This window comes from Variovorax multivorans (genome assembly GCF_051216835.1).
Classification (GTDB): Bacteria; Pseudomonadota; Gammaproteobacteria; order Burkholderiales; family Burkholderiaceae_C; genus Variovorax.
In genome coordinates this window covers 276,285-332,741 of record NZ_JBPJZL010000006.1, presented here as the reverse complement: position 1 = coordinate 332,741, position 56,457 = coordinate 276,285, and the positions used below count along the sequence as shown (strand labels likewise).

Sequence of the window (56,457 nt, the reverse complement as noted above, 5' to 3'; positions counted from 1 at the left end):
GATCGACCCCTGGGGCACGGTGGTGGCGCAGCAGGCCAGCGAAGAGGGCGTGGTGCTGTTCGACATCGATGCCACACAGGTCGAGCGCACGCGAACCCAACTGCCCGTGCTCTCGCACTGCGTTCTCTAGCAATGTCCGATGCGCTGCTGACCGTCGCACCGCAGCGGTGGGCGCTGCTGGCGTACGCGCGGCTGCGCTCGCTGTGGCAGCGCTGGTTCTTGTGGCTGCTGCTCGCGGTGCTGGTGTCGGTGCTGCTGGTCACGGTGGTGTGGCTCGCGGGGCGGCATGAGGTCGAGCAGGTGCAGGCGGCGCTCGACCGCGACACCGCCGATGCGGTCTCCGACCTGCGCAGCGGCTTCCAGCGCAATGCGCAGAGCCTGCGCGCCACGCAGGCACCGGGTGTCGACCGCGCGCAATGGTCCGATGTGGCGGCCGCGCTGCTGCGCGAGCACCGCGAATGGCTGCGGCTCGAATGGCGCGACGCCGCGCTGCGCCCGCAGCAGGCCGTCAACACGCCCTATCGCATGCGCATCCTCGACGAGGAAAGCCGCGGGGCCGAGCAGTCCGACGTGACGCTGGCCTGCGCCGCCGCGCGCAAGCTCGGCGCGCCGGCGTACTCGCCGAGCCACTACGTGCCGATTGCCGGTGGTGGCGGCATCGAGGTGATGGAGCTGTGCGTGCCCATCGATGCCGGGGGCTATCTCGTGGCCAGCTACTCGCTGCGCGACGCACTGATCGAACTGGTCGGCCCCACGCTCACGCGCGGCCAGGAAGTGGCCTTCACCGAGGCCGACGGTACGCGGCTGGTGGCGCTCGGCACCTCGCGGCGCACCGGCACGCGCGTGTTCACCTCGCAGCAGCTCATCGACCTGCCGGGCACCGCGCTGATGCTGCGCGTCGACGGCTGGCGCGCCGCGCCCGACCTGTTTCCGAACATGCTCACGGCGCTGGTCACGGCGATCTCCATCGCACTGGTGTCGGTGCTGGTGCTGCTCGCGCGCGACACGCGCCGCCGCCTGCGCGCCGAGCGCGACCTGGCCGACGCGCTCGCCTTTCGCAAGGCGATGGAAGACTCGGTCATCACAGGCCTGCGTGCGCGCGACCTGCAGGGCCGCATCACCTATGTGAACCCAGCCTTCTGCGAGATGGTCGGCTTCAGCCCCGAAGAGCTCATGGCGGACAACGCCGATGCCCCCTATTGGCCCACCGAACTGGCCCACGAATACCAGCAGCGGCAGGCGCGACGCCTTGCGGGCGGCATGCCGCCGCGCGAAGGCTTCGAGTCGGTCTTCATGCGCAAGGACGGCACGCGCTTTCCGGTGCTGATCTTCGAGGCGCCGCTGATCAACGCACACAAGGTGCAGACCGGCTGGATGAGCGCGTTCATCGACGTGAGCGAGCAGCGCCGCATCGAAGAGCTTTCGCGCGCCAGCCAGGAGCGCCTGCAGGCCAGCGCGCGGCTTGCCACGGTGGGCGAGATGGCCTCGCTGCTGAGCCACGAGCTCACACAGCCGCTGGCCGCCATAGCCAGCTATGCGAGCGGTTCGCTCAACCTGCTCGGGCCGCACGCCAAGGGCGATCAGGGCGAGGTGGCGATGGCGGTGAGGCGCATCGCCGAGCAGGCCGACCGCGCGGGCCAGGTCATCCGTAGCGTGCACGACTTCGTGCGCCGACGTGACCGCACGCGCGAGGCCGTGGCGCCGCAGGCGCTGATCGACGCGGTGCTGCCGCTGGTGCGGCTGCAGGCACGCAAGCTCGGCGTGATCATCGAGGTGGTGCTGGAAGACCGCCTGCCTGCGGCCATGTGCGACCGCACGCTGGTCGAGCAGGTGCTGCTGAACCTTGCGCGCAATGCGATGCAGGCCATGGACGGCCCCGACAATGTCGGCAGCCGCGTGCTGCGGCTGCGCGTGGCGCGCGCCAACGCGATGGGCGCCGCGGTGCAGGAAGACGGCCGGCGCTGGCTCGAGTTCTCGGTGGCAGACCTGGGCAGCGGCATCAGCGAGGAAGTTGCCGAACGGCTCTTTACGCCCTTCTTCACCACACGCGCCGATGGCATGGGGCTCGGCCTCAGCCTGTGCCGCACGGTGGTGGAGCAACATGGCGGGGCGCTGGTGTTCGAGCCGAACAAGCCGCGCGGCACCGTGTTCAGATTCACGCTGCCGGCCGCGGGCTGACGGCGCTTTCAACAATCAAACAATCTTCTGCTGGATCTCACCGCATGCAACCGCTGATCGATGGCTTGATCTTTATCGTGGACGACGACGCCAGCGTGCGCGAGGCACTGGCCTGGCTGCTGCGTTCGCGGCGCCTGGCCAGCGAGCACTTCGCAAGTGCCGAGGCCTTCGAGCAGTTTCTCGACCAGGGCCCGCTGCCCGAGCAACCGCTGTGTCTGCTGCTCGACGTGCGCATGCCCGGCACCAGCGGACTGGTGCTGTTCGACCGGCTGGCCGAGCGCGGCCTGCTGCCTGCGATGCCGGTGATCTTTCTCACGGGCCATGCCGACGTGCCGACGGCCGTCGATGCGGTCAAGCGCGGTGCCTTCGATTTCTGCGAGAAGCCGTTCTCGGACAACGCGCTGGTCGACCGCATCGAGCATGCGTTGAATGCGTCGCTGCAGGCGCTGGAAGTGCAGCGCGTGCGGCGCGGGCTGGCTGAGCGCATCGGCGAGCTGACCGACCGCGAGCGCGACGTGATGCGGCTGGTGATCGAGGGCCTGCCCAACAAGCTCATCGCCGACCAGCTAGCGATCAGCGTGCGCACGGTGGAAGTCCACCGCGCGCGCGTGTTCGACAAGATGGAAGTGAAGTCGGCGGTGGAGCTGGCCAACCGACTTCGGGATCTCTAGAAGATCAGGCCTTTTCCGCGACGAAGATTTCGACGCGGCGGTTCTGGGCACGGCCTGCTGCCGTGCCGTTGTCGGCCAGAGGCTCGCGCGAGCCGCGGCCGTCGGTGGTGATGACCGTGGTCGACACGCCGCGGCCCACCAGGTGGTTGCGCACGCTGTCAGCGCGGCTCACCGAGAGGCGTTCGTTGCCTTCTTCGCTGCCCGTGTTGTCGGTATGGCCGACCACGCGCACGCTGGCGGCGGTGGCGTTCTTCAGGCCTTCGGCGACCTTGTCGAGCACCTGTGCCAGGTTGCGCTTGACGTTGGCGCGGCCGGTGTCGAACGACAGCTCGTTCGGGATCACCACGTGCAGCTGGTTGTCGGCGGTCTGCTCGATCACCACGCCCGTGCCCTTGGTCGAGGCTTCGAGGTCGGTCTTCAGTGCGGCCAAGCGAGCCGTCCAGCTGTTGGCTGGCGCAGCCGGGGCAGCAGCCGGAGCGGCGGCTGCCGGCGGCGGCGACTGCGAAGCGCAGCCCGCAATAAAAAGCAAAGCGGCCGCAGCCGCACTAGCAACAACAAACTTCCTCATGAATTTCCCTCTCTATGGACCAATGGAACGGTAGTGGTGGGAACCGGCCTTTCAGCGCGGCCGGTTTCCCGGGGTGGTGAACGCTCAGCCCTGCGGCGCGCGCTCGCCCACGTAGATTTCGACGCGGCGGTTCTGTGCCCGGCCCCCATCGCTGTTGTTGTCGGCAATCGGTTCGCGCGAGCCGCGGCCCTCGATGCGGAAGGCTGCTGCGTTCACGCCGCGCGCCACCAGGTAGTCGCGCGTGCTGGTGGCACGCTCGACCGACAGCGGGTTGTTGATGGCGTCGGAGCCGGTGCTGTCGGTGTGGCCGATGATGCGCACCTCGGCGTTCGGGTTGTTGCGCAGGCCGTTCGCGAACTGGTCGAGCACCGGCGCGAAATTCGACTTGATGTTGGCGCGGCCCACGTCGAAGGACACGTCGCTCGGGATCTGCAGCTTCAGCTCGTTGTTCGGCGTCTGCGTCACGGCGATGCCGGTGCCCTGCGTGGCGGCTTCCATCTGGCGCTTCTGGTTTTCCATGCGCTGCGACCACAGGTAGCCGCCGAGCGCGCCGGCTGCCGCGCCGAGCACCGCACCCGTACCGATGGCACCGCGGTTGCCGCCCGTGGCCGAGCCGATGGCGGCGCCGCCGAGTGCGCCGATGCCGGCGCCGATGCCGGTGTTGCGCTGCGTGTCGGTCATGCCGCCGGCGCAGCCGGACAGGATGAGCGCTGTGGCAGTGGTGGCGAGTACAAACTTTTTCATGGCGATCCCTTTCTAGGTTGAATCAGGCGGGCCACAGCTTAGCTTCCGGGCGTACGCGATGGTACGGGTTCAAAGCCCCACGGAAAATAAGAAAAGTTTCGCCATAGCGCATGAATGCTACGATGATTGCTACTAAAGTAATAGCGATGGGGTAGTTGTCCGACACGGCGGCGCGGCGCGGGACTGCACAAGCAATTCACGTTTCCGGCGGCGGCTTCCGATCGGTGGCGTCGCGGCCGGCTTCGGGCTCGTCGTCGTCATGCAATTCACCCTTGTTGCGGCCGGAAAACATGGTCCACCAGATGATCAAGATGAACACGAGTCCCGCGGCGAGGGCTTCAAGCAGAATCAAACCCATGAGAAATGGACTCCAGTGGCTGGTCGGGCTTGTGATCGTAGCAACGCTCGCCGCCTGTTCCACCGGCCCGCGCGCGCCCGAGGCCCCCACCCGCCCCCCCGCCACCCAGCCGCGCGACCTCGGTCCGCTCACCGGCTCGCTCGCGCACCCCAAGAGCCGCTGGGTGCCGGTCGGGTGGGGCGAACTGCCCGGCTTCGGCGAAGACCCGCTGCACGAAGCGTGGATTGCGCTGCTGGCGAATTGCTCGCGTCCCAACGCCGCCTTCGCGCCGCTGTGCCGCGACGTGCGCCAGCTGACCATTGCCACCCCCGAAGAGCAGCGCCAGTGGATGACCGACCGGCTGCAGCCCTACCGCATCGAGGCGCTCAATGGCCAGACCGAAGGCAAGCTCACCAGCTACTACGAGCCGGTGTACGAGGCCTCGCGCGTGCCCAGCGCCACCTTCAACGTGCCGATCTACCAGGCCCCCGACGGCCTGGTGCCGCGCCGCCCCTGGTACACGCGCCAGGAGATCGAGACCCTGCCCGAAGCCCAGGCCGCGCTGCGTGGCCGTGAGATCGCATGGATGGCCGACCCCATCGACGCGCTGATGCTGCACATCCAGGGCTCCGGGCGCTTGCGCATCACCGAGGCCAACGGCTACCAGCACACCGTGCGCGTGGCCTTTTCTGCCACCAACGAGCAGCCCTACCGCAGCGTGCAGCAATGGCTGATGAGCCAGGGCGTGAGCAAAATCGGCAAGTGGCCCGACGACACAAAAGCCTGGGCCGCGCAGAACCCGCAGCGCGTGACGCAGCTGATGTGGAGCAACCCGCGCTACGTGTTCTTCCGCGAAGAGACGATGAGCGAGGTCGACGCCGCCTTCGGCCCGCGCGGCGCCCAGGGCGTGCCGCTCACGGCTGGCCGCTCCATCGCGGTCGACCGCGAGAGCATCCCGTACGGCACCCCGGTGTGGCTGGCGTCCAACGGACCGGCGGCGCAACTGCAGAAACTGGTGGTGGCGCAGGACACCGGCAGCGCCATCCTCGGCGCCGTGCGCGCCGACTACTTCGCGGGCACCGGCGCCGATGCGGGCAGGCTTGCGGCGAGCATGAACCAGCCGCTGCGCCTGTGGGCACTGTGGCCACGGCAACTGCCTGCGCCGTAATGTGGGAGGCCGTCAGGTGGATCAAATCAACCTGACGGGAAGCTGAGCGTTTCATCGGGTCGTCATACGAAGTGCCTAACTTCGCGGGCTGGTTTCTCCCCCAACCCACGAAGAAAGACATTGCGCATGACCGCAAATACCCGCACCGACGATCTCTCGGTGGACCTCGACGACATCGGCACGAACCCCACGTCGAACCCCTCGTTCACCGACCTGATCGCCTCGCGCCTGAGCCGCCGCCATCTGTTCGGCCTGGGCGTTGGCACTGCCGGTACCGCGCTGCTCCAGGCATGCGGCGGTGGTGGTGGCGGTGGCACCAGCTTCCCGGTCCTGCCCCCGGCTCCGGCCCCCGCGCCTCCCGCGCCGTCGCCCGCTCCTTCCCCCGCTCCGATGAAGCTCGGCTTCAATGCCGTCGCAAAGAGCCTCGCCGACGTCGTGACCGTGCCCGCCGGCTACACCGCCAGCGTGCTGTACCGCCTGGGCGACCCGATCGCCTCGGGTGTCGCTGACTACAAGAACGACGGCACCGACGACGCCACCACCTACGACCGCCGCGCCGGCGACCACCACGACGGCATGACCTTCTTCGGCATGAACGCGTCGAACAAGTGGGACGCCGTCAACGCCTCGCGCGGCATGCTCGTGATGAACCACGAGGCCATCACGCCGCTGTTCCTGCACCCCACCGGCCAGACCATCACCGGCACCGGCAATGCAGCCGTGCGTACCGTCGCCGACGAAGTGCTGCGCGAGTTCTACCTGCACGGCGTGAGCGCGATCGAGGTCAACAAGAGCGGCAGCACCTGGAGCTACAAGAAGGATTCGAGCCTCAACCGCCGTGTCCACACGCTGACCGAGATGGCCTTCTCGGGCCCGGCCGCCAAGACTGACTACCTGAAGACCAAGTACTCAACCGACGGCAGCAAGACCCGCGGCACGCTCAACAACTGCGCCAACGGCACCACGCCGTGGGGCACGTACCTGACCTGCGAAGAGAACTGGGCCGGCTACTTCCGCCGCATCACTGCCAACGACAACGTCAACCGCAGCGACAAGGAAAAGGCTTCCTTCAGCCGCTACGGCGTCGCAGGCACCGGCCGCGAGCTCTGGGCCACCGTCACGCCCGACACCACCGACAACCTGTATGGCCGCTGGAACACCGAAGTCGTCGTCGTTGGCGGCACCGCGACCGACGACTTCCGCAACGGCTCCAACACCTACGGCTGGGTGGTCGAGATCGATCCGTTCGCTCCCACGAGCACGCCTAAGAAGCGCACCGCGCTCGGCCGCTTCGGCCATGAAGGCGCCTGCCTCGGCCCGGTCGTGGTCGGCAAGCCCCTCGTCTGGTACATGGGTGACGACTCGCAGAACGAGTACCTCTACAAGTTCGTGTCCACCAAGAAATGGGACGCGGCCGACATCGGCGGCGGCATTGCTGCCGGTGACAAGTACATGGACGACGGCAAGCTCTACGTCGCCAAATTCAAGGCCGACGGCGCGGGCGACTGGCTCGAACTGAAGCTCGGTGTCAACAACATCACCTCGGGCTACGCCGGCTATGCATTCGCCGATGCGGCTGATGTCGTGATCAACGTGCGCCACGCAGCCGATGCGGCCGGCGCCACGAAGATGGACCGCCCGGAATGGACGGCCGTCAACCCGAAGAACGGCGAGGTGTACCTCACCCTCACCAACAACTCGGCACGTCCGGTCACTGGCACCGACGCGGCCAACCCGCGTTCGTACAACGACCCGAAGAACGGCGTCGATCAGAAGGGCAACCCGAACGGCCACATCATCCGTTTCGCGGATGCCGGTGGCGACCCCGCTGCAGTCACCTTCAAGTGGGACGTGTACCTGTTCGGCGCGCGCTCGACCGCGTCGGCCGACGTGAACCTGTCCGCCCTTGGCGCCGACAACGACTTCTCCAGCCCTGACGGCATGTGGTTCAGCCAAGCCGCGCCCGGCCTGCTGTGGATCGAGACCGACGACGGCAAGTACACCGACGTGACCAACTGCATGCTGCTCGGCGCCCTGCCGGGCAAGGTCGGCGACGGCGCTGCGAAGACCATCACCAACGTCGATGGCAGCACCACCGCCACGCAGGCCACCTTCGTCGGCAAGGCTCCGGGCACCGACGGCCTGCGCCGCTTCCTCGTTGGCCCGGTGGATTGCGAAATCACCGGCATTGCCGAATCGGGCGACGGCCGTGCGCTGTTCGTGAACATCCAGCACCCGGGTGAGAACACGGCCAAGGCCAACATCAGCGATCCGACGAAGTTCCTCAGCCACTGGCCGCAGGGCGGCACCGCCCGCCCGCGCTCGGCGACCGTGGTCATCACGAAGGACGACGGCGGCCTGATCGGTCTCTGATCGATCTTTTCGAGCGTTCCTACAACGGCGCTGCTGGCAACGGCAGCGCCGTTTTGTATCTGACCTGCTTGAGCGCAAAGCTCGAGCGGATCTTCTCGATCCCCGGAATCGGCGTGAGCTGTTCCAGGATGAACTTCTCCAGCGCCGCCATGTCGGCCACCGCGATGCGGATCAGGTAGTCGCTGTCGCCCGTCATCAGGTAGCACTCCATCACCTCGTCGTGCTCGGCGATGCGTTGCTCGAAGTCGGCGAGCGACTGCTTGCTCTGCGTCGTGAGGCTGATCGAGATGAACACGTTGAGCCCCAGGCCCAAGGCCTTCGCGCTGACGAGCGCCACGTAGCGGTCGATTACGCCATTCGCTTCGAGCACCTTCACGCGCGCCAGACACGGCGACGGCGACAGGTGCACGCGCCGCGCCAGTTCCACGTTCGACAGCGCGCCGTCACGCTGCAGCTCGTCCAGAATGCGCAGGTCGATGGCGTCGAGTTGCATGAAATGCTTTGAAATCAAGAAGTGGCGGAATTTTATGCTGCGAGGCTGGCGTGGGATTGCCCGCGCCAGTAGCTAATTTTCCGCAAGGCGGCCTAAAGTGCCGGTATGAACGCCCCGATTTCCGCCGACCAGATGCGCGCCTTGCTGCTCGACCCGCAGCTTTCGCACGACCCCGATCCCGCCGAGACCGCCGAATGGCGCGACGCCTTCGTGGCGCTGGCGCAAACGCAGGGGCCGCAGCGCGCCAGGCAGATGCTGGTCGAGCTGGCCCGTCTCGCGCGGCAGCAGCGCATCGGCTGGCAGCCCGAACTCGCGACGCCGTACGTCAACACCATCGCCGCGGAAGACCAGCCGCCGTTCCCGGGCGACCTTGCCATCGAGGAAAAGCTCGCCTCGCTCATGCGCTGGAACGCGCTCGCAATGGTGGCCAAGGCCAACCAGGCGTATGGCGAACTCGGCGGCCACATCGCCAGCTATGCGAGCGCGGCCGACCTGTTCGAAACCGGCTTCAATCACTTCTTCCATGCGCGCAGCGAGCAGCATCGCGGCGACCTCGTGTTCTTCCAGCCGCACAGCGCCCCGGGCGTCTATGCGCGGGCTTACCTCGAAGGCCGCCTCAGCGAAGAAGACCTGAAGCACTACCGCCAGGAGCTCACCGCTCCCGCCTTCGTCGACGGCAGCGGCGCGCGCGGCCTGTGCAGCTATCCGCACCCGTATCTGATGCCGGACTTCTGGCAGTTCCCCACCGGCTCGATGGGCATCGGCCCCATCAGCTCGATCTATCACGCGCGCTTCATGCGCTACCTCACGCACCGCAACCTGCTGAACTGCGAAGGCCGCAAGGTGTGGGGCGTGTTCGGCGACGGCGAGATGGACGAGCCCGAATCGATGAGCGCGCTGACGCTCGCCGCGCGCGAGAAGCTCGACAACCTCGTGTGGGTCGTCAACTGCAACCTGCAGCGCCTCGATGGCCCGGTGCGCGGCAACGGCCGCATCATCGACGAGCTCGAAAAGCTCTTCGCGGGCGCCGGCTGGAACGTCATCAAGCTCGTGTGGGGCAGCGACTGGGACGGCCTCTTCGCGCAGGACACGAGCGGCGCGCTGGCCCGCGTGTTCGCCAACACCGTCGACGGCCAGATGCAGACCTTCGCCGCGAAAGACGGCCGCTTCAACCGCGACAACTTCTTCGGCCAGAACCCCGAACTCGCGCGCCTGGCCGAAGGCATGACCGACGAGCAGATTGACCGCCTCAAGCGCGGCGGCCACGACCTCGTGAAGATCCATGCCGCTTATGCGGCGGCGACCAAGCACAAGGGCCAGCCCACCGTGATCCTCGCCCACACCAAGAAGGGCTACGGCATGGGCAGCGCCGCGCAGGGCAAGATGACCACGCACTCGCACAAGAAGATGGGCGACGTGGACCTCATCGAATTCCGCGACCGCTTCAACCTGCCGCTGACCGATGCGCAGGCCACCGCGATGGACTTCTACCGCCCGGCCGAAGACAGCGCCGAGATGCGCTACCTGCGCCAGCACCGCGAATCGCTCGGCGGCGCCATGCCGCGCCGCGAGACCGCCTGCGCCGTGGTGGCCAAGCCCGACATCGCGAGCTACGCGCAGTTCGCCACCGCCGCCGCCGGCAAGGAAATGAGCACCACCATGGCCTTCGTGCGCATGCTGGGCAACCTCATGAAGGATCAGGCCCTGGGCCCGCGCATCGTGCCCATCGTGGCTGACGAGGCGCGCACCTTCGGTATGGCCAACCTGTTCAAGCAGGTCGGCATCTACTCGAGCGTGGGCCAGCGCTATGCGCCGGAAGACATTGGCTCGGTGTTGAGCTACCGCGAAGCCACCGACGGGCAGATCCTCGAAGAAGGCATCAGCGAAGCCGGCGCCATCGCGAGCTGGACGGCGGCGGCCACCAGCTACAGCGTGCATGGCCTGGCGATGCTGCCCTTCTACATCTACTACTCGATGTTCGGCTTCCAGCGCGTGGGCGACGCCATCTGGGCCGCGGCGGACCAGCGCGCGCGGGGCTTCTTGCTGGGCGCCACCTCGGGCCGCACCACGCTCGGCGGCGAAGGCCTGCAGCACCAGGACGGCAGCAGCCACCTCGTGGCCGCGACCATTCCCAACTGCAAGGCCTACGACCCGGCCTATGCGGGCGAAATGGCGGTGATCGTCGACGCGGGCATCCGCGAGATGATGGTCGAGCAGAAGGACGTTTTCTATTACGTCACGCTCATGAACGAGAACTACGCGCAGCCCGATGTGCCCGAGGGCGCGGAAGGCGACATCCTGCGCGGGTGCTATCGCTTCGGCACGTATGCGCCGGCCGCATCCGGTTCTGGCAAGGCGAAGAAGAAGGTCACGCTGATGGGCTCCGGCGCCATCCTCACCGAAGTCGTCAAGGCCGCGCAGCTGCTGGCCGACGAAGGCATCGAGGCCGAGGTGTTCAGCGTCACGAGCTGGAGCGAACTTGCGCGCGACGGGCTGGCCCATGAGCAGCGCGCGTTGTCGGGTGAAGAAGCCGGCACCGCGTTCGTCGCGCAGCAGCTCGGCAAGGGCAGCAAGGCACCGATCATTGCCGCCACCGACTACGTGCGCGCCGTGCCCGAGAGCGTGCGCGCCTTCCTCCCCGAAGGCCGCCGCTACATCACGTTGGGCACCGACGGCTTCGGCCGCAGCGACACGCGTGCGGCGCTGCGCGGGTTCTTCGGCGTCGATGCGGCCAGCATCGCGCGGGCTGCCCGCCACGCGCTGAACTGAGGCTGCGGCGGTCGCGCAGGGCCTGCGTTAGAGTCGCAGGCCCCACCCCATTCGCGCCCATGACCGCCCGCTTTCAATCCCTCGCCCCCAGCGTTCGCCTGGCCGACCAGGTCGCCGATGCATTGGCCGCCGAGGTGCGCAGCGGGCGCCTGTCCGAAGGCGACCGCCTGCCGACCGAGACCGCGCTGGCCGAGCAGTTCGGCGTGAGCCGCACGGTGGTGCGCGAGGCGGTGTCGCGGCTCAAGTCGCTGGGCCTGCTTGATTCGCGCCAGGGCAGTGGCGTGTATGTGCGCGCTGCCGGCGTCGAGCCGCTGCGCTTCGAGATGCCGCACGTGGCCTCGCGCGAAGCCGTCATCCAGATGGTCGAGCTGCGCCGCGCGCTCGAAGCCGAAGTGGCCGCGCTGGCTGCCGAGCGCCGCACGCCCGAAGACGTGCAGCGCATCCGCGACGCCATCGACGCGCTGCATGCCGCCGTGGAGGCGGGCGGCAACGGCGCCGACGAAGACGTGCGCTTTCACCGCGCCATCGCCGAGGCTGCGCGCAACCCCTTCCTCATCGGCACGCTGCAGTACCTGCGGCAGTTTTTGCACGGCGCCACCCGCGTCACGCGCGCCAACGAGGCGCGCCGCGCCGACTTCGCGCGCGAGGTGGCGCAGGAGCACGCGCGCATCGTCGAGGCCATCGAGGCTGGCGATCCGCTGCGCGCGCGGGAGGCCGCCAAGAACCACATGGACAACGCGATCCGCCGCATCGAGCAGGCCGATCCCGCGTTCTGGCAGCAGGAAGGCGCGCAACTCGCGCGGCCACTGGTCGAAGGCTGGCCGATTGGCAGCTGAGGGCAGTTGAGGCAGTTGAAGGCGGCTGAGCCGACACAGAAAGACACCAGAAAGTAGCCGCGAACGGCGCGATCTCCGGGTTTACCCGGGTCAATTCACAAATCTCAAATTTGTATGATGACCTGACAAATCAACCGAGACAAAGCTTTCTCATGACTTCCTCGACCCTCCAGGCCGGCGCCATGCCGTCGTCCGCCGCAGCCGATGCCGCGCTCGAAAAGCGCACATACGCCAAGGTGTTCTGGCGCCTCGTGCCCTTTCTCATGCTCTGCTACGTGGTCGCGTACCTCGACCGCGTCAACGTGGGCTTCGCCAAGCTGCAGATGGGGCAAGACCTGGGCTTCAGCGAAACCGTGTTCGGCCTGGGCGCGGGCATCTTCTTTCTCGGCTACTTCCTGTTCGAGGTGCCGAGCAACCTGCTGCTCAACCGCGTGGGCGCGCGCATCTGGATCGCGCGAATCATGATCACCTGGGGCCTGCTCTCGGCCTGCTTCATGTTCGTGAAGACGCCAACCAGCTTCTACATCCTGCGCTTCCTGCTCGGCGTGGCCGAGGCGGGCTTCTACCCGGGCGTGATCCTGTACCTCACGCACTGGTATCCGGCGCATCGGCGCGCGCGGATCATCGCGGTGTTCATGTCGGCCATTCCGGTGGCGGGTATCTTCGGCAACCCGCTGTCGGGCTGGATCATGGACAGCTTCCACGGCGTCTCGTCGATGAGCGGCTGGCAGTGGATGTTCCTGATCGAGGCGGTTCCCGCCGTGCTCGTGGGCGTGATGGTGCTGGTCTACCTCGACAACGGCATCGCCCAGGCGCGCTGGCTCAGCGCCGAAGAAAAGGCGCTGCTGCAGCGCGAGGTGGCGCGCGACGCCGCCCACGGCGCCAAGGGCCCGCACTCGGTGGCTGGCGTGTTTCGCGATGCGCGCATATGGTGGATGGCGTTCATCTACTTCGCCTTCGTCATGGGCCAATACGCACTCACCTTCTGGCTGCCCACGCTGGTCAAGGCCACGGGCGTGCAGGGCAACCTGAACATCGGGCTGCTCAGCGCGATCCCGTTCGTCTGCGCCATCGTCGCGATGAACCTCTTCGGCCGCAGCGCCGACCGCCGCCAGGAGCGCCGCTGGCACCTGATCGTTCCCGCGCTGATGGGTGCGATCGGCTTCACCGTCGCGGCTTCGTACACGCAGAACACGGTCGTGTCGCTGGCGTTTCTCTCGCTCGCCGCAGCCGGCGTGCTGACCTGCGCGCCGCTTTTCTGGTCGCTGCCCACAGCCTTTCTCACGGGCACGGCGGCGGCGGCCGGCATCGCGGCCATCAACTCGGTGGGCAACCTCGCGGGCTTCGTGAGCCCGTACCTCATCGGCTACCTGAAAGACCTGACGGGCAGCACGCAGATCGGCATGTACGTGCTGGCCGGTGCGCTGGTGCTCGGCGCCATCGGCGTGTGGCTCACGCCCAAGCAACTCGTCAATCGCTGACCTCGAAAGAAAGAATCCCTGCATGACTTCCATCACCAACTCCTCCGTCGTCGGACTCGTGGGCCTCGGCGCCATGGGCGCCGGCATGGCGCAATCGCTGCGCCGCGCGGGCCATGCGCCGCATGTGTTCGACGTGCGCCGCGAGGTCGCCGAAGCCTTCGCGCGCGACGGTGGCACGGCCTGCGACACGCTGGCCGCGCTCGGCGCGCAGTGCGACATCGTGGTCAGCGTCGTCGTGAATGCGGCGCAGACAGAGTCTGTGCTGTTCGGCGACGGCACCACGCCCGGCTGCGCCGCGTCGATGAAGCCCGGCAGCCTGTTCGTGATGTGCTCCACCGTCGATCCGAACTGGTCGGTGGCGCTCGAAGCGCGCCTTGCCGCGCAGGGCATCCTGTACCTCGACGCGCCCATCTCCGGCGGCGCCGCCAAAGCCGCGAGCGGCCAGATGACGATGATGACCGCCGGCACGCCCGCCGCCTACGAGAAGGCCGGCGCGGTGCTCGACGCGATGGCCGCCAAGGTCTACCGCCTGGGCGACAGCGCGGGCGCGGGCAGCAAGGTGAAAGTCATCAACCAGCTGCTGGCCGGCGTGCACATCGCAGCGGCGGCCGAGGCCATGGCGCTGGGCCTGCGCGAAGGCGTGGACCCTGCGGCGCTGTACGAAGTCATCACGCACAGCGCCGGCAACAGCTGGATGTTCGAGAACCGCATGGCGCACGTGCTCGCCGGCGACTACACGCCGCTGTCTGCCGTCGACATCTTCGTGAAGGACCTGGGCCTGGTGCTCGACGTGGCCCGCGCGACCAAGTTTCCGCTGCCGCTGTCGTCCACCGCGCACCAGATGTTCATGCAGGCCTCGACCGCGGGCTATGCGCGCGAAGACGACAGCGCGGTGATCAAGATCTTCCCGGGCATCGAAGTGCCGGCGCCGAAAAAACAGGCCTGAACAAGACAAGAAGGACACACTCGCTCATGAACATCCTCATCACCGGCGGCTGCGGCTTCCTTGGCGCCCGCCTCGCCCGCACGCTGCTCGCGGGCGGCAACCTCGCACTGGCCGGCGGCGCCGCGCAGCCCGTGTCGCGCATCACCCTGGCCGACCGCGTGCCGCCACCCGCCGACCTGGCCGGCGACGCGCGCGTGCAGTTCGTGCAGGGCGACCTGTACGAGCAGGCCGGCAACGGAGCGCTGCCGCTGGCCGACACCGACGCGGTGTTCCACCTCGCCGCCGCAGTGAGCGGCGAATGCGAGGCGGATTTCGACCTCGGCATGCGCAGCAATCTAGACACCACGCGCGCCCTGCTCGAAGCCTGCCGCCGCGCAGGCCACTCGCCGGTATTCGTGTTCTCCAGCTCGGTCGCCGTGTTCGGCGATTCGCCCGAGCAGCGCCTGCCCGCCGTGATCGAAGACACCACGCTGCCGACACCGCAGAACAGCTACGGCATCCAGAAATTCATCGGCGAGCAGCTGGTGGCCGACTTCACGCGAAAGGGTTTCGTACAGGGCCGCAACGTGCGGCTCATGACGGTGTCGGTGCGCCCGGGCAAGCCCAACGGCGCGGCCTCCAGCTTCCTGAGCGGCATGCTGCGCGAGCCGCTGGCGGGCGTTCGTGCGCGCTGCCCCGTGTCCCCCGACACGCCCGTCGCGCTGGCCTCGCCCGGCAACACCGTCGCGGGCATCGTGCGCGCGGCCACCGCCAGCGCCACCGAATGGGGTGCGCGCACAGCCATCAACCTGCCGGCCTTGACGACCACCGTGCGCGAGATGGCACAGGCGCTCGAACGCATCGCCGGCAAGGACGCCACCGGCCTTATCGACTGGGAGCCCGACGCCGCCATCGCGAAGATCGTCACCAGCTGGCCCAGCCGCATCCACGCAGCGCGCGCCGAGGCGCTGGGCTTGAAGGCCGACGCGAGCTTCGACGCGATCCTGCGCGACTACGTGCGCGAGAACGCACAGGCCGTGAAGCTGCCCATCGAGAAGGACTGAAGAGCCATGGCAAAGCTAGTGCTCGGCTGCATCGCCGACGATTTCACCGGCGCCACAGACCTCGCCAACAACCTCGTGCGCGCGGGCATGCGCGTGGTGCAGGCCATCGGCGTGCCCGAAGGTCCGCTCGATGCGGATGTAGATGCTGTCGTCGTCGCGCTCAAGTCGCGCACCATCGCGCCGGCCGAGGCCATCGAGCAGTCGCTTGATGCGCTGCGCTGGTTGCAGGCACAGGGCGCAAAGCAGATCTACTTCAAGTACTGCTCCACCTTCGACAGCACGCCGCAAGGCAACATCGGCCCCGTGACCGAAGCTCTGATGGACGCGCTGCAATGCGACTTCACCATCGCCACGCCCGCCTTTCCCGACAACAAGCGCACCGTGTTCAAGGGCTACCTGTTCGCGGGCGACGTGTTGCTCAACGAGAGCGGCATGCAGAACCACCCGCTCACGCCGATGACCGACCCGAACCTCGTGCGCGTGCTGCAGGCGCAGTGCAAGCGCAAGGTGGGCCTGATCGACTACACGGTGGTGGCGCGCGGCGCGACTGCCATCGACGAACGCATCGCACAACTCAAGGCCGAGGGCGTGTCGATCGCCATCGTCGACGCCGTCTCGAACGACGACCTTCTGCGCATGGGCCCGGCGCTCGCGAAGATGCCGTTGCTTACCGCAGGCTCGGGCGTGGCCATCGGCCTGCCGGCCAACTTCGGACTCGCGCCTTCTTCGCAGGCCAGTGCATTGCCAAAGGCCGGTGGCAAGACGGCGGTGGTCTCGGGCAGCTGCTCGCTAGCCACCAACCGGCAGGTGCTTGACTTCATCCAGCGCGGCGGCGCGGCAATGGCCATCGACCCGCTGCGCATCGCGGCGGGCGTGGACGTTGCCGCCGAGGCTCTGGCCTGGGCCACGCCCCTGATCGACAAGGGCCCTGTGCTCGTCTACTCGACCGCCGAAGCCGGCGCCGTGAAGTCGGTGCAAGGCAGGCTCGGCGTCGAGGAAGCCGGCGCGATGGTCGAACGCACCATTGCAGCCATCGCGCGCGGCCTGGTCGAACGCGGTGTGCACCAACTGGTGGTGGCCGGCGGCGAGACCTCGGGCGCATGCGTGCAGGCGCTGGGCATCGCGCAGATGCAGATCGGCCCGCAGATCGACCCCGGCGTGCCGTGGTGCTATGCGCGTTCTGACGCTGCGCCGGAAGCAGGCGTGCACATCGCGCTGAAATCCGGCAACTTTGGCAGCGACGATTTCTTCACCAAGGCCTTTACAGTGCTCGCATGACCGAGAACGAAGCCCGCGAAGAAATCTGCCGCGTCGGCCGCAGCCTGTTCGAGCGCGGCTACGTGCATGCCACCGCCGGCAACATCAGCGTGCGGCTGGACGACGGCTTTCTGATCACGCCGACCGATGCCTGCCTCGGCTTTCTCGACTCGGCGCGATTGGCCAGACTCGATGCGCAAGGCCAGCAGACCAGCGGAGACCGCGCCAGCAAGACCATCGCACTGCACACGCGCATCTACGCCGCCGCGCGCAAGTTCGATGCGAACACGGCCTGCGTGATTCACACCCACAGCACACACTGCGTCGCGCTCACGCTGAACGAGCCGGGCGACGAACTGCTGCCCGCGCTTACACCGTATTTCGTGATGAAGGTCGGCCACGTGCCAGTCATTGCGTACCACCGCCCCGGCGCGCCCGAAGCGGCCGAGCAGGTGGCACAAACCGTCGAGCGCTTCGGCACTGCCGGCACGCCGATTCGCGCCGTGATGCTCACGCGCCTCGGCCCCAACGTCTGGCACGACACGCCGGCCGCCGCCATGGCAGTGCTCGAGGAACTCGAAGAAACCGCACGGCTTCAGCAGCTCACGCAGGCCGCACGGCCCGAGCCGCTGAACGCCGATCAGATCGATGAACTGCGCCGTACCTTCGGTGCGCGCTGGTAGTACAAACACCCCATGCCCCAATTCGCCGCCAACCTCTCGATGCTCTACCCGGAGCTTGCCTTTCTCGACCGCTTCGACGCCGCCGCGAAAGACGGCTTCAAGGCCGTGGAGTACCTCTTCCCCTACGACTTTGCGAAAGACGAAATCCTCGCGCGGCTCAAGCACAACGGCCTGCAACAAGTGCTGTTCAACGGCCCGCCCGGCGACTGGAACGGAGGCGAGCGCGGCTTGGCCTGCCTGCCCGGGCGCGACGCCGAGTTTCGTGAAGGCATTGCCAAGGCCATCGACTACGCCGTGGCGCTCGACTGCCCGCGCATCCATGTCATGGCTGGCCTCGTGCCCGAAGGCCTGGAGCGCGACGCGCTTCAGCCCGTGTACCTCGACAACCTGCGCTGGGCCGCGGCCGAAGCCGCCAAGGCGGGCCGCGACGTGCTGATCGAGCCGATCAACACGCGCGACATTCCGCGCTTCTTCCTCAACCGGCAAGACCACGCGCACGAAATCGTCGAAACGGTGGGCGCGCCCAATCTCAAGGTGCAGATGGACCTGTACCACTGCCAGATCGTCGAAGGCGACGTGGCAATGAAGATCCGCAAGTACCTTCCCACCGGCCGCGTCGGCCACATCCAGATCGCCGGTGTGCCCGAGCGCCATGAGCCCGACATCGGCGAGCAGAACTACCCGTATCTGTTCGACGTGCTCGACGAGGTGTCGGCGCAGTGCGGCTGGCAGGGCTGGGTCGGCTGCGAATACCGGCCGAAGCGCGGCTCGGAGCCGGGCGGCACCTCGGCCGGCCTCGGCTGGCTGCGGGCCTGGGAGCAGCGGCACGCATGAAGCTCGAGGCGCTGCGCATTCCGGCGCCGCTGCGTGCATTCGCGGCGGGCGATGCGCAGCTGTTCGACGTCACGCTGGCCGGCGACAAGGTCGCATCCATCGTGCCCAGCTCTCAACAGAAGCACGCGAGCGGCACGCTGCTGAGCGCACTGGTCGAGGCGCATGCGCACATCGACAAGAACTACACCGTGCAGGACGTGGGTGCGGCGCAGGGCAACCTGTTCGCCGCCATCGACCGCATGAACAGGCACCGCGACAGCTGGACCGGCGAGTCGCTGCGGCTTCGCATGGAGCGTGCATTGAACGACGCGTGGCAATCGGGCACGCGTGCGCTGCGCACGCACCTCGACTGGGTGCAGGCCGAACCGCCGGCCGCGCTGGCCGTGTTCGAGGCGCTGCGCGAGGAATGGCGCGGCCGCGTCGAACTGCAGTTCGTCTCGCTCACGCCGCTCGATCTGTTCACCGACCTCGCTGCGGGCGAACGCATCGCGCGCGAGGTGAAGCGCGCAGGCGGCGTGCTCGGCGCGTTCGTCTATCGCAACGAAGGCATTGTCCACAAGCTCGGGCGCGTGTTCGACCTTGCGCAGCAACACGGGCTCGGCCTCGACTTCCATGTCGACGAAGGGCTCGACGCCGAGGCCAGCGGCCTGCGCAGCATCGCGCAGCTGGTGCGGGCGCGCGACTTCAGGCACGGCGTGGTCTGCGGCCATGCCTGCTCGCTCTCGGTGCAGGACGACGCGGTTGCCGGAGAAACGCTGGCGCTGTGCGCCGGCGCGGGCATTCACCTTGTCGCGCTGCCCACCACCAACCTCTACCTGCAAGGCGCCTGGGACCGCACGCCGGTGCAGCGCGGCATCACGCGCATCCGCGAAGCTGCGGCACGGGGCTTGCGTGCAAGCCTCGCAACCGACAACGTGCAGGACGCCTTCTATCCCTACGGCAGCTACGACTTGTTGGAGACCTTCGGCCTCGGTGTGCAGATGGCGCACCTGGCCCCGGCCTCCGACTGGCTCGACACCGTCACCGTGAGTCCCGCGAAAGCGCTGGGGCTCGCGTGGGACGGGCGCATCGCACCGGGCTGCCCGGCGGACCTGCTGGTGCTGTCGGCCACAGACGAACACGAACTCATCGGCCCGCGCGGGCGGCAACGTACTGTCATCCGCGCTGGCCAGGTACTGGAGAAAACACAATGAGCACGATGGGCAAGCCAATGGCCAACTACGCCGCCGCCAAGCGCGTCGGCGATTTCGTCTTCATGAGCGGCGTGGTCGCGGTCGACCCGGCTACGCGCCGCGCCGTCGCCGGCTACGACGCCATTCCCGAGGCGGCACGCACCGCGCTGCAGGGCGTGGGCTATGCCACTGGCCAGATGTCTGTCGACGTGTTCGAGGCGCCCATCGTCGCGCAGAGCTGGTTCGTGCTGGAGCGCATCCGCCAGATCGCCGCCGAGCATGGCGGCACGATGGAAGACGTGGTGAAGCTGGTGCAGTACTTCCGCCACCTGCCGCACTACGCCTTCTACAACCGCGTTCGCGGTTTGTTCTATCCGGGCGAGCCGCCGGTGAGCACGGTGGTGGAGGTGTCGCGCTTCCTGCCGGGGGACGAAGTGCTGGTGGAAGTCGAAGCGACGATGTACCTGCCCCAGCGCTCTTCCTCTACTTGACCCCAGCCCCCTTCAGCAAGAACTCCGTCACCTGCTCGATCAGGTAGCGTCGGTCCTTGTCGTCCCCCTGCTGGGCGGCACTGCGGTAGTACGCCGCCTGCGTGGCGTGGTCGGCGTAGAACTGCGTCACCGCCCAGATGTGGAACAGCACCAGCATCGGGTCGGCCTTGTCCATCAGGCCCTGGTTCATCCAGTTCTGGATCACGGCGGCGGCCTGGTCGGTGCGCTGCTTGCTCGTGTCCATCATGTTGTTGATGACGGGCGCGCCGCGCATCATCTCGGCCGTGAAGATGCGCGAGCGCAGCGGGTGCTCGAACGAGAACATCATCTTGCGCTGGATCAGGTCGCCCAGCACCTTGCGCGGGCCGAAGGCCTCGTCGCTGAAGCCGAACACCACGATCCAGTCGGTGAGGATGTCCTGCAGCACCTGGCGGTACAGCGCTTCCTTGCTCTCGATGTAGTAATGCAGCTGCGCCTTCGACAGGCCGGCCTTGTCGGCGATGGCCTGGGTCGATGCGCCGGCCAGCCCTTCGCTTGCGAACACCTCGATGGCGGCCTGGTTGATGAGGCCGAGCACCTGCGTGTACTTGCGCGAGCGGCCGCGCGTGGCGGGCGCCTCGGCGCCTTCGTTCTCTTCGTTGACGGAAGCAGGGCGCGCGCTCACAGCTGGAGTTCCAGTTCTAGGCCCCTGGCGCGCGAGCAGCACAGGGCAATCTTGTGGCGGCGCTCGCTGCCCGTGAGGCAGAAGTCGCGGTGCTCGGCGCCCTCGCCGTCGCCCTCGACCACGCAGGTGCCGCACAGCCCCTGCTGGCACGACACGGGGATGTCGATGCCGACTTCGTGCAGTGCGTCGACGGCCGTCTGGTCCGCGGCCACCTGCACGCTGATGCCGCGCCGGGCGAGCTTCAGCGTGAAGGGCAGGCCGGTGGTGGCGTTGGCGTCGGTCGGTGCGGCGAAGTATTCGGCGTGCAGCGCGTCTTCGGGCCAGTGCGCGGCCGCGTCGCGCACTGCCTTCATGAAGCCGCCGGGGCCGCAGACGTAAAGGTGCGTGCCGGGCGCGCGGTCGGCCAGCAACGCACGCAGGTCGATGCGCTGCGAGGCATCGCCCTGGTCGAGATGCAGCCGCAGGTACGGCGCCAGCGAGGGCGCGTGCAGCGCCTCGGCGAAAGCCAGATGCTCTTCGCTGCGCGCGAACACGCACAGCGTGAACTGCGCGCCGCGCGCGGCAAGCGCCTGCGCCATCGCCAGCAGCGGCGTCATGCCGATGCCGCCGGCCAGCAGCAGGTGGTGCGTGGCCTCCTCGCGCAGCGGAAAGGTGTTGCGCGGCGCGCTGATAGGCAGCAGATCGCCCTCGCGCACGCGTTCGTGCATTGAGGCCGAGCCGCCGCGGCTGACAAGTTCGCGCTTCACGCCGATCACGTACGAGTTGGCGTCGGAGGGCGCGCGCGCCAGCGAGTACTGCCGCGAGAAGCCGCCGGGCATATGCACGTCGATGTGCGCACCCGCCTCGTACGAAGGCAGCGGCCGGCCCCACGGGTGGGCCAGCTCGAAGGCCAGGATTTCCGGCGTCTGCCGCGAGATGCGTTCGACGCGGACGGTGAGCGTGCGTTCGAGGCTCATGGAGTTGTCTCCCTGTGTCGATGTTTTCTAGATGCTGCCCAGCTTGCGCGACACGCGCTCGATGAAATGGGTGCGGTCGCGTGCAGTCACTGCGTTCATGTCGTGCAGCTGCAGCCACGTCACCTTGCAGCGCCACGCGAACAGCGCACGCAGCGCACGCGTGAACAGCCGCCGGCCCGGGTCGCCGATCATCAGCACGAACCAGCGCGGCGAGCCGCCGGTGGTCACCACCGTCAGCCGCCGGATGTGCCGCATGCCCGACTTCGCGAGCTGTCCCTTGCGTTCCGCCGGCAGGAAGGCCACGCCCGGCAGCCACACCCGTTCGAGCCAGCCCTTGAGCATCGACGGTGGCCCGTGGAACCAGGTGGGAAACACGAACACAAGATGCTCGGCCCACAGCAGCGCTTCGACGTGGGGTTTCACGCGTTCGCGGATCAGGTCGGGGTTGTCGAGGTAGGCGATGCGCTCTTCGCGGGTCAGCGTCGGGTCGAAGCCCTCGGCGTACAGGTCGATGGCCTTGACGGGGTGTCGCGGTTCGAGCGCATCGAGGGCGGTGCGGTAGAGCGCGTGATTGAAGCTGTCAGGGTTCGGATGGCAGTGGACGACTAGCGTTTTCATGTGGAGGGCCGGTTCGCCTGTCGGCGAGACGGGGTCAGAGCCCAAGGAGTAAAAGGCCGCGCAGTGCCTTATGGCAACCCAGGCGCCGGCATCTGACCCCGGCGCAAGCCCCGCGCGACCCACGGGAAAAAATCGGTGTGCTTACTTGCCGGTGAGCTTCTTGCGGACGTCGACACCGACGCCCTTGTTGACGAACTGCGTGGTGACCACCTTCGACAGATCGACTTCGCCCGGCTTGTACAAGCCGGCCTTGACCATCTTGTCGTAGAAGTCCTTCACGCGGGCCTCGTCCATTGCGCCGATGCCCTTGGTGAGCGATTCGCCGCTGTCGACGATGCCCATCTTCTTCATCAGCTCGATGGAGCCCTGCGAGGCAGCCACGGGCGAGTCGGGGTTGATCTTGGCGATCATCTCGTTGGCGGCCTTGTTGTCGCCGTAGAGGTAGTTGTTCCAGCCGATGATCGAGGCCTCGACGAACTTGCGCACCGTCTCGGGCTTGGTCTTGATCAGGTCGGCGCGCGTCTCGATGGTGGTCGAGTAGGTCGAGAAGCCGTTGTCGGCCAGCAGCTGCACCACCGGGTCGAAGCCGGCCTGCGCCTTGATCGACAGCGGCTCCGAAATGGCATAGCCCTGCTGAATGGACTTCTTGTCCGCCAGGAACGGGCCGACGTTGAAGGTGTAGGGCTTGAGCTGCGAGTCCTTGAAGCCGTGCTCCGACTTCATCCACTGCCAGAAGCTGAACTGGCCGTCCTTGCCGATGAAGGCCACCGGCGCCTTGGTCATGTCCTTGAAGGTGTCGAAGCCCTGGCCCGGGTGGGCGAACATGGCCTGCGGGTCTTTCTGGAAGAAGGCCGCGACCACCACCGTGGGCACGCCGTTCTTCACGTTGTCGAAGGACTGCAGCAGGTTGCCGGTCATCAGAAAGTCGACTTTGCCGGCCGGCAGCATCGGCCGGTTGTTGACCATCGGGCCGCCCTGCTGGATGTCGACGTCGAGGCCGTACTTCTTGTAGGTGCCGTCCACCAGCGCCTGGTAGAAGCCGCCGTGGCCGGCCTGCGCCTTCCAGTTGGTGGCGAACACCACTTTTTCCTGCGCCTGCGCGGCGAAGGCGGCGGCCGCGAGGGCCAGGCCGAAGGCAAGCGGTCGGAGATTGAAAGCGGGGATGCGCATGGGGACGGGCTCCTGTGGAGGTTTTGGAAAGTACGGTTGGGATGCGGAGACTAAATCGTTTCAGCGTCTTTTCAACGCTCGACGGCCATGTCGGGATGCCACCCGCGCGTCTTGCCGGGGTTCATCAGGCCCATCGGATCGCTGCGCTTCTTGAATTCGATCTGCTGCGTGTCGATGGTCTTCATGCCGCCGTCCTCGATGGTGACGACGTGCGGGTTGAAGATCTGGCAGCCGCCCTGCGACTCGATCTCGCGGATCACTTCGTACTGGTGGGCCTCACCCTTCCAGCGCACGAGCAGGATGCCGAAGGTGCCGCACTCGCCGTTGGCGCGCGCGAAGTCCTGGTGCTGCAGCACGTCGTCGCCGAAGATTTGCAGATGGCGCTCGACCACCGAAGGGTCGAAGGGCTGGGCGTAGGCCACCTGCAGGTAGGTCCAGCCGCGGTCTGCCTTCAGTGCCTGCAGCGTCGTGTGGTTGAACGCGCACTCGTAGGCGGGCGGCAGGCCATCGGCGAGCAGCTCGGCTTCGGTGCCTGCCACGGAGATCGTGCCGCCCTGCGCCTTGGCCAGCGCGCGGAAGTCCGCCATCGATTCGGGCGAGACCATCGCGAACACCGCATGACGGTCGGCCGGGAAGCGGTCGCGCATGGCCGTGTAGTAGGGCGAGAAGCGCGCCTCCACCGTGGACAGCAGGAAGATGTCGAGCGAAGGCGCCTGCGCCGCGATGCCGAAGTCGAGCGCGCCGCGATACGTGTCGAACAGCACCGTGCAGTGCACCCATTCGACCGCCGGGCTCAGCGCCACTTCCACGTCGAGGATCACGCCGTTGGTGCCGTAAGCGTGGTGCACCTGCTGGATCTCGTCGCCGTGCAGCTCGATGACGCGCGGCTCGCGCTCTACCGTCATCACCCGAGCGCGCAGCAGGTTGCCCGGGTCGCGCAGGATGCCGTGGCGGAACGAGCCGATGCCGCCGAAGCCGCCCGCGATGAATCCGCCGATGGACGCCACGTGCCAGGTCGATGGCCACATGCGCAGCGCCTGCCCGGTCTCGCGCGCGGCGAGGTCGATGTCGTGCATGCGCGCACCGGCCTCGACGCGGATGCGGCCGGGCTGGATGTCGAGCACGCGGCACATCTGCGTCACGTCGAGCACGATGCCGCCTTCCAGCGGCACGCACTGGCCGTAGTTGCCGGTGCCGCCGGCGCGCACGGTGAGCGGCAGCTTCCACTTGGCGGCCACGGCCGCGGCCTGCCGCACGTCGTCCTCGGTGCTGACCTTGACGACGAGGTCGGCCACGCAGCCCGCGAGCTGCGCGCTGAGGATGGGGCTGTACCAGTAGAAGTCCTTCGACAGCTGCTTGCGCTGGGCCGGCGCGGTGATGACGTTGAGTCCGCGCAGATCGGCGCGCACGGCATCCCAGTCGACGGCAGGCACGATGGTCCTAGCGTTCACGGCGCATTTCGCTTTCGTGCCAGTGCCCGAGCACCAGTCGCGACAGTGCCGCGAACACGATGAAGATCACGATGCCCAGCAACGACACCAGCAGCAGCGCCGCGAACATCATCGGGATCTCGGTGCGGAAGCTCGATTCGAGAATGCGCGATGCAAGACCCGTCTCCTTGCCCGCCGTGCCGGCTGTGAACTCGGCCACCACCGCACCGATCAGACTCAGCCCGCCCGCGATCTTCAGGCCCGCCATGAAGTACGGCAGTGCGCTGGGCGCGAGCAGATAGCGGAAGGTCTGCCACGGCGAGGCCTTGTAGAGCTGGAACAGGTCGCGAAGATTGCTGTCTGCGCTTTTCAGGCCGATGACCGTGTTCGACAGAATCGGGAAGAAGGCCACGATCCACGCACACAGCAAGAGCGCCGCCGTGGTGCTCGAAACGTAGATCAAGATCAGCGGCGCAATCGCGATGATCGGCGTCACCTGCAGGATCACCGCGATCGGAAACAGGCCGATTTCCACCCACTTGAAGAGCGCGAACGCAATGGCCAGCAGCACGCCGCCGACGATGGCCGCGGCGAGCGCGAGCAGCGTGAGCTTCACCGTGAACCACAGCGCGCTCGACAGCGAATCCCAGTTGTCGAACAGCGTGCGAAGAATGAGCGAGGGCGTGGGCAGGATGTAGTGCGGGATGTTGTTGGCACGAACCGTCCATTCCCAGATGAGCAGCAGCAGCACGACGATGCCCGCGGGCACGACGATGCGCAGCAGCGACTCGCGCCGGCGCAGCCTGTCTTCGTGCGCGCGCAGCGATGCCTCGGAGGGCGCCGCGTCCGCATTGGCATCCGCGAGGGCGACGGGCTCAGTGATCGATGTCGAGGCCATGCAGGGCTCCGTGCAGGGATTGCGACACGGCAGTGCAGTGCGCGTTGTAGCGGCTCGATGTGCGGAACTCTTCGCCGCGCGGATAGGGTTCGTCGATGCGGATCTCGTCGATCACGCGGCCCGGCCGCGCTGCCATCACCACGATGCGGTTCGACAGATACACCGACTCGTACACGCTGTGCGTGACGAACACGACCGAGAAGCGGTGCTCGCGCCAGATGGCCAGCAGGTCGTTGTTGAGTTTGATACGCGTCATTTCGTCGAGCGCGGCAAAGGGCTCGTCCATCAGCAGCAGGCGCGGGTGCGTGACCAGTGCGCGCGCGATCGACACGCGCATCTTCATGCCGCCCGACAGTTCACGCGGGTACACGTCGGCAAAGCGCGAGAGGCCGACCATTTCAAGCACCTGCTGCACCACCGGCGCGGCTGCATCGCGGCTCATGCCCGCGAGCTTGAGTGGCAGCCACACGTTGTCGAACACCTTGGCCCAGGGCATGAGCGTGGGCTCCTGGAACACGAAGCCCAGGTCGCGGTCGCTCTGCGTCTTTCCGGTGTTGGCACCCGACCAGTGCATGTCGCCCGAACTGAGGCGCGTGAGCCCCGCGATGAGGCGCAGCGCGGTGCTCTTGCCGCAGCCCGAGGGGCCCAGGAAGCTGATGAAGTCGTGCTCGCCGATGTCGAGCGTCATGCCCTGCAGCGCGAGCGTGCCGTTGGCGAAACGCTTGCTGACGTTGCGCAGGGTGACCAGCGGCGGGGTGGATGGCGTGGTGCTTTCCATGGTTGGTGCGAGCCTAGCGCCAGGCGGGTTGGTTGGCGAGGCGCGACAGGGGGAAGCGGTCGACCTCGTGCAGCAGCTCGACGAAGCGGCGGCCCACGTGGTCGAGCACCGCCGCGCCCTTTTCGGCGGTGGCGCGCGTGGCGTCGCCGGCGGCGCCCGCGGGGTTGATGTCATGCATCTGCCAGCCGAGCTTGCCGCTGGGTGTGATCGAGAGGAACTTGTTCTCGGCGGCCAGCTGCTCCGTCATGGAGCTGAAGTTCTGGAACTGGTCCTTGCGCACGTAGTCGGGCGTAAGGTGCAGCATGACCGAGCTCTCGAGGTCGCCGGCGTGGATGCCGTGCCTGCCTTCGTGCGCGGTGAACAGGCCTTCGGGCAGGCCCAGCGTGTACCAGTTGGCAGCCACGACCATCATGTCGTGAGCTTCGCGCAGGTCGCGCGCCACGATGTCCATCACGCTCATCTGGCCGCCGTGGCTGTTGTAGAGCACCAGCTTGCGCACGCCGGCTTTGGCAACACAGGCGCCGATGTCGGTCCACAGCGAGATCAGCGTGTTCGCCGACACGGTGAGCGTGCCCGGGTAGCGCGAGTGCTCGTTGCTCTTGCCATAGGGCACTGTGGGCAGGAACAGCACTGGCAGGTCGTCAGGCAGGTGCGGCAGCGTGGCGCGCACCATGCCGTCGATGGTGGCGGTGTCGGTCGACATCGGCAGATGGGGGCCATGCTGCTCGGTCGCGCCCACGGGCAGCACGGCGATCAGCCGTTCACGGTCGAGGCGGGAGAACTCTTCGCTGGTCAGGTCAGACCAGAAACGGCTGCGCAGTGGGGGCGGATTCATCGTGGTGTACCTCGTGGCGACGGACGGGATGATGGTCTAAATTATCCATGTGGTCAAAAAAGATTGGCTATCCGTAGATACCCGTTGACCTTTCATGACAATTCTCATGCAAGCCGCATGCCATCAAATTTGCTCGAATGGTCAAAAATTGACCCCGAGCGTCCGCCGCCCGGGGTTCACCAGCGCAGGCGCAGCCCCAGTTGCCCTTGCACGCCGGTCTGCTCGGTGATGCCGATGGCGCTGGTGTACGCCAGGCCGCCGTAGACCGCCAGCGTCTTGTTCACCTGGCCGACAACGCCGCCGCCGACTTCGAGCGCACTCGAGTTGCGGCGGTTCACGACCTGGTCGGTGGGCCCGAAGTAGAGCGCGTTGCTGCCGCTGAAGGTGTGCCACAGGTTGACCTTCAGGTAGGGCTTCCAGACACTGCCGCCCGCGTCGAAGCGGCCTTCGAGTCGCGCGCCCAGCCGGCCGGTGACGGCGTTGTCGCGCTGGAAGCGCACGGTGGAAAGGCCGTCATCGAAATCGTCGATCGAGCTGCGCTGCCAGATCAGCTGCGCCTGTGGCTGCAGCGTCACGGTGTCGCTCAGGGCAAACGGATAGCCCGCTTCCAGCGATGCGGTGATCGTCTTGCCGTGCGGCCTGCCGCCGCGGCCGAGCGTGGAAATCGCGTCGGTCTTGAAGCGGGTGGCCATGAGCACGGCGTCGCTGTACCAGCCGCTGCTCGCGATGCGGGTCCAGTACGCGCCAAGGCTGTAGCCCTCCACGCTCAGGCGGCCGGCCGCCTCGTTGGTGGCGCCGTCGGCGACGCCGCTCGCGCTGCCGCTGGCACGCGTGTAGCCGCCCAGCACGCCGACGCGGTGGCGTCCGCCGGCGGCGTCGGTGCCCACCAGGAAGTCATGGCCCAGCTGCAGGCCGTGGACGTTGCCGTCGAACTGCGGATTCGCATCGCCGCGCAGGCGCTGCCGTGTGCTCTCGCCGAACACGCGACCCCATGAGGCCTGCCGGCCTTCATCGTCTGAGAGCAGCTGTTGGTCGCCTTGCCGGTCGTGGAAGCTGCCCAGCTGCGCGAGCCCGAGGCGGCGCACCGCGATCGGCAGGGCGCTGTAGAGCGGGACCTCGGGCCGGTAGAGCTTGACCGGTTCCACCGACATGGCGGCCGGGGGCGCGCCGGGCACCGGCGGTGTTTCGTTGATGACCGCGAGCGCCTCTGTCAGCGAGCCCACCACGGTGCCGCCGACGAGATAGCCGCTGTTGCGCAGGTACCAGTTGTCGGGGTTGTTGCCGGCCGCGCCGCCGCGGAACAGCCGGTAGTTGTAAGCGCCGGCCTCGACCGCCTGGGTCAGCGAGAAGGCCGTGCCGGTCGTGGTGGCGCCGTTGAGTGCCTGCACCACCAGGATGCCGTCGGCCAGCGTGGGCGCGCCCAGGCCGCCGCGGTTGACGACGCGGATGCCGGTGCTGCCCGATGCCGCGCCGCCGTCGATCACGAGCTTGTCCGAGGGCGAGTTGTCGCCCGCCAGCACGGTGTTGACCTGCATCAGCGCGCCGCTGCCGCCGAAGTAGTTGCCGCGCACGGTGAAGGCGCCGAAGTTCACGCCGTCGTTGGGCCCGGGCAGCAGCGTGCCCTGGTTGGTCACGTTGCCCGCGAAGGTGCCGGTGCCGGCGACTGTGGTGCCGGGGAGCACGGTGATGACGGGGCTCGTCAGCGTCGCGGGGAGGTTGAAGCGGCCGGACTCCACCCGTATCGAGTCGGAGAAATTCGAGTCGGTCAGCCACGACCATTCGGTGCCGCGCATCGTCAGGTTCTGGAAATTGCGGAACGCGTTGTCCACCGTACCGGTGCCTTCGAGGAAGGTGCTGGCGGTTTTTCCGACGCCGCCGTCGGCGCCGCCCCGGATGACCGAGCCGGTCTGCAATATCAGCGTGCCGTTGCCCAGCGCGCCCATGTAGATCGCGTCGGTGTTGGCGGCGCCGCCGTGTCCTTCGATGGTGCCGGCGTTGACCAGCACGTCGTTGCCGTTCTGGCCGCGATAGCCGTAGCCATTGGCGCTCGACAGCGTGGCGCCGGCCCAGTTTTCCACACGCGAGAAGAAGCTGGAGCTGAGCGTGTTCGCGTGTACCGCATCGGCGCCGCCCGAGGGCGAGTTGGTGCCGGTGGTGGTGATGGTGCCGGTGTTCACCAGCAGATTGGCGACGAGGTTGCCGCCCTGCAGATAGACGCCCTTGGCCGACGTGCCGCTGACCGAGATGGTGCCGTTGTTGAACACCGTGTTACCCGGGCCCAGCATGGAGACGCCGTGCGAGCTGCCGCCCGTGGTGACGATGCTGCCGTTGTTGGTGATGAGCGTGCGCGTGCTGCTGTTCGACGTCACCAGGATGCCGGAGGTGTTGCCGCTCGTCGTGCGGATGGCGCCGTTGTTGGTCAGGGTGTTGTCGTTGCCCGTGGCGACCATCGCCGCGCGCGCTGAGCCCGAACCGCCCGAGACCGTGATGGTGCCGTTGTTCGTGATGGTGCTGGCATCGCGCACCAGCAGGACCTGCGTGGCGTTGGTGCTGAGCGTGGCGCCGTTGTTCACGGTGATGCTGACGCCGGTGCTGCCCGGCGCGGCAATCACGCTGGCCGAGCCGGTCGTCGCGCCGTCGCAGACCACGGCGGTGTTCGAGCCCGGCGTGGCGGTGGGCGCGCAGGCGGCATAGACGCCATCGGCGGCCAGTGTGGCGAGCGTTGCCGCAAGGCAGCGAACAAGAGGGGAAGGGGAAGGAGGGTGACGCGGAACCCGGTGCGATCGCGCGGTGCTCATGCTTGCTCCTTTGTTCTTGGTTGTCTCTCGTGCGTGCCCCAGGGCTGGGCGGTCGCTTCGCCATTTGCCGGGACATTTGGCACGATTAACAATCAGGAAACAATCGAGCGAATGTTTTCGTGTTGCTGTAGCGAGACGGCGCGGGCGCCGGTGCCTTTCAGGCCGCCACGGTCTGCGTCTTGCGGCGCGGCCACGGAATGAGCAGGCATGCGCCGAGCAGCGTGACAACGCCCACCAGGCCGCAAAACAGGGTCACCGAAAAGCGCGGGACGACGGTGCCCAGCGCGAACGAGACCGAGAAGATGCCCAGGTTGAGCAGGCTCGCGTGGTACGAGTTGATGGTGCCCCGGCAGCGCTCGGACAGGGCGCTCAGCCTGGCATGGTGCAAGGGCCCGGCGCAACCGTAGCCGAAGGCCCACGGCAAGCCGAGCAGCGCCAGCTGGGCCATCGACCCGACCGGCAGCATGAAGCCGAGCAGGCCCACGGCCGCGACGAGCGCGGCGCCCGGCAATGCAGCTTCGCCCGCCATGCGCTGCAGCTTGCCGCTCGCGAGATTGCCGGCGATCACGGCCAGCCCGTAGAAGCCCGCCAGCAGGCCGGTGTCGGTGGGAGACAGCGAGAGCTTCCGCGACGCGACTTCCGCCACCACCGCCCCGAACCCCGCGACCCAGCCGAGCCAGAGGTAGCTGGCCGACAGCCGGCGGCGGGCACCGGGCGTCTTCAGTGCTTCGCGGTGCGTGGCCATGAAGTCCATGTGCGCCGCATGCGAGCCGGCGCCGGGCACGCGGTCGGCGAAGGCGCGCGAAACCGCCAGCGCGGCCAGCACGGCGAGGGCGGCCAGCGCGTAGTAGGCCGATCGCCATCCCCACGTATCCGCCAGCCGCCCCGCCAGCACGGGTGTGACGACGAACGCCAGCATCAGGCCGATGAAGACGTGGCCCAGGCGCCTGCCCACCTGCTCGGGCGGCGACTCGTCGGCCACCAGGGCCAGCGCATTGGGCTGCACGACGGCCGCGCACACGCCGGCCAATGCCGACAGGACGATGGCGGCCAGCAAATGGGGTGCACTGGGAATGAGCGCGCTGAGCAGCGCGAACCCGAGCAGCCCCGCCAGCAGCGGCCGCTTGCGTCCCCACCGGTCCGACAGCGGCCCTGCCAGCAGGGCCACCGCGCCATAGCTGAGCCCGTAGGCGGCGGGCAGGTAGGCGATGGCACTGGAGCGAACGCCGAAGTCGGCGCTCATGGCGCCCATCATCGGGCCGGCGAGCACCTCCGCCGAACCGATGAGGAAGAGGCAGCCGAAGAGCGTTGCGATCTGCGAGGTCTTCATGCTCATCGCCGCACTACATAGCGCGTGACCACAGGCGGCGATTCACCGAGGTGAAAGGCCAGCCGCCGCTCGCGCAGCGCCATGTCGCTGGCCGTCGCGCGGTTGAAGCGGCGCAGGTGGTCGGTCCACGACTCGTCGACGATCTGCTCCACATAGCGCTCCGGCTGCGCGATGTCGTGCAGCAGCTCCCAGCCGATGGCGCCCTGGCTCAGGCGCGCGCGGCGCGTCTGCTGCATCACGAGGTGAAAGGCGGCGGCGCGGGCCGGGTCGATCATGAATTCGACAGTGATGACCACGCGGCCGTTTTCCTGCGGTGCCTCGGTCGGCGGGCCGGCGGCCCAGCCGGCTTGCGCGGGGCTCGTGTCGTCTTCGCCGCTCACGTCGGTCACCCAGCGCAGGGCCATGAGCATCAGCAGCGTGCCGCTGATGGCGGCGACGGAAAGACTGGCGATCAGCGAGGTGACCGTGGCCACCTGCCCCCAGATCGCCGCGCCGATCGCGCTCGCGCCCATGATCGCCATCTGGTACATCGACATGCCGCGCGCGCGCACCCAGTCGGGCAGCGCGAGCTGGGCCGACACCGACAGCGAATTGGCCACCGTGATCCATGCCATGCCGCCGAAGAACATCGCCGGCACCGCAACCCATGCGTTGGGCGCGAAGGCCATGACGGCGGTGGCGCCCGACTGCAGCAGCGTGCCGCGCAGCACCAGCTGGTCGCGCCCCAGCGCCTGGCGCAGCCGCGGCAAAAACAGCACCGCGATGATCGCGCCCGCGCCCATGGCCGCCAGCAGCAGCGTGAAGGTGCCTGCGCCGCCGCCCTGGAGGTTGCGCGCCAGCAGCGGCAGCAGCGCCAGCAGGGCCGTGGAGTGAAAGAAGAAGATCGAGATGCGCGTGAGCACCGCCCGCATGCGCTGCGACTGCCGCACGAACTGCACGCCCACGCGCATCGCGCTGACGAGCTTCTCGCGGCCCAGCGGGTTGGGCGTGTGCTCGCGCCGCCAGCGCAGCACCACGAAGCCCGAGGCCACCGACAGCACCGCGTTCAGCGCAAAGACCCAGATGCTGCCCGCGCTCGCGATCAGCATGCCGGCCGTGAGCGGGCCGACGATGCGCGACGCGTTCATCGCGATGCCGTTCAGGCCGAGCGCGGCCGGCAGCTGCGGCCGCGGCACCAGCTCGGGCACGATGGCCGCGAACACCGGCCAGCGCAGCGCCAGGCCGATGCCGTTGGCGAAGGTGAGCGCCAGCAGCAGCGGCGCGGTCATGAGGTCGAGCGCCAGCGCGGCGCACAGCACGATGGCGGTGCCGGCCAGCCAGAACTGCGTGGCCACCAGCCAGCGCCTGCGGTCGAGGATGTCGGCCAGCGCGCCGCTGGGCAGGCCCAGCAGGAACACCGGCAGCGTGGAGGCCGACTGCACCAGCGCCACCCAGATGGGCGAGGTGGTCAGTGAGGTCATCATCCACGCGGCTGCCACGTCGTTCATCCACATGCAGATGTTGGCGACGAGCCAAGTGCTCCACAGCATGCGGAACACGGGGAGCTTGAGGGGCTCGAGGGCCGCGAGCTTCGTTGGCTGCGGCCGCGCGGGCGGGATCGGTGTCTCTTCGGGGGATATGGGCGGCATGTGCCGCTATTGTGGCGCGGCCTGCCTGCGGCCTATCCCCGGTCGCTGCGTGCCAGGCGGTGTTCGAGGCGGCGCAGCATCGTCGTGAGCACCAGTGTCATGACCCAGTAGATGACCGAGATCGCAAGGTACGGCTCCCAGTAGCGCGCATACGCGCCGGCCACGGTGCGCGCGGCGTAGGCCAGCTCGGCCAGCCCGATTGCGGAGACCAGCGAGGTGTCTTTCAGCAGCGCGATGGCGTTGTTGCCCAGCGGCGGCAGCATGCGGCGGAAGGCCTGCGGCAGCACCACATAGCGCATCACCTGCGCGGGCGAAAAGCCGATCGAGCGGCCGGCATCGAACTGTCCGCGAGAGATCGACTGGATGCCCGCGCGGAACACTTCGGAGATGTAGGCCGCCGAGTTGAGCGTGAGCGCCACCACGCCCGAGATGAGCGCGCCGTGCTCCTGCTTGAGCGTGCGCGCGAGTTCGCCGTCGATCAGGATGCCCGAGGTCGGGTGGATGAACACCGGCATCACCGCGAAGTGGATCAGCAGGATCTGCACGAACAGCGGCGTGCCGCGAAAGAAGCTCACGTACACCGTGGCCGGCCAGCGCAGGAAGAAGCGCGCGACCCAGGTCCACGGCGCGTGGCGCGGGTGCGCCAGGCGCGCGAGCGCAAGGCACAGCCCCCAGCTGGAACCCAGCAGCACGCAGACCACCGTCATGCGCAGCGTCATCCAGGCGCCCTGCCAGAACAGGTCCTTGTATTCCACGAGGATGTCCCAGCGGAACCATCCGAAAAGCAGCACTGGTTGTTCCATGCTTGCGTCCTCAACTCTCAGTCAACGAAAAACGAAACGGCCGCGTGAGGGCGGCCGTGTTCAGGGAAATGCCGTGCGGCTCAGCGCACGTTCGGGTCCTTGTTGAACCACTTCTTGTAGATCGTCACGTAGCTGCCGTCGGCGCGGATGGCCGCGAGGCCGGCCGTGAGCTTGTCGAGCAGGGGCTTGTCGCCCTTCTTCACGACGATGCCGAAGCCCTCTTCGGGGAAGGACTTGTCGTCCAGCGTCTTCAGCTCGGGGTTCTGCGCCACGCGATAGGCAATGACGCCGTTGTCACCCATGGCGGCATCGACGCCGCCGCCGGCCAGCTCGGAAATGATGAGCGGCGTGCTCTCGAAGCGGCGGATGTCGGGGTTGGTCTTGCCGAATTCGCGCGAGGCGATGTCGTCGGCGGTGGAGGCGCTGACCACGGCGATCTTCTTGCCGGTCAGGTCCTTCAGCGAGGCGACCTTGCTGTTCTTCGGCAGCGCGATCAGCTGGCGGGCCGCGAAGTAGGGAGGCGTGAAGTCGTAGCTCTGCTTGCGCTTCTCGTTGATGGTGACGCCCGAGATCACGAGGTCGACGTCGCCGTTGTTCAGCGCGCCGAAGATGCCGGTGAAGGGCGTGTTGACGATCTTGATCTTCAGGCCCTGCTGCTTGGCGATGGCGTTGATGATGTCGATGTCGAAGCCGACGATCTGCTTGTCCTTGTTCTCGAAGGCGAAGGGCGCGTAGGTGGCGCTGGAGGCCACTGTCAGTTCGCGGTTCTGGGCCTGGGCGCCAAGGGCGAGCGTGGCGGCAGCGAGGCCCAGGGCCAGTGCGCGGCGGAGTGGATTCATTCGGGGTCCTTGCTTTTTCGCCGTCCGGCGGGAGGTGGTGGGCGGGGATTTTAGGCTGTCGCTATCGGTCGTCCCCGGGGCGCTCCCCGGAGTGCGGGGCTAACTAAGGTTCTCCGGGAGAGATGAAGGGCATCGGGGAGTGATCGTGGCCTGCTGACTAGTATCCGGAGCTTTCCGGTTCAGGAGCCTTGCATGACGACCCCGCGGCTTGCTTTTCTTCTCTGTGGCATCGGTCTCGCATGGAGCGCCACGGGCGCATTGGCCGCCGATCCTCCGGCGCCGCGCTTCGATCCGCAGCGCCTGTCGCAGATCGTGAAGACGGTCTCCGGCGACGACTTCGAAGGCCGCGCACCGGCCACCCCGGCGGAGGCCAAGACGGTCGACTATCTCGTGGCCCAGTTCAAGGCCGCGGGCCTCGCACCCGGCGGCGATCTCGAAAATGGCCGGCGCGGCTGGACGCAGTCGGTGCCGCTGGTGAAGACCGAGTTCCACGGCACGCCGCGGCTCATGCTTCAGGTGGGGGCGCATAGCGACGCACTCGTGCAGGGCGAGCAGATCGCGGTGCGCGCCGCGCTCGACGGCTCGACCGCGGTTGCGATCCAGCAGGCGCCGCTGGTCTTCGTGGGCTACGGCGTCAGCGCGCCCGAGCGGCGCTGGGACGACTACAAGGGTGTCGACCTGAAGGGCAAGATCGCCGTCGTGCTGGTGAACGACCCCGATTTCGAAACCGGTGGAAACGGTACTGGCGACTTCGGCGGCAAGGCCATGACCTACTACGGCCGCTGGACCTACAAGTTCGAAGAGGCCGCGCGCCGTGGTGCGCTGGGCGTGCTGATCGTGCACGAGACCGCGCCGGCCGCCTATGGCTGGGCCACGGTCAAGAACTCCAACACCGCGACCATGCTCGACATCGAGCGCGAAAAGCCGGCCGCCGTGCATCCGAAGCTGGAGGGCTGGATCCAGCGCGAGGTGGCGGTCGATCTGCTGCGCCGCGCGGGCCTGGACTTCGAGGCGCAGAAGAAGCTCGCACAAACGCGCGAGTTCCAGCCGCAGCTGCTGAAGGACGCGAGCCTGTCGGCCGAGTACGCGATCGATAGGCAGGTGATCGTCTCGAAGAACGTGGTGGGCCGCGTCGAGGGCCGCAAGCGGCCCGGCGAGACGGTGATCTACAGCGCTCACTGGGACCACCTGGGCGTGGGCGCGCCCGATGCCAAGGGTGACAGGATCTATAACGGCGCGGTCGACAACGGCACCGGGCTGGCCGCGCTGATCGAGATGGGCCGCGCCTTTGCGAGCGCGCCCAGGAAGCCCGAGCGCTCCGTCGTCTTCCTGGCTGTGACGGCCGAAGAACGCGGCCTGCTCGGCTCCGAGTACTACGGCGCCAAGCCGCTGTATCCGCTGGCGCGGACCGTGGCCGTCATCAACATGGATGCGCTCGGCCCGGAAGGCCCGGCGCGCAACTTCAGCACCTCGGGCAGCGCGTCTTCACAGCTGCAGGACCTGCTGGTCGAACAGGCCAAGGGGTTCGGCCTGGCCTATGCGCCGGACCCGCACCCCGAAGCCGGCTATTTCTTCCGCTCCGACCATTTCTCGTTTGCCAAGCGCGGCGTGCCGGCGCTGTCCTTTGCCTCGGGCAACGACCTGGTGGAAGGCGGCCTCGCTGCCGGCGAAGCGGCCAGCAAGGCTTACACCGCCGAGCGCTACCACCAGCCGGCCGACGAATGGCGCGCCGACTGGTCCTTCACCGGCATGGCGCACGACCTGCCGCTGCTCTACCGCGTGGGCGAGACGCTGGCCAACAGCCGACGCTGGCCCGAGTGGGGGCAAGGGTCGGAATTCCGCGCGATCCGCGAGGCCAGCCGCGGGGAGCGGCGCTGATCCAAGAAGCCTAAGACGCGCGCGGGCGGGCGGCGCCGCCGAGATGGCCCAGCGGCAGCGCACTGCTGGCCTTGACCTCGCCCAGCGAGAAACTGGTGTGCAGGTCTTTCACGTTCGGCAGGTTCATGAGGTGCTGGCGCGCGAAGATCGAGAAGCTGTCGAGGTCCTGCGCCACCACCTGCAGCTCGAAGGTGCCGGTGCCGCTGATGTAGTGGCAGGCGATCACGTCGGGCAGCTTGCGGATCGCGTCTTCGAGCCTGCGGGTGGCTTCGTGGGTGACGCGCTCGGTGTCCACGCGCACGAATGCGAGCACGCCCAGCCCGATCTTGTGGCGGTCGATCTCGGCGTGGTAGCCCTTGATGAAGCCGGCCTCTTCCAGCGCGCGCACCCGGCGCCAGCAGGGCGCGGCCGAGAGGCCCACGCGCTGCGCAAGCTCGGCATTCGTGAGGCGGCCGTCGGCCTGCAGTTCTTGCAGGATTGCGAGGTCGAACTTGTCAATGCTTTCCATGGATGGCAATCTTAAGCAAGATTCTTTCTGGAAGCGGGTTTTTCAGGGCAAAGAACGCAAACACCTGTCGCGGACCCCGGCATACACTTTGCACGATCATGGGCTCGTGCCCTACCCGGGCACAGACCCACAGTAATCAGCCAGGCTCACAAGGCCCTGCCATACGGAGACAAAGAACATGAATGCACCGCTACCTGCGCACATTCGCAAGGCCCTGGAGACCGTCACGCTCGACGACAAATACTCTCTGGACTACGGCCGTGCCTTCATGAGCGGCGTCCAGGCCCTCGTCAAGCTGCCCATGCTGCAGCGACTGCGGGACCAGCAGGCCGGCAAGAACACCGCCGGCTTCATCAGCGGCTACCGCGGCTCGCCGCTCGGCGGCTACGACCAGGCGCTGTGGAAGGCCAGCAAGTTCCTCAAGGAACAGAACATCGTCTTCCAGCCCGGCGTGAACGAAGAGCTGGCCGCCACCGCACTGTGGGGCACCCAGCAACTGGGCTTCTCCCCGCAGGGCACCAACAAGTTCGACGGCGTCTTCGGCATCTGGTACGGCAAGGGCCCGGGCGTGGACCGCTGCTCCGACGTGTTCAAGCACGCCAACATGGCCGGCACCACCGAGTTCGGCGGCGTGATCGCTGTGGCGGGCGACGACCACATCTCCAAGAGCAGCACGGCCGCGCACCAGAGCGACCACATCTTCAAGGCCTGCGGCACGCCGGTGTTCTTTCCGGCGAACGTGCAGGAAATTCTCGACCTGGGCATTCACGCCTTCGCGCTGAGCCGCTTCTCGGGCGTGTGGTCGGGCATGAAGACGATCCAGGAGATCGTCGAGTCGAGCGCCACGGCCATGATCGATCCCGAGCGCGTCGAGATCGTCATTCCCACCGACTTCGAAATGCCGCCCGGCGGCCTGCACATCCGCTGGCCCGACCATGCGCTGGAGCAGGAAGCCCGGCTCATGCACTACAAGTGGTACGCCGCGCTGGCGTACATCCGCGCCAACCGGCTGAACCACAACGTCATTCAAGGCCCGAACGACCGCTTCGGCATCATGGCCAGCGGCAAGGCCTATAACGACACCCGCCAGGCGCTGATCGACCTGGGCCTGGACGACGCGGCCTGCCGCCAGCTCGGCATTCGCCTGCACAAGGTGGGTGTGGTGTGGCCGCTCGAAGCGCAGCTCACGCGCGAGTTCGCCACCGGCCTGCAAGAGATTCTGGTGGTCGAGGAGAAGCGCCAGGTCATCGAATACCAGCTCAAGGAAGAGCTCTACAACTGGCGCCCCGACGTGCGGCCCAACGTGGTCGGCAAGTTCGACGAGGGCGAGGTGCACGCGGCCGAGGGCTACTCCGGCGGCGAATGGTCGATGCCCAACCCGACCTCGCACACGCTGCTGCGCGCCAACGCCGACCTGAACCCGGCGCTCATCGCCAAGGCCATCGCCACGCGCCTCAGGAAGACCGGCCTGCTGGCCGCCGCGGGTGCCGACATGGCCGCGCGCATCGACGCGCAGCTCGCCATCCTCGAAGCCAAGGAGCGTTCGATGGTGGTGCAGCAGGCTTCCACCAGCGTGGTCGACGCCACGCGCCAGCCCTGGTTCTGCTCGGGCTGCCCGCACAACACCAGCACCGTGGTGCCCGAAGGCTCGCGCGCGATGGGCGGCATTGGCTGCCACTTCATGGCGACCTGGATGGACCGCTCCACCATCGGCTTCACGCAGATGGGCGGCGAGGGCGTGCCGTGGGTGGGCCAGCAGCCCTTCACGACCGACCAGCACATCTTCGCGAACCTGGGCGACGGCACGTACTTCCACAGCGGCCTGCTGGCTATTCGCCAGAGCATCGCGGCGGGCGTGAACATCACCTACAAGATCCTCTACAACGACGCGGTCGCCATGACGGGCGGCCAGCAGGTCGGCGAGCGGCCCGAAGGCCACTCGGTGCTGCAGATTGCCGAGAGCCTGCATGCAGAGGGCGCCAAGAAGGTCGTCATCGTCACCGACGAGCCCGAGAAGTACGAGGGCGTGAACATCCCCGGCGACCACGTGGCGGTGAAGCATCGCGACCTGCTCGACGACGTTCAGCGCGAGTTCCGCAAGATCCCCGGCACCACGGCCATCATCTACGACCAGACCTGCGCCACCGAGAAGCGCCGCCGCCGCAAGCGGGGCACGGCCGTCGATCCGGCCAAGCGCGTGGTCATCAATGAGCTGGTCTGCGAAGGCTGCGGCGACTGCAGCGTGCAGAGCAACTGCCTGAGCGTGGAGCCGTTGGAAACCGAATTCGGCCGCAAGCGCACCATCAACCAGAGCAGCTGCAACAAGGACATGAGCTGCCTGAAGGGCTTCTGCCCGAGCTTCGTGACGGTCGAAGGCGGCCAGCTCAAGAAGAAGAGCAAGAACAAGGCGGCCACGCCGGCCGAGTTCGGCCTGCTGCCCGAGCCCGCGATTCCGTCGCTGGTCGGCGGCAAGGTCTGGGGCGTGGTGGTGGCGGGCGTCGGCGGCACCGGCGTGATCACCATCGGCCAGCTGCTGGGCATGGCCGCGCACATCGAGGCCAAGGGCATCGTCACGCAGGACGCGGCCGGCCTTGCGCAAAAGGGCGGCGCCACCTGGAGCCACGTGCTCATCGGCGACACGCAGGACGACATTCGCACCACGCGCGTGGGCACCGCAGCGGCCGACCTGATCCTGGCCTGCGATCCGCTGGTCACGGTGAATGCCGAAACCATGGCGCGCATGCGCGAAGGGCGCACGCACGTGGCGCTCAACAGCCACAGCGCACCGACGGCCGCCTTCGTGCGCAACGCCAACTGGCAGAACCCCGAAGACGCCTGCGCAGCCGAGATCGCGCGCGCCGTGGGCATCGACGGCATGGGCACCTTCGACGCCGACGCCGCCGCGACCACGCTGATGGGCGACACCATCTACGTCAACCCGATGATCCTGGGCTACGCCTGGCAGAAGGGCTGGATCCCGCTGGAGCACGAGTCGCTGATGCGCGCCATCGAGCTGAACGCCGTGGCCGTCGAAAACAACAAGACGGCGTTCGAGTGGGGCCGCCAGGCGGCTGTGCGCCCGGAAGAACTGCAGAAGCGCGTGCGCCCGGGCCAGGTCATCGAGTTCAAGAAGCGCGAGTCGGTCGAGAGCCTCGTGGCGCGCCGCGTGGAGTTTCTGACCGGTTACCAGAACGCGGCCTATGCCGACGAATACCGGCAGTTCGTAGGCAAGGTGCAGCAGGCCGAATCGGCCACAGGCAAGAGCACGGCGCTGACCGAGGCGGTCGCGCGCTACCTGTTCAAGCTGATGGCATACAAGGACGAGTACGAAGTCGCCCGCCTGCACACCGACCGCACTTTCCTCGATCGCGTCGAGGGCATGTTCGAAGGTGACTACAAGCTCAACTACCACCTGGCTCCGCCGATCATCGCGAAGAAGAACTCCAAGGGGCAGCTGCAGAAGCAGAAGTTCGGCCCCTGGATGCTCACCGGCTTCAGGTTCCTCGCGAAGCTCAAGGGCCTGCGCGGCACGGCGCTCGACATCTTCGGCCGCACCGAAGAGCGCAAGACCGAGCGTGCACTGATCGGCGAATACCGCACCAGCATCGAGGAAGTGATCGGCGCCCTGCGCGCCGACAACCACGCGCTGGCGCTGGAGATCGCCAGCCTGCCCGAGCAGATCCGCGGCTACGGCCACGTGAAGGATCGCAACCTGGCGGCCGCCCGCACCCGCTGGAGCGAGTTGATGGCCAAGTGGCGCAATCCGCAGGCGCAGCGCGTGGCGGCCTGATTTTCAGGGCCGGTTGATCATGCAAAGGGCGCCCATGGGCGCCCTTTGCTATTGAAAACGTAGCAAAACACGATCAACCCGAATAGCAGGAAAGCCCTCCCCACCGCGCCGGATAAGCGCGCAAAGCGGCCATCCGCCCCGAATACAATGCCCGGTGCTGTGCGCGGCCAAGCCCCGCGAAGCTTTGATTTGCGGCCCGTTTCCCTTGTGGCCGCGAAGCCGCGAAGAGGCGGAATGACGGACCCCGGTCCGCGCTCCTCTCGTTTTCTCTTCCCTCTGCTGGAGACTCTCTTGTTCATTTCCTCTGCTTTCGCCCAGACCGCGCCCGCTGCAGCCGGCGGCGGTGACATGTTGTCTTCCCTCGGCAGCATGCTGCCCCTGGTGCTGATGTTCGTGGTGCTGTATTTCGTCATGATCCGGCCCCAGATGAAGCGCCAGAAGGAAGCCCGCGCCATGATCGAAGCCCTGGCCAAGGGCGACGAAGTCGCCACCGCCGGCGGCGTGCTCGGCAAGATCACCTCGCTGGGCGACCAGTACCTCGGCCTGGAGATCGCCAACGGCATCGAGATCAAGATCCAGCGCAGCGCCGTCGTGCAGGTCCTGCCCAAGGGCGCCGTCAAATAAAAGCGTGAGCCGAGCCTTGCGCTTTGCGGCGCAGGGCCCCATTTCACGCCGTGTTCCATTTCTGAAAAGCTTGTAAAAAGCGCCCTCTCATGAACCGTTACCCGGTCTGGAAGTACGCGATCATCGTGATCGTGTTGCTCGTGGGACTCGTCTACGCCCTGCCCAATTTCTTCGGTGAGGCGCCTGCAGTGCAGGTGTCGGCGGCCAAGTCCACCGTCAAGATCGATGCGGCTACCCAGGCCAAGGTCGAAGGGTTGCTCAAGACAGCGGGCCTCACGCCCGATCTGCTGAGCCTCGAACCCACCGCGGTGCGTGCGCGCTTTGCCACCACCGACGACCAGATCAAGGCACGTGACACGCTGCAGCAGGCGCTGGTGCCCGATGCGGACGACCCCTCTTACGTGGTGGCGCTGAACCTGGTGTCGCGCTCGCCCTCGTGGCTGACCGCGCTGCACGCCTTCCCGATGTACCTGGGCCTCGACCTGCGCGGCGGCGTCGACTTCCTGTTGCAGGTCGACATGCGCGGCGTGCTCGACAAGAAGGCCGAGTCCTTCGCCGGCGACATCCGCATGGGCCTGCGCGAAAAGAAGGTGCGCGGCAGCGCCGTGAACCGCAACGGCCAGACCGTCGAGATCACGCTGCGCGACGCCGACAGCGTGGAAACCGCCCGGCGCCTGATCCAGGACCAGATGCCCGACCTCACCACGGTCGAGAGCCAGCAGGGCTCCGAATGGCGCATCGTGGCCAGCATCAAGCCCGAAGCTGCCCGCCGCATCCAGGACGCCGCGCTCAAGCAGAACGTGACCACGCTGCACAACCGGATCAACGAACTCGGCGTGGCCGAGCCGGTGATCCAGCAGCAGGGCATCGACCGCATCGTCGTGCAACTGCCCGGCATGCAGGACCCGGCCCAGGCCAAGCGGATCATCGGCCGCACCGCCACGCTCGAAATGCGCCTGGTGGACGAAAGCGCCGAAGGCCGCTCAGCCGAACTGAACGGCGGCCCGGTGCCCTTCGGTTCCGAGAAATTTCTCGACCGCTCGGGCCGTCCGGTGATCGTTAAGAAGCAGGTGCTGGTCACCGGCGAAAACCTCACCGACGCGCAGCCCGGCTTCGACCAGCAGAGCAACCAGCCCAAGGTCGACCTGACCATGGACTCCAAGGGCGGCACCATCATGCGTGACGTCAGCCGCGAGAACTACAAGAAGCGCATGGCCATGCTGATCTTCGAGAAGGGCAAGGGCGAAGTGCTCACGGCCCCGTCGATCAACGGCGAGCTGGGCAATCGCTTCCAGGTGTCGGGCTCGATGACCGTGGCCGAAGCCAACGACCTCGCGCTGCTGCTGCGCGCCGGCTCGCTGGCCGCGCCGATGGAAATCATCCAGGAACGCACCATCGGCCCGACGCAGGGCGCGGAGAACATCAAGAAGGGCTTCGACAGCGTGATGTACGGCTTCGCCGCGATCATGGTGTTCATGTGCATCTACTACGCGCTGTTCGGCCTGTTCTCGTCGATCGCGCTGGCCGTCAACCTGATGCTGCTGGTGGCCATTCTCTCGATCCTGCAGGCCACGCTCACGCTGCCGGGCATCGCGGCCATGGCGCTTGCCATCGGCGTGGCCATCGACTCCAACGTGCTGATCAACGAGCGCGTGCGCGAAGAGCTACGCAACGGGGCGTCGCCGCAGGCGGCCATCCATGCAGGCTACGAACGCGCCTGGGGCACCATCCTCGACTCCAACGTGACCACGCTGATCGCGGGCATCGCGTTGCTGGCCTTCGGTTCGGGACCGGTGCGCGGCTTCGCGGTGGTGCACTGCATCGGCATCGTCACCTCGATGTTCTCGGCGGTGTTCTTCTCGCGCGGCCTCGTGAACTTCTGGTACGGCCAGAAGAAGAAGCTCAAGACGGTGTCCATCGGCACGGTCTGGCGCCCCAAGACCGACGGCGCTGCCGTGGCCGAAACGAAGTAAGAGGCAGAAGAGACAGTCATGGAATTCTTCCGCATCCACAAGACCATCCCGTTCATGCGCCACGCGTTGGTGCTGAACATCGTTTCCTTCGTCACCTTCGCGCTGGCGGTGTTCTTCCTGCTCCACCGCGGGCTGCACCTGTCGGTGGAGTTCACCGGCGGCACGGTGATGGAAGTCGCCTACACGCAGTCGGCCGACGTGGGCAAGGTCCGAGAAATCGTCGGCACGCTGGGCTACACCGAAGTGCAGGTGCAGAGCTTCGGCAAGTCGGTGCAGATCCGCCTGCCCGTGAAGAAGGGCGCAACTTCCGCCCAGCAGAGCGCCGAGGTGATGACCGCGCTGAAGGCGGCCGAGCCGACGGTGGAGCTGCGCAGCAACGAATTCGTCGGCCCGCAGGTCGGCGACGAGCTCACCACCAACGGCCTGAAGGCCCTGGCCATGGTGGTCGTCGGCATCATGATCTACCTGGCGTTTCGCTTCGAATGGAAGTTTGCGCTGGCTACCGTGCTGGCCAACCTGCACGACGTGGTGATCATCCTGGGCTTCTTCGCCTTCTTCCAGTGGGAGTTCTCGCTGGCGGTGCTGGCGGCGGTGCTGGCGGTGCTGGGGTACTCGGTGAACGAGTCGGTCGTGATCTTCGACCGGATCCGCGAGAACTTCCGCCGCTACCGGAAGATGTCGACCACCGAGATCATCGACAACGCGATCACCTCGACCATCAGCCGGACCATCATCACCCACGGCTCCACCCAGCTGGTGGTGCTGTCGATGTTCTTCTTCGGCGGCCCGACCCTGCATTACTTTGCGCTGGCCCTGACCATCGGCATCTGCTTCGGCATCTACTCGTCGGCCTTCGTGGCGGCGGCAATCGCCATGTGGCTCGGCGTGAAGCGCGAAGACCTGATCAAGGGCGGCCCGGCCAAGCGCGATGGCGAGTCCGAAGACGACCCGAACGCCGGCGCCGTGGTCTGACGGATACTTCGGGGTTCAACAAAGCGGTGGCGGCAGCGCTGCCACCGCGGTTTGCAGGCAACGCCGGGCACTCTCCACACTTGTGCGGTAGCGCTTCCCGATGCAAGCTCGCGGTTGTTGCCGATGAATCGATTACCCAGGCCTTTCCGACTTTTCAATGAGCATTGCGCGGTCCGCCTCTTCCCTGCAGCTCGCACGCGAGACGCGTGAGCGTTTCGTATTGGCCACGGAAGGCGCCATTGCGCCGCTGGCCCGCGCGATCCGGGACCGGCTGACATCGCTGTCCTCCGAGGCCGGCACAGCCCGCGCCATGCAGGAAAACCGCGACGACTTCGTCGCATTCCAGGGACAGGCCACGCAGTGGGTGACGCTCGCGCAGACCGGCTGGCGCAAGGCGCTGGGCGCCGGCTCCGGCAGTCCGTCGACCCTGCCTTCGGCGCTGCGGCTCGAGCTGATCGGCGACGAAGTGGTGGAAAGCAACATCCTCTCCTCGCGCCTCGCGCAGCTGATTCACGACAAAGCCAGCTTCGAACTCAGCGACCTGCGCCTGCGCATCCAGCACCTCGAAGGCACCACCGAACTCGATTCCAAGGACGTGCTCAAGCCCGAGACGCTCGCCAAGCTGCTGGTCGAGCAATGGCTGGCGGTCGGCCTGAGCCGGGGGCTCTGGACCCGCGTGCAGGACACAGTGCAGCAGGGTCTGGTCGAGGTGGTCGTCAAGGCCTACGAGAGCGCCAATGCCTACCTGATCGCCAACGGCGTGATGCAGGAGATCGACCTCAAGAGCTTTGTCCGTCGCACTGGCAGTGCGGGGGGCGGCGGTGGTAGCGGCGGCGGATCGGGCGCCGCGCCTGTGGACAGCGGCATGTCCTCCGGCGGACCCCACAGCGCGCAGCGGCCTGGTTATGGATTCGGAGGGCAGCAGGCGTCCGTGCCGTCGACCGTGGCTGCGGCGCCCGCGTCGACCACCGGCGGCTCGCCGCTTTCGATCGCGCGGCAGCGTGCGCAGACCGCTCTGCTGAGCCTCAAGCGCTTCGTGACCGCACGTATCGGTGGCGAGGCGGGCGGTTCCGCCGGGCAGTTCCAGACTGCAGGCGCGGAAGGGCGCGCCACGGGTGGTAGCGGCCAACCGGGCCAGGGCGGCGGCATTGCGGCGCCCCGCGTGTTCTCCCGGACCTTCGCCGGCGCCATCGCCGACGCCGAGGTCGCCTACCGGATGGCAGCTACGCAGTACATGGACGGCGCGGCCGAACAGGCCACGCTGATCCAGCAGACGGCAGTCGACCTGCGCCGGCGCAGCACCGAGCTCAAGAAGCGCGCGCCCACTACGGCCGACAAGGCCACGGTCGAGATCGTGGCGCTGATGTTCCAGGCCATCCTGGCCGAGGAGCGCATTCCGTTCTCGGCGCGCGTCTGGTTCGCGCGCCTGCAGATGCCGGTGCTGCGCGTGGCCATTGCCGAGCCCGAGTTCTTCGGAACCCTGCAGCACCCCGCGCGCATGCTGATCGACCGCATGGGCTCGTGCGTCATGGGCTTCGACGCGGCCGCCATCACCGGCAGCGCGCTGGAGGGCGAGATCCGCCGCGTGGTGCAGGTGATCGAGCAATACCCCGAAACCGGCCAGCGCGTGTTCAAGCTGGTGTTCGACGAGTTCGTCGCCTTCCTCAACCGCTACCTGACGCAGAGCGACACCACGCAGCGCGTGATGAGCGTGGCACAGCAGGTCGAGCAGAAGGAAACGATGGCGATCCAGTACACCATCGAGTTGCGCAAGATGCTCAACGACATGCCGGTGCGCGACGAGATCCGCGAGTTTCTCTTCAAGATCTGGGCCGAGGTGCTGGCCATTGCCGCGCTGCGCTACGGCGCGCAGGGCGAGCAGACCGTCATGCTCAAGCGCGTGGCCTCCGAGCTGGTGTGGGCCGCGAGCGCCAAGCCCAACCGCACCGACCGCGCCCGCGTCATCCAGGACCTGCCGCAGCTGCTGCAGCGCCTGCGCCAGGGCATGGCGCTGCTGGGCATCGTCGACGAGCCGCAGGAAGCCCACATCAAGACCATCGGCGCCACGCTGTCCGACGCCTTCCTGTCGAAGACCGAAGCCATTCCGCAGGCCAAGATCGAGGCGATGGCCGAGCGGCTGGCGCACCTGGAAGACTTCGTGAGCGACGTGGGCGGCACCGCCGACCTGCCGCTCGATGCCCACAGCATCGAACTGCTGCTGGGCGTGGATGCGGCATCGATCGAAGTCATTCCGGACGCTGCCGGCACCAAGGTGCCCGAGGACATGATTGCCTGGGCGCACGAGCTGCAGGTGGGCAACTGGTTCATGCTCGATCACAACGATCGCGTGAGCCAGGTGCAGTTCGTCTGGCGCAGCGAGCGCAAGCAGCTGCATCTGTTCGCAACGTCGGACGGGCGCAGCTTCCTCATTCAAGCCGGCCGGCTTGCAACCTACCTGCAGGCGGGTCTGCTGGTGCCGGCCGAAGAAGAAACGCTCACGGTGCGCGCCACGCGCGAGGCGCTGGCGAAGCTGGATGCCAACCCGGAGCGGCTACTGAACTAGCAGCGAGCCTGGGTCAGTGTGCCGTGCGGCCTTCGCGGCTCTCGCACAGTTCGTCGAGCACCAGCGCATCAGGCTCGATGCCGGTGCTCCAGTGCACCATCAGCACGATGATCTTCAGCTCGTCGAGCGCGACCGGATCGCCGGGCGCCGCCATTGCGCGTTCGACGACGATCTCGCGCAGGCCGCAGGGCAGCACGTTCGACGATTCGAGAAAGCAGATGAAGCCGAGGCACTCGGCACCAAGGTGTTCCTGCTCGGCCTGCGAGTAGACGCGCATTGCGTCGTCTGACTGCGGCATGGCCGCTTCGGGTGTGCCTCGAAGAACGATCGTGGCGCTGGCCTCGTCGTTGGCGCTGCGTTCGATCTGCATGCCTTGCGTTGCAAGGCTGAGGCCGTCGAGCCAGTGAAGGGCCTCGCGGATTTCTTCTGCCTCGAAGCCGTGTGCACTGAGCTTGCGGCCCAGTTGCTCCGGCTCTGGGCAGGCATCGCCGCGCCAATAGTTTTCGTACACAAAAACAAGCACTTCGAACATGAGCCCAATATAGCCGACGTTCGTGCAATCCAGACTAGGTGGAAGCCGCTCGCTGGAAGAGTCCGCCCGGCAGGCGTGAGATATGGCCTTCCAGCTCGAGCTCGAGCATCTTCGCCTGCAGCGCGGCCGCGCTCCATCCGGTGCGCGCGCTCAATGCGTCGAGGCTGACGGGGTCGAAGCCGAGGGCCTCCAGCAGCGGGTCTTCAGTGGCGGCAGCAGGGTGCCCGTTGCCGGCAGGGGCCGCGGCCGCAACTGGTGCCCCGAGGGGCGGAAGTTCTTCGAGGATGTCGCTCACCGACTCCACGAGCTTTGCGCCCTGGCGGATCAGCGCGTGGCAGCCGCGCGATTGCGGCGAATGGATCGAGCCCGGAATGGCGAACACTTCCTTGCCTTGCTCCGACGTGAGCCGTGCGGTGATCAGCGAGCCCGACTGCAGCGCCGCCTCGACCACCAGCGTGCCGCGCGCCAGCCCGGCGATCAGCCGGTTGCGCTTCGGAAAATTCTGCGTGAGCGGCGGCGTGCCCAGCGGCAGCTCGCTCACGATCAGCCCTTGCAGCGTGATGCGGTGCGCCAGGTCGCGGTGCCGGGCGGGGTAGACGCGGTCGAGCCCGGTGCCCACCACGGCCACCGTCGCGAGCCGCGGGGCATCGCCGGCCGCATCGAGCGCGCCCTGGTGCGCCGCGCCGTCGACGCCCAGCGCCAGTCCTGAGACCACGGGCAGCCCCGCCTCGCCCAGCGCCCGCGCGAAGCTGCGCGCATTGGTCGCGCCCTGCGGCGTTGGATTGCGGCTGCCCACCACGGCGATGCTGTGGCCGAGCTGCGTGAGGTCGAAGCTGGCGGCGCCGACCACGTAGAGCATCAACGGCGGGTCGGCCATCTCGAGCAGCGAGGCCGGGTAGCTGGCATCGCCCAGCGTCACGACGCGGCGCGAGACACCGTTGTCGGTCGTGTGGAGCCACTGCCAGGTCTGGTCGATCTGTGTCTGCAGGCCCACGGGCGGTTGCAGCAGCGCCTCGGCCTGCGCAGAGGAGACGACCTCGCGCAGCGCGGCATGCGGCTGCGCGAAGACGCCCTCAGGCAGGCCAAAGGCCGCGAGCAAACGGCGCGCGGCACCGTCACCGATGCCGGGCGTCAGTGAAAGTCGCAGCCAGCCTGCGAGTTCTGCGCGTTCCAAACGAGTGTCGAGAAGGAAAGCCGGAGTCGCAGGTCAGGGATTGACGAGGAAGTCGCCGGCGCGCGGAGTGTCGTTGATTTCGAGCACCAGTGCGTACGAAACCTTCTCGAAGGTGCGGAACACCATCAGCAGGCCGATGCGTTCGTTCGGCAGCTTGATGGTTTCCTTGCGGGCGCCGGTGCGGTCGAGGATGGTCTCGCCGTTCTTCAAGATGGCCAGCACGTGGCCGTTGTCGATGCCGTCGCGCGTGCCCTTGTTGATGGCCACCACCTGGTTTTGCGCCGCGAACTGCACCGCGTTGCCGTAGACCGAGATGATGCGGCCGTCGACCTGCGTCGACGGTGCGCGCGGCACGTAGCTCAGCAGCTGGCGCGGCGGCTCGGGCAGCAGGCGGTCGCCGGCGCGCATTTCCTCGCGCGACGCGATGATGTCGATGCTGGCCGGCACCACGGTGATGACGTCCTTGTCTTCCACCGTTTCGACGGTGGTCGATTCGCCGCGCTGCAGTCGGGCCTTGCCCAGGTACTGCGCCTCGTAGCCGAGGATTTCGCCCGTGCCCGGGTCCTTCAGCGGCGTGGCGTTGCGGAAGATGCGGAAGTTCTGCACCGGGCCCGGTGTCTCGACCAGCGGCGATTCGGCGTTGCCGCGGGCATAGGCCCGGTCGCCGCGCGACAGCAGCACGCGGCTGTCGTTGCCCGCGACGATGCGCGGGGCGCTTTCCAGCGTGCCGGCGTCCACCACGATGGGTTCGCTGAGGAAGGGCTCGATGATGCTCGGGTTGAGCGTGGGCAGTGCCATGCCGGCCAGCGAGTCGAAACGGGTGCGAGGTGACAGCTTGATGGTTCCGCCGTCGCCGCTGAAGCCGCCGCGGCGGGTGGTCAGGCGGGCGCGGCCACCGCTCTTGTCCAGGTAGAGCACCTGGCCCGGATAGATCCGGTGCGGGTTGGCGATTTCATTGATGTTCATGCCCCACAGCTCCGGCCAGCGCCAGGGGTGCAGCAAGTAGAGGCGGGAGATGGCCCAGAGCGTGTCGCCGGACTTGACGGTGTATTCGTCGGGCGCCTTGGGCGACAGTTCGTTCAGCGGCACGCCGGCCTGGGCGGTCTGCTGGGCGGTGGCGCGCTGCTGCGGCGTGACGGGGTAGTTCTGAGCCCAGGCTGTCGTGGCGCCGCAACTGCCGATCACCGCCAGGGCTGTCAGCGTGGCAAGGAGGGAGGGGCGCTGGCGGTCGGTGAGTCTGAGCTTTTTCATGTCTGGATGGGTGAGCGCGCGACGTATCGCTGCGCATACGAATCTCACAATTTGCTACGAATTCTGCGCTGAACCCCTTGGGAGGGCAACGTTTTCGGGGCCAGATGGCGCGTCACGTCGCGGAATTGGCGAAAATAGCCACAACTTTCCCCCGATTTCATGGCCAAACGAATCATTCTGAGTTACCCGGACAAACGCCTGCACACCGTGGCCAAGCCGGTGCAGGGCGTCGACGCACGCATCAAGACCCTGGTCGCCGACATGCTGGAAACCATGTACGACGCCAACGGCATCGGTCTGGCAGCGACCCAGGTCGACGTGCACGAGCGCCTCGTCGTCATCGACGTGTCCGAGGAGCGTAACCAGCCGATCGTGCTGATCAACCCCGAAATCACCTGGGCCAGCGACGAAAAGGTGCTGAACGAAGAAGGCTGCCTCTCGGTGCCCGGCATCTACGACGGCGTGATGCGCTCCACTTCGGTCAAGGTGCAGGCGCTCGACGAGAACGGCGAATCGCGCAGCATCGAGGCCGACGGCCTGCTGGCCGTGTGCATCCAGCACGAACTCGACCACCTGCTGGGCAAGGTGTTCGTCGAATACCTCTCCCCCCTGAAGCGCAACCGCATCAAGAGCAAGCTGCTGAAGCAGCAGCGCGAAGACATGCGGGAACGGGCTTGAACGCCATGGCGGCACGGCGCCTCGGCTGCCTTGCGGCACTGGCGGTCGCCGGGCTGGGGCTCATTGCCGGCTGCGCCAACGAACCCACGCGCGTGCAACCCGGTGCCACCGCCGCCGACACCCTGCAGCGTTTGGGCGCCCCCACCGGCCGCTACCCGCTCACTGGTGGTGGCGAGCGGCTGCAGTACTCGCGCATGCCGGCCGGCTTCGAGGTCACCGACATCGACGTCGACGCCTCGGGCAAGGTCGTCTCGGTGACGCAGGTGCTCAGCGAAGCGCGCTTCGGCTACGACATCAAGGTCAACCAGTGGCGCCAGAACGACGTGATGGCCTTCTACGGCCGTCCTTATGAAATCACCCGCGTCAGCTCCTTCGACGGCGCGGTCTGGACCTGGCGCTACAAGGCCGTGAACGAGCGCCGCATGCTGTACATCTACATCGATCCGACCGGCGTGGTCCGGCGCTATCACACGGGGGACGATCTCGATTTCGATCGGATCCGGGATTGAGCCGCCTCAGAGTCGTTTTTGCGGGCACGCCGGAGTTCGCGCGCGTCGCCCTCGAAGCCATTGCCGCCGCCGGCCATGACATCGTGCTGGTGATGAGCCAGCCCGACCGCCCCGCCGGCCGCGGCATGAAGCTGCAGGCCTCCCCCGTCAAGCAATGCGCCGTTGCCAACAACTGGCCCGTGGCTCAGCCGCGCAGCCTGCGACTGGACGGCAAGTACCCCGACGAAGCTTCGGCCGCGCGCGACACCTTGCTGGCCGCCAAGCCCGACGTGATGGTGGTCGCCGCCTACGGCCTGATCCTGCCCCAGTGGGTGCTCGACCTGCCGACGCACGGCTGCCTCAACATCCACGCGAGCCTGCTGCCACGCTGGCGCGGCGCCGCGCCCATCCACCGCGCCATCGAGGCAGGCGACGCGCAGACCGGCATCACCATCATGCAGATGGACGCCGGCCTCGACACTGGCGACATGCTGTTGCGCGAGGCAGTCGACATCGGCAGCGAAGACAACACCGCCCGCCTGCATGACCGCCTGGCTGATCTGGGCGGAAAGATGATCGTCGAGGCGCTGGCGCGCATTGGCACCCTTACCCGCACGCGGCAGCCCGCCGAAGGCGTCACCTACGCCAACAAGGTCGAGAAGCATGAAGCGCTGATCGACTGGGCCCAGCCGGCCGACGCCATCGTGCGCCGCATTCGCGCCTTCGATCCGTTCCCGGGCGCCAACAGCCCGCTCGACGGCGAGACCGTCAAGCTCTGGGCCGCCCACTCTGCAGGCTCGCCCGAGGCGTCCGCCGCGCCGGGCACGATCCTGGCCGTCAGCGATGCCGGCGTGGCCGTCGCGGCAACCGACTCGGTCGTGAACGTCACCGAACTCCAGCGTCCGGGCGGCAAGCGCCTGCCCGTGGCCGATTTCCTGCGCGGCTTCGACCTGAAGCCCGGGCAGGTGTTCGGCTGATGTTTCTCTCGAAAAGCATCCGCAGCCGCCCTGAATTCCGCGTCGGCATGCGCGACATGTCCCCGGTGGCGATGGGCATCGGCGCCTGGGGGCTCATGACCGGCGTGGCCATGGTCAAGTCGAACATGAGCGTGATCGAGGCGCTGGCGATGACGCTGCTGGTGTACGCCGGCAGCTCGCAGCTCGCCGCCATTCCGCTGCTGTTCGCAGGCGCCCCTGCCTGGGTCATCCTGGCCACGGGCTTCTGCGTCAACCTGCGCTTCGTGGTGTTCAGCCTGCACCTGCGGCCCTACCTCATGCACATGCCGCGCTGGCGCCGCATGACGCACGGCTACCTCACGGCGGACATGAGCTACGCGCTCTTCACCAGGAAGTACCCGAAGCCGCCGCTGACCATCGCCGAGCAGGAAGCGCAAGAGGCCTACCTCACCGGCAACTATTTCGTGACCTGGGGCGCCTGGATGGGCATGAGCCTGCTGGGCGTGGCGCTGGCCAACTTCATCCCGCAGACCTGGGGCCTGAGCTTCGCGGGCGTGCTGAGCCTGGTCGCCATCGTCTGCTCGATGGCGACGACGCGCCTGCGCGTGCTGGCCGCGCTCATTGCCGGCGCCACTGCCGTCGCGGCTTACTCGCTGCCCCTGAAGCTCAACATCGTGGTCGCCATCGGCGTGGCCGTGCTGCTGTGCTTCTGGCTCGAAAAGCAGTTCGGCCTCGACCCCACGGCGGAGGACGACAAGTGAGCGGCGTGAGCGCGACCACAGACTGGTGGACCATGGCCGTGATCGTCGGGCTGGCGCTCGTCACCGTGCTCACGCGCTGCTTCTTCTTCATCCTCGACCGGCCCTGGGGCCTGCCCGAGTGGGCGCACCGCGCACTGCACTACGCGCCGGCCGCCGCGCTCGCGGGCGTGATCGCACCCGAGATCGTCATGACGCAGGGCCACCTCATCACCACGCTGCATGACGCACGCCTGTATGCGGCGGTCGTTGGCGCGGCGTATTTCTACTGGCGGCGCGGTGTGCTGGGCACCATGCTGGCCGGCATGGCGGTGTACTTGCCGTTGCACCTCGGCCTGGGCTGGTAGCGGGTCAATCCAGCTTCACGCCAGCGGCCGCAATGATCTTTCCCCAGCGCTCGCTCTCGGCGCGAGACAGCTTGTAGAAATCCTGCGGCGTTCCGGGCAGTGCCTCGAAGCCGAAGTCCGCGAACAGCTTCACCACCTTCGGCGCCTTCATCGCCTTGTGCAGCTCGCCGTTGAGCCGTGCCACCGCTTCGGCCGGCATACCGGCCGGGCCGATCAGGCCGTGGAAGGCGTAGGCGTTGACGTCGCTGAAGCCGGCCTCGACGAAGGTCGGCACATCCGGCAGGGCGCCCGCGCGCTGCGGCAGCGCAATGGCCAGCACCCGCACCTTGCCCGACCTGATGATCGGCAGGCCCGAGGCCAGGTCCAGCATCATCACCGGCACCTGGCCGCCCATCACGTCGGTCATGGCGGGCGCGGCGCCCTTGTACGGCACGTGCGTGATCGTCAGGCCGGCCTTCTGCTTGAAGAGCTCCATCGCCATGTGGTGCGGCGAGCCGTTGCCGGGCGAGGCGTAGCTCACCTTGTCGGGGTTGGCCTTCACGTAGCGCACGAACTCCGCCACGTTCTTCGCGGGAAAGTCGGGGTGCACCACCAGCGCCACCGGAAAGCGGCCGATGGTGCCGATGTAGGTGAAGTCGCTCGCCGGCTTGTACGGCAGCTTGGCGAACATGTGCTCGTTGAAGAGCAGCGCCGCGTTCTCGGCCTGCATGATCGTGTAGCCATCAGGCTTGGCCTGCATCATCACGGACACGCCGATGTTGGTGGACGCACCGGGCCGGTTGTCGATGATGAGCGGCTGCCCCAGCGAAGGCTGCATTGCCTCGGCCAGCGTGCGGGCCAGGTTGTCGGTGCCGCCGCCGGCCACGTAGGGCACGATCCATTTGACGGGCTGGCTGGGATAGGCGGCCGGCTGCGCCGATGCAAGGCTGCTGGCCAGCGTGAGGGCGGCGCCCAGCAGGGGCAGAAGGAATCGCTTCATCGTCTCTTGTCTCCGTTGCTTGTTTTGAAATCGGTTCAGGTCATTCGCCGCGCAGCGTCTGCCACAGCTCGCGGTCGCGCTCGGCGGTCCACACCACGGGGTGTTCGATGCCGCGCAGTTCGTCGTACGCGCGCGAGACGTCGAAGGGCAGCACGTGCTGGAACACGGGCCAGTTGCCGAAGCGCGGCGTCATCGCCGCCTCGGCGCGCGCGTAGCAGCCGCGCAGCGTGTCGCCCGCCGCGATGCCGGCCTTCACGCTGTCGAGCAGCGTCGAGAGAAATGCTTTGGTGAGCCCGATGGCCTCGGCGCATGCGGCTTCGTCCTGCAGCACCGCGCCACGCCCGGGCACCAGCACGCGCGGCTTCAGCGCCGCCACCGCGTCGAGCGTGCCGGCCCAGTCGCCGATGTAGGCGTCGCCCGCGTACACCCCGCAGCGGTTCTCGACCACATCGCCGGAAAACAGCACGCCGCAGTCGGGCAGCCATGCGACGGTGTCGCCGCCCGAGTGACCGCGGCCCAGCGCCTTCAGATGCAATTCACGGCCACCGCCGAGCTGCAGCGTCATCTCGCGCTCGAAGACCTTCGTCGGAAGGGTCAGGCCCGGAATCTCCTCGACGCCGACGAACAGGCGCGGAAAGCGGCCGACTTCCGAATCGAAATCCGCCTGGCCGCGCGTGCGGATCCAGTAGAGCGTGCCGTTGCTCGCGATGATGTCCTTCACTTCGTCGAAGGCGCTTGCGCCCATCACGCGCACTGCGTGGTAGTGCGTGAGCACGATGGTGCGGACGGGCTTGTCGGTCACCGTGCGGATGGCCGCGAGAAAGTCGCGCGCCATGCGTGGCGTGGGGCGCGTGTCGATCAGCACCACCTGCTCGTCGCCGACGACGAAGCCGCAGTTGGGATCAAAGTCGCTGATGTAGCCGTAGACATCGGGTGCGAGTTCGTGCAGTTGCGGCTTCTGCTCGCGGGTGTCGGAAGCAGAGGCGAAAGAGACGGAAGTGGTCATGGGGCGGTTGTTGTCGTGGTGTCTTCAGCGGCTGCGCGGATGCAGGCGAGCAGCACGTCCTGGTCTGCGCACTGGTTGGCCAGCAGCAGCACGAGGCGGGCGTTGAGGTCGGCGCTCTGTGCGTCGCTGTGGCCTTCGTGCGCGGCGAGGAGGGCCGCGTAGAAGCCGTCGGGGTCGGGGATGCGAGGCTCGGTGATCATGGTTGGCTGTTGTGGGCCAGCGCGGTGCGCAAGGCGGAGGCGATGGTTTTCGGCGCGGCGTTCGCCAGCAAGGCGGCGCGATAGGCGTCGGGCCGCACGAGAGCAAAGCTGCCCGCGTCGCCGATGCCGAGATGGCTCGCGAGCCTGTCGTCGGCCTGCAGCGTGGGCAGGCCGCTGTCTCCTCCCACGGCCAGCAGCTGCAGCGGCAGCGACGCCGTGGCATCGAGAGCCGCCTTTGCTTGCTCGCGCGTCGGCGCGAACCAGAGGCCGATGCAGTGCGTGCCCTCGGACAGCAACTGCATCAGCGTCGTCTCGCGGCCATCGGCCCAGTGCAGCGGCAGGTTCTGCACCGAGTGCCCGCCCTCGGGGAGTTGCGGCGCGGCCGGGTAGTCGTTGGCGACCGACATGCGCCCGGTGTTCACCAGCGCCCGCGCAAACGGATGGCGCGCAGCCAGCGCCACCACGGCGCGGCGCAGCGTGTGCTCGGCTGGCGAGCGCGGCGCCAGGAAGCGTGCTGACCGGCTCGTCACCTGCAGGTTCTGCTTCGCGGCGGGTTGGCGCTCCGAGTCGTAGCTGTCGAGCAGCGCGTCACCGGCCTTGCCCTGTGCGACGAGCGCGAGCTTCCAGCCGAGGTTGGCCGCATCCTGGATGCCGCTGTTGCCGCCGCGCGCGCCGAAAGGGCTCACCACGTGCGCCGCATCGCCGATGAAGAACATGCGGCCGTGGCGGAAGCTGTCGAGCAGGTGGTCGCGGTAGCCGTACGGCCCGATCCACACGAACTCGAACTCCACGTCGGGCCCGAGCTGCTCGCGCAATCGCGCGCCCGCCACCTCGGGCTGGCTGATGTAGGCCGTGTCGCAGTCTTCGGGCATCTGGTAGTCGATGCGCCATACGCCGTCTGCCATCAGGTGCTGCCACACGCCGCGACCTTCGTTGAACGGTGCATCCACCCAGGTCCAGCGCTCGGTCGGCAACGGCTTCTTGAAGCG

51 protein-coding genes (2 of these 51 running past the window's edge) are annotated in these 56,457 nt (G+C 67.4%); 26 read left to right on the top strand and 25 right to left on the bottom strand.

The features are described from left to right. The 3 genes in view from ACSFCA_RS17780 to ACSFCA_RS17770 are tightly spaced (at most 44 nt apart) and all read left to right on the top strand, a layout consistent with a single transcriptional unit that may run on beyond the window. Positions 1–130, top strand: partial view of a carbon-nitrogen hydrolase family protein gene (locus ACSFCA_RS17780; protein WP_435460349.1) — the 3' portion only. The gene continues 686 nt to the left of window position 1, outside the view; 130 of the gene's 816 nt are visible here — the last part of the coding sequence; its start codon lies beyond the left edge, outside the window; its stop codon occupies positions 128–130. 2 nt (positions 131–132) lie between these two features. After that, positions 133–2,178: an ATP-binding protein gene (locus tag ACSFCA_RS17775; protein WP_258352228.1), complete on the top strand. Its 2,046-nt coding sequence runs from the start codon at positions 133–135 to the stop codon at positions 2,176–2,178. A 44-nt stretch (positions 2,179–2,222) separates the two neighbouring features. Then, complete coding sequence (locus ACSFCA_RS17770; protein ID WP_258352229.1) at positions 2,223–2,849, top strand: response regulator transcription factor; 627 nt, start codon at positions 2,223–2,225, stop codon at positions 2,847–2,849. 4 nt (positions 2,850–2,853) lie between these two features. On the opposite strand, the gene ACSFCA_RS17765 is transcribed toward ACSFCA_RS17770, so the two are convergent. The 3 genes from ACSFCA_RS17765 to ACSFCA_RS17755 all read right to left on the bottom strand — a co-directional run bounded on the left by ACSFCA_RS17765 (position 2,854) and on the right by ACSFCA_RS17755 (position 4,519). Continuing rightward, positions 2,854–3,417, bottom strand: a complete 564-nt coding sequence (locus ACSFCA_RS17765) for an OmpA family protein (RefSeq protein ID WP_475541948.1) — start codon at positions 3,415–3,417, stop codon at positions 2,854–2,856. An 84-nt stretch (positions 3,418–3,501) separates the two neighbouring features. Next, positions 3,502–4,161 carry a YiaD family glycine zipper/OmpA-like lipoprotein gene (locus ACSFCA_RS17760; protein ID WP_258352231.1) on the bottom strand — a complete coding sequence of 220 codons (660 nt, stop codon included), beginning with the start codon at positions 4,159–4,161 and terminating at the stop codon, positions 3,502–3,504. Positions 4,162–4,357: 196 nt separating this feature from the next. Continuing rightward, positions 4,358–4,519 (bottom strand): hypothetical protein, encoded by a 162-nt coding sequence (locus ACSFCA_RS17755; protein WP_258352232.1) that lies wholly within the window; start codon positions 4,517–4,519, stop codon positions 4,358–4,360. On the opposite strand from ACSFCA_RS17755, the gene mltA reads away from it, so the two are divergent. Beyond that, entirely contained in the window at positions 4,518–5,666 is a 1,149-nt protein-coding gene (mltA, locus tag ACSFCA_RS17750) for a murein transglycosylase A (protein ID WP_258352233.1), read from the top strand. The two genes, ACSFCA_RS17755 and mltA, sit on opposite strands and share 2 nt — an antisense overlap. Before the next feature lie 126 nt (positions 5,667–5,792). After that, positions 5,793–8,039 (top strand): PhoX family protein, encoded by a 2,247-nt coding sequence (locus ACSFCA_RS17745; protein WP_435460350.1) that lies wholly within the window; start codon positions 5,793–5,795, stop codon positions 8,037–8,039. 19 nt (positions 8,040–8,058) lie between these two features. Here ACSFCA_RS17745 and ACSFCA_RS17740 read toward each other — a convergent pair whose 3' ends face one another. Further along, entirely contained in the window at positions 8,059–8,532 is a 474-nt protein-coding gene (locus ACSFCA_RS17740) for an Lrp/AsnC family transcriptional regulator (protein ID WP_093055312.1), read from the bottom strand. Positions 8,533–8,637: 105 nt separating this feature from the next. Between ACSFCA_RS17740 and mdeB the strand changes: the two genes are divergently transcribed. From mdeB to ACSFCA_RS17690, 10 genes are all read left to right on the top strand, one after another. Further along, positions 8,638–11,301 (top strand): alpha-ketoglutarate dehydrogenase, encoded by a 2,664-nt coding sequence (gene mdeB, locus ACSFCA_RS17735; protein ID WP_435460351.1) that lies wholly within the window; start codon positions 8,638–8,640, stop codon positions 11,299–11,301. 59 nt (positions 11,302–11,360) lie between these two features. Next, entirely contained in the window at positions 11,361–12,137 is a 777-nt protein-coding gene (locus ACSFCA_RS17730) for a FadR/GntR family transcriptional regulator (RefSeq protein ID WP_435460352.1), read from the top strand. 152 nt (positions 12,138–12,289) lie between these two features. Next, entirely contained in the window at positions 12,290–13,618 is a 1,329-nt protein-coding gene (locus tag ACSFCA_RS17725; protein WP_093055318.1) for an MFS transporter, read from the top strand. A 22-nt stretch (positions 13,619–13,640) separates the two neighbouring features. After that, entirely contained in the window at positions 13,641–14,564 is a 924-nt protein-coding gene (gene ltnD, locus ACSFCA_RS17720) for an L-threonate dehydrogenase (protein ID WP_435460353.1), read from the top strand. A gap of 26 nt (positions 14,565–14,590) precedes the next feature. Continuing rightward, positions 14,591–15,607 carry a D-erythronate dehydrogenase gene (gene denD, locus ACSFCA_RS17715; protein WP_435460354.1) on the top strand — a complete coding sequence of 339 codons (1,017 nt, stop codon included), beginning with the start codon at positions 14,591–14,593 and terminating at the stop codon, positions 15,605–15,607. 6 nt (positions 15,608–15,613) lie between these two features. Next, the gene (gene otnK / locus ACSFCA_RS17710) at positions 15,614–16,885 is read left to right on the top strand and encodes a 3-oxo-tetronate kinase (RefSeq protein ID WP_435460355.1); all 1,272 of its coding nucleotides are present in this window, start codon (positions 15,614–15,616) and stop codon (positions 16,883–16,885) included. Beyond that, positions 16,882–17,547, top strand: a complete 666-nt coding sequence (locus ACSFCA_RS17705) for a class II aldolase/adducin family protein (RefSeq protein ID WP_435460356.1) — start codon at positions 16,882–16,884, stop codon at positions 17,545–17,547. The genes otnK and ACSFCA_RS17705 overlap by 4 nt, the downstream gene beginning before the upstream one ends. Before the next feature lie 12 nt (positions 17,548–17,559). Next, a complete protein-coding gene (otnI, locus tag ACSFCA_RS17700; RefSeq protein WP_093174382.1) occupies positions 17,560–18,381 on the top strand; it encodes a 2-oxo-tetronate isomerase in 822 nt (273 codons plus the stop codon). Next, a complete protein-coding gene (locus tag ACSFCA_RS17695) occupies positions 18,378–19,574 on the top strand; it encodes an amidohydrolase family protein (RefSeq protein ID WP_435460357.1) in 1,197 nt (398 codons plus the stop codon). The genes otnI and ACSFCA_RS17695 overlap by 4 nt, the downstream gene beginning before the upstream one ends. Then, a complete protein-coding gene (locus ACSFCA_RS17690; RefSeq protein ID WP_435460358.1) occupies positions 19,571–20,044 on the top strand; it encodes a RidA family protein in 474 nt (157 codons plus the stop codon). The genes ACSFCA_RS17695 and ACSFCA_RS17690 overlap by 4 nt, the downstream gene beginning before the upstream one ends. On the opposite strand, the gene ACSFCA_RS17685 is transcribed toward ACSFCA_RS17690, so the two are convergent. The 13 genes from ACSFCA_RS17685 to ACSFCA_RS17625 all read right to left on the bottom strand — a co-directional run bounded on the left by ACSFCA_RS17685 (position 20,037) and on the right by ACSFCA_RS17625 (position 34,791). Further along, the gene (locus ACSFCA_RS17685) at positions 20,037–20,708 is read right to left on the bottom strand and encodes a TetR family transcriptional regulator C-terminal domain-containing protein (RefSeq protein WP_435460359.1); all 672 of its coding nucleotides are present in this window, start codon (positions 20,706–20,708) and stop codon (positions 20,037–20,039) included. The two genes, ACSFCA_RS17690 and ACSFCA_RS17685, sit on opposite strands and share 8 nt — an antisense overlap. Then, on the bottom strand, positions 20,705–21,664 hold the full coding sequence (locus tag ACSFCA_RS17680) for a PDR/VanB family oxidoreductase (RefSeq protein WP_435460360.1): 960 nt from the start codon (positions 21,662–21,664) through the stop codon (positions 20,705–20,707). The genes ACSFCA_RS17685 and ACSFCA_RS17680 overlap by 4 nt, the downstream gene beginning before the upstream one ends. A gap of 27 nt (positions 21,665–21,691) precedes the next feature. Beyond that, entirely contained in the window at positions 21,692–22,282 is a 591-nt protein-coding gene (locus ACSFCA_RS17675) for an NAD(P)H-dependent oxidoreductase (RefSeq protein ID WP_435460361.1), read from the bottom strand. A gap of 141 nt (positions 22,283–22,423) precedes the next feature. Continuing rightward, a complete protein-coding gene (locus ACSFCA_RS17670; protein ID WP_435460362.1) occupies positions 22,424–23,452 on the bottom strand; it encodes an ABC transporter substrate-binding protein in 1,029 nt (342 codons plus the stop codon). Positions 23,453–23,523: 71 nt separating this feature from the next. After that, positions 23,524–24,903 carry an FAD-binding oxidoreductase gene (locus ACSFCA_RS17665; protein WP_435460363.1) on the bottom strand — a complete coding sequence of 460 codons (1,380 nt, stop codon included), beginning with the start codon at positions 24,901–24,903 and terminating at the stop codon, positions 23,524–23,526. Next, positions 24,893–25,780, bottom strand: coding sequence for an ABC transporter permease (locus ACSFCA_RS17660; protein ID WP_435460364.1), 888 nt, complete (start codon positions 25,778–25,780; stop codon positions 24,893–24,895). Before ACSFCA_RS17660 ends, ACSFCA_RS17665 begins: the two co-directional genes overlap by 11 nt. Continuing rightward, positions 25,758–26,558 (bottom strand): ABC transporter ATP-binding protein, encoded by an 801-nt coding sequence (locus ACSFCA_RS17655; RefSeq protein ID WP_093055344.1) that lies wholly within the window; start codon positions 26,556–26,558, stop codon positions 25,758–25,760. Before ACSFCA_RS17655 ends, ACSFCA_RS17660 begins: the two co-directional genes overlap by 23 nt. A 13-nt stretch (positions 26,559–26,571) precedes the next feature. After that, the gene (locus ACSFCA_RS17650) at positions 26,572–27,393 is read right to left on the bottom strand and encodes a creatininase family protein (protein ID WP_093076220.1); all 822 of its coding nucleotides are present in this window, start codon (positions 27,391–27,393) and stop codon (positions 26,572–26,574) included. A gap of 176 nt (positions 27,394–27,569) precedes the next feature. After that, on the bottom strand, positions 27,570–30,191 hold the full coding sequence (locus ACSFCA_RS17645; RefSeq protein ID WP_435460365.1) for an autotransporter family protein: 2,622 nt from the start codon (positions 30,189–30,191) through the stop codon (positions 27,570–27,572). 157 nt (positions 30,192–30,348) lie between these two features. Next, positions 30,349–31,521 (bottom strand): MFS transporter, encoded by a 1,173-nt coding sequence (locus tag ACSFCA_RS17640; protein WP_435477128.1) that lies wholly within the window; start codon positions 31,519–31,521, stop codon positions 30,349–30,351. Between the two features lie 2 nt (positions 31,522–31,523). Further along, positions 31,524–33,149, bottom strand: coding sequence for an MFS transporter (locus tag ACSFCA_RS17635; RefSeq protein ID WP_435460367.1), 1,626 nt, complete (start codon positions 33,147–33,149; stop codon positions 31,524–31,526). A gap of 32 nt (positions 33,150–33,181) precedes the next feature. After that, positions 33,182–33,952, bottom strand: coding sequence for an amino acid ABC transporter permease (locus ACSFCA_RS17630; RefSeq protein ID WP_093076217.1), 771 nt, complete (start codon positions 33,950–33,952; stop codon positions 33,182–33,184). A gap of 80 nt (positions 33,953–34,032) precedes the next feature. After that, entirely contained in the window at positions 34,033–34,791 is a 759-nt protein-coding gene (locus tag ACSFCA_RS17625) for a basic amino acid ABC transporter substrate-binding protein (RefSeq protein ID WP_435460368.1), read from the bottom strand. 192 nt (positions 34,792–34,983) lie between these two features. On the opposite strand from ACSFCA_RS17625, the gene ACSFCA_RS17620 reads away from it, so the two are divergent. Further along, positions 34,984–36,669, top strand: a complete 1,686-nt coding sequence (locus ACSFCA_RS17620) for a M28 family metallopeptidase (RefSeq protein ID WP_435460369.1) — start codon at positions 34,984–34,986, stop codon at positions 36,667–36,669. A gap of 10 nt (positions 36,670–36,679) precedes the next feature. On the opposite strand, the gene ACSFCA_RS17615 is transcribed toward ACSFCA_RS17620, so the two are convergent. Continuing rightward, entirely contained in the window at positions 36,680–37,177 is a 498-nt protein-coding gene (locus ACSFCA_RS17615; RefSeq protein ID WP_435460370.1) for an Lrp/AsnC family transcriptional regulator, read from the bottom strand. A gap of 178 nt (positions 37,178–37,355) precedes the next feature. Between ACSFCA_RS17615 and ACSFCA_RS17610 the strand changes: the two genes are divergently transcribed. The 5 genes from ACSFCA_RS17610 (at position 37,356) to ACSFCA_RS17590 (ending at position 47,099) form a co-directional block, all read left to right on the top strand. Then, positions 37,356–40,967 (top strand): indolepyruvate ferredoxin oxidoreductase family protein, encoded by a 3,612-nt coding sequence (locus ACSFCA_RS17610; RefSeq protein WP_435460371.1) that lies wholly within the window; start codon positions 37,356–37,358, stop codon positions 40,965–40,967. A 291-nt stretch (positions 40,968–41,258) separates the two neighbouring features. After that, positions 41,259–41,591, top strand: coding sequence for a preprotein translocase subunit YajC (gene yajC, locus ACSFCA_RS17605; RefSeq protein ID WP_013544185.1), 333 nt, complete (start codon positions 41,259–41,261; stop codon positions 41,589–41,591). An 89-nt stretch (positions 41,592–41,680) separates the two neighbouring features. Then, positions 41,681–43,564 carry a protein translocase subunit SecD gene (gene secD / locus ACSFCA_RS17600; RefSeq protein ID WP_258352259.1) on the top strand — a complete coding sequence of 628 codons (1,884 nt, stop codon included), beginning with the start codon at positions 41,681–41,683 and terminating at the stop codon, positions 43,562–43,564. Positions 43,565–43,582: 18 nt separating this feature from the next. After that, the gene (gene secF / locus ACSFCA_RS17595; protein WP_093055365.1) at positions 43,583–44,536 is read left to right on the top strand and encodes a protein translocase subunit SecF; all 954 of its coding nucleotides are present in this window, start codon (positions 43,583–43,585) and stop codon (positions 44,534–44,536) included. A gap of 157 nt (positions 44,537–44,693) precedes the next feature. Continuing rightward, entirely contained in the window at positions 44,694–47,099 is a 2,406-nt protein-coding gene (locus tag ACSFCA_RS17590; protein ID WP_435460372.1) for a DUF1631 family protein, read from the top strand. A gap of 13 nt (positions 47,100–47,112) precedes the next feature. On the opposite strand, the gene ACSFCA_RS17585 is transcribed toward ACSFCA_RS17590, so the two are convergent. From ACSFCA_RS17585 to ACSFCA_RS17575, 3 genes are read right to left on the bottom strand one after another with little or no spacing between them, the layout of a single operon-like run. Beyond that, entirely contained in the window at positions 47,113–47,631 is a 519-nt protein-coding gene (locus ACSFCA_RS17585; protein WP_435460373.1) for a Smg family protein, read from the bottom strand. A 34-nt stretch (positions 47,632–47,665) separates the two neighbouring features. Beyond that, entirely contained in the window at positions 47,666–48,805 is a 1,140-nt protein-coding gene (gene dprA, locus ACSFCA_RS17580) for a DNA-processing protein DprA (protein WP_258352262.1), read from the bottom strand. A 33-nt stretch (positions 48,806–48,838) separates the two neighbouring features. Beyond that, on the bottom strand, positions 48,839–50,056 hold the full coding sequence (locus tag ACSFCA_RS17575; protein ID WP_258352263.1) for a LysM peptidoglycan-binding domain-containing protein: 1,218 nt from the start codon (positions 50,054–50,056) through the stop codon (positions 48,839–48,841). A 159-nt stretch (positions 50,057–50,215) separates the two neighbouring features. Here ACSFCA_RS17575 and def point away from each other — a divergent pair, with 159 nt between their 5' ends. Genes def through ACSFCA_RS17550 form a run of 5 tightly spaced genes read left to right on the top strand, consistent with a single transcriptional unit; the run spans position 50,216 to position 53,283 of the window. Continuing rightward, entirely contained in the window at positions 50,216–50,734 is a 519-nt protein-coding gene (gene def / locus ACSFCA_RS17570) for a peptide deformylase (RefSeq protein WP_093055375.1), read from the top strand. A gap of 5 nt (positions 50,735–50,739) precedes the next feature. Continuing rightward, complete coding sequence (locus tag ACSFCA_RS17565) at positions 50,740–51,243, top strand: hypothetical protein (protein ID WP_258352264.1); 504 nt, start codon at positions 50,740–50,742, stop codon at positions 51,241–51,243. After that, positions 51,240–52,199 carry a methionyl-tRNA formyltransferase gene (gene fmt / locus ACSFCA_RS17560; protein WP_435460374.1) on the top strand — a complete coding sequence of 320 codons (960 nt, stop codon included), beginning with the start codon at positions 51,240–51,242 and terminating at the stop codon, positions 52,197–52,199. The genes ACSFCA_RS17565 and fmt overlap by 4 nt, the downstream gene beginning before the upstream one ends. Further along, positions 52,199–52,939 carry an AzlC family ABC transporter permease gene (locus ACSFCA_RS17555; RefSeq protein ID WP_258352266.1) on the top strand — a complete coding sequence of 247 codons (741 nt, stop codon included), beginning with the start codon at positions 52,199–52,201 and terminating at the stop codon, positions 52,937–52,939. The genes fmt and ACSFCA_RS17555 overlap by 1 nt, the downstream gene beginning before the upstream one ends. A 32-nt stretch (positions 52,940–52,971) precedes the next feature. Further along, positions 52,972–53,283 (top strand): AzlD domain-containing protein, encoded by a 312-nt coding sequence (locus ACSFCA_RS17550; RefSeq protein WP_126021278.1) that lies wholly within the window; start codon positions 52,972–52,974, stop codon positions 53,281–53,283. Positions 53,284–53,287: 4 nt separating this feature from the next. Here ACSFCA_RS17550 and ACSFCA_RS17545 read toward each other — a convergent pair whose 3' ends face one another. The 4 genes in view from ACSFCA_RS17545 to ACSFCA_RS17530 are tightly spaced (at most 40 nt apart) and all read right to left on the bottom strand, a layout consistent with a single transcriptional unit that may run on beyond the window. Continuing rightward, entirely contained in the window at positions 53,288–54,262 is a 975-nt protein-coding gene (locus ACSFCA_RS17545) for a Bug family tripartite tricarboxylate transporter substrate binding protein (protein ID WP_435460375.1), read from the bottom strand. 40 nt (positions 54,263–54,302) lie between these two features. Further along, on the bottom strand, positions 54,303–55,268 hold the full coding sequence (locus ACSFCA_RS17540) for an MBL fold metallo-hydrolase (protein ID WP_258352269.1): 966 nt from the start codon (positions 55,266–55,268) through the stop codon (positions 54,303–54,305). Beyond that, positions 55,265–55,468: a DUF2783 domain-containing protein gene (locus ACSFCA_RS17535; protein WP_258352270.1), complete on the bottom strand. Its 204-nt coding sequence runs from the start codon at positions 55,466–55,468 to the stop codon at positions 55,265–55,267. Before ACSFCA_RS17535 ends, ACSFCA_RS17540 begins: the two co-directional genes overlap by 4 nt. Continuing rightward, a protein-coding gene (locus tag ACSFCA_RS17530; RefSeq protein ID WP_435460376.1) for an FAD-dependent oxidoreductase crosses the window boundary here: on the bottom strand, positions 55,465–56,457 show its 3' portion. Its footprint extends 657 nt past the window's final position; only the last 993 of its 1,650 coding nucleotides appear in the window; its start codon lies off the right edge, out of view — the gene reads right to left on this strand; its stop codon occupies positions 55,465–55,467. Before ACSFCA_RS17530 ends, ACSFCA_RS17535 begins: the two co-directional genes overlap by 4 nt.

Excerpts from the sequence above, each read along its gene's own strand:
- ACSFCA_RS17775 (WP_258352228.1), top strand. The coding sequence starts at position 133 with ATGTCCGATGCGCTGCTGACCGTCGCACCGCAGCGGTGGGCGCTGCTG.
- ACSFCA_RS17770 (WP_258352229.1), top strand. The coding sequence starts at position 2,223 with ATGCAACCGCTGATCGATGGCTTGATCTTTATCGTGGACGACGACGCC.
- ACSFCA_RS17765 (WP_475541948.1), bottom strand. The coding sequence starts at position 3,417 with ATGAGGAAGTTTGTTGTTGCTAGTGCGGCTGCGGCCGCTTTGCTTTTT.
- ACSFCA_RS17760 (WP_258352231.1), bottom strand. The coding sequence starts at position 4,161 with ATGAAAAAGTTTGTACTCGCCACCACTGCCACAGCGCTCATCCTGTCC.
- mltA (WP_258352233.1), top strand. The coding sequence starts at position 4,518 with ATGAGAAATGGACTCCAGTGGCTGGTCGGGCTTGTGATCGTAGCAACG.
- ACSFCA_RS17755 (WP_258352232.1), bottom strand. The coding sequence starts at position 4,519 with ATGGGTTTGATTCTGCTTGAAGCCCTCGCCGCGGGACTCGTGTTCATC.
- ACSFCA_RS17745 (WP_435460350.1), top strand. The coding sequence starts at position 5,793 with ATGACCGCAAATACCCGCACCGACGATCTCTCGGTGGACCTCGACGAC.
- ACSFCA_RS17740 (WP_093055312.1), bottom strand. The coding sequence starts at position 8,532 with ATGCAACTCGACGCCATCGACCTGCGCATTCTGGACGAGCTGCAGCGT.
- mdeB (WP_435460351.1), top strand. The coding sequence starts at position 8,638 with ATGAACGCCCCGATTTCCGCCGACCAGATGCGCGCCTTGCTGCTCGAC.
- ACSFCA_RS17730 (WP_435460352.1), top strand. The coding sequence starts at position 11,361 with ATGACCGCCCGCTTTCAATCCCTCGCCCCCAGCGTTCGCCTGGCCGAC.
- ACSFCA_RS17725 (WP_093055318.1), top strand. The coding sequence starts at position 12,290 with ATGACTTCCTCGACCCTCCAGGCCGGCGCCATGCCGTCGTCCGCCGCA.
- ltnD (WP_435460353.1), top strand. The coding sequence starts at position 13,641 with ATGACTTCCATCACCAACTCCTCCGTCGTCGGACTCGTGGGCCTCGGC.
- denD (WP_435460354.1), top strand. The coding sequence starts at position 14,591 with ATGAACATCCTCATCACCGGCGGCTGCGGCTTCCTTGGCGCCCGCCTC.
- otnK (WP_435460355.1), top strand. The coding sequence starts at position 15,614 with ATGGCAAAGCTAGTGCTCGGCTGCATCGCCGACGATTTCACCGGCGCC.
- ACSFCA_RS17705 (WP_435460356.1), top strand. The coding sequence starts at position 16,882 with ATGACCGAGAACGAAGCCCGCGAAGAAATCTGCCGCGTCGGCCGCAGC.
- otnI (WP_093174382.1), top strand. The coding sequence starts at position 17,560 with ATGCCCCAATTCGCCGCCAACCTCTCGATGCTCTACCCGGAGCTTGCC.
- ACSFCA_RS17695 (WP_435460357.1), top strand. The coding sequence starts at position 18,378 with ATGAAGCTCGAGGCGCTGCGCATTCCGGCGCCGCTGCGTGCATTCGCG.
- ACSFCA_RS17690 (WP_435460358.1), top strand. The coding sequence starts at position 19,571 with ATGAGCACGATGGGCAAGCCAATGGCCAACTACGCCGCCGCCAAGCGC.
- ACSFCA_RS17680 (WP_435460360.1), bottom strand. The coding sequence starts at position 21,664 with ATGAGCCTCGAACGCACGCTCACCGTCCGCGTCGAACGCATCTCGCGG.
- ACSFCA_RS17675 (WP_435460361.1), bottom strand. The coding sequence starts at position 22,282 with ATGAAAACGCTAGTCGTCCACTGCCATCCGAACCCTGACAGCTTCAAT.
- ACSFCA_RS17670 (WP_435460362.1), bottom strand. The coding sequence starts at position 23,452 with ATGCGCATCCCCGCTTTCAATCTCCGACCGCTTGCCTTCGGCCTGGCC.
- ACSFCA_RS17660 (WP_435460364.1), bottom strand. The coding sequence starts at position 25,780 with ATGGCCTCGACATCGATCACTGAGCCCGTCGCCCTCGCGGATGCCAAT.
- ACSFCA_RS17655 (WP_093055344.1), bottom strand. The coding sequence starts at position 26,558 with ATGGAAAGCACCACGCCATCCACCCCGCCGCTGGTCACCCTGCGCAAC.
- ACSFCA_RS17650 (WP_093076220.1), bottom strand. The coding sequence starts at position 27,393 with ATGAATCCGCCCCCACTGCGCAGCCGTTTCTGGTCTGACCTGACCAGC.
- ACSFCA_RS17645 (WP_435460365.1), bottom strand. The coding sequence starts at position 30,191 with ATGAGCACCGCGCGATCGCACCGGGTTCCGCGTCACCCTCCTTCCCCT.
- ACSFCA_RS17640 (WP_435477128.1), bottom strand. The coding sequence starts at position 31,521 with ATGAAGACCTCGCAGATCGCAACGCTCTTCGGCTGCCTCTTCCTCATC.
- ACSFCA_RS17635 (WP_435460367.1), bottom strand. The coding sequence starts at position 33,149 with ATGCCGCCCATATCCCCCGAAGAGACACCGATCCCGCCCGCGCGGCCG.
- ACSFCA_RS17630 (WP_093076217.1), bottom strand. The coding sequence starts at position 33,952 with ATGGAACAACCAGTGCTGCTTTTCGGATGGTTCCGCTGGGACATCCTC.
- ACSFCA_RS17625 (WP_435460368.1), bottom strand. The coding sequence starts at position 34,791 with ATGAATCCACTCCGCCGCGCACTGGCCCTGGGCCTCGCTGCCGCCACG.
- ACSFCA_RS17620 (WP_435460369.1), top strand. The coding sequence starts at position 34,984 with ATGACGACCCCGCGGCTTGCTTTTCTTCTCTGTGGCATCGGTCTCGCA.
- ACSFCA_RS17615 (WP_435460370.1), bottom strand. The coding sequence starts at position 37,177 with ATGGAAAGCATTGACAAGTTCGACCTCGCAATCCTGCAAGAACTGCAG.
- ACSFCA_RS17610 (WP_435460371.1), top strand. The coding sequence starts at position 37,356 with ATGAATGCACCGCTACCTGCGCACATTCGCAAGGCCCTGGAGACCGTC.
- secD (WP_258352259.1), top strand. The coding sequence starts at position 41,681 with ATGAACCGTTACCCGGTCTGGAAGTACGCGATCATCGTGATCGTGTTG.
- secF (WP_093055365.1), top strand. The coding sequence starts at position 43,583 with ATGGAATTCTTCCGCATCCACAAGACCATCCCGTTCATGCGCCACGCG.
- ACSFCA_RS17590 (WP_435460372.1), top strand. The coding sequence starts at position 44,694 with ATGAGCATTGCGCGGTCCGCCTCTTCCCTGCAGCTCGCACGCGAGACG.
- ACSFCA_RS17585 (WP_435460373.1), bottom strand. The coding sequence starts at position 47,631 with ATGTTCGAAGTGCTTGTTTTTGTGTACGAAAACTATTGGCGCGGCGAT.
- ACSFCA_RS17575 (WP_258352263.1), bottom strand. The coding sequence starts at position 50,056 with ATGAAAAAGCTCAGACTCACCGACCGCCAGCGCCCCTCCCTCCTTGCC.
- def (WP_093055375.1), top strand. The coding sequence starts at position 50,216 with ATGGCCAAACGAATCATTCTGAGTTACCCGGACAAACGCCTGCACACC.
- ACSFCA_RS17565 (WP_258352264.1), top strand. The coding sequence starts at position 50,740 with ATGGCGGCACGGCGCCTCGGCTGCCTTGCGGCACTGGCGGTCGCCGGG.
- ACSFCA_RS17555 (WP_258352266.1), top strand. The coding sequence starts at position 52,199 with ATGTTTCTCTCGAAAAGCATCCGCAGCCGCCCTGAATTCCGCGTCGGC.
- ACSFCA_RS17550 (WP_126021278.1), top strand. The coding sequence starts at position 52,972 with ATGGCCGTGATCGTCGGGCTGGCGCTCGTCACCGTGCTCACGCGCTGC.
- ACSFCA_RS17545 (WP_435460375.1), bottom strand. The coding sequence starts at position 54,262 with ATGAAGCGATTCCTTCTGCCCCTGCTGGGCGCCGCCCTCACGCTGGCC.
- ACSFCA_RS17540 (WP_258352269.1), bottom strand. The coding sequence starts at position 55,268 with ATGACCACTTCCGTCTCTTTCGCCTCTGCTTCCGACACCCGCGAGCAG.
- ACSFCA_RS17535 (WP_258352270.1), bottom strand. The coding sequence starts at position 55,468 with ATGATCACCGAGCCTCGCATCCCCGACCCCGACGGCTTCTACGCGGCC.